The following is a 55,538-nucleotide window of genomic DNA, read 5'->3' on the forward strand; positions in this document are numbered from 1 at the left end:
GATGGCATCGGTGACCTGGTCGATGTTGATCTCGTCGTTGCCGAAGGTGAGGCGGAATTCATGCACGTAGCCGGGAATCGACTTCAGCAGATCCACCGCCAGTGTATGAGTGAACGCCATCTCGCCGGGGTTGGCGATCGGCCCGCCAGCCTGTTCTTTCAGATCCGCCGCGCGGCCATCCCAGAACTGCGCCAGGTTCAGGCTTGAGTTGAGTACCGTCGGTGAGTTGATCGGCCCCTGCTGCCAGTTATGGCCGATGGAGGTTTTCAGGTTATCGGTACCGCCCATGCTGAGGTTGTGGCAGGAGTTGCAGGAGATAAAACCGGATTTGGACAGGCGGGGATCGAAGTAGAGCTTTTTGCCCAGTTCGGCCAGGGCGACATTGACCTCTTTGACCGGCTCTATGGGTTGAATCGGTTCATTCGCCTGGCTGAGGCTGGAGATCGCCCCGACAGAGATTGCTGTCGCGGCATAAAGCAAACGGCGTTTGATCGACATGACAGGCATCCTTGTTTGTTATGTATTCAGCGGCCATGCTGGGCTGACTGACCGGTCAAGTCGTTGACATGTGTCAGGCGACGAGGCTGGGCGATGAATTAGTCGAGTTTATCTGTCCGGGAGCAGGAAAAAGGTCCTCAAATTTGCGCCTTGATACGGCGAATTTTTATATGCAGCTCCCCTGAACCTTGTTTTTGGTCAAAACTGCAGCTGTAAATATACAAATCACATCTATTAATTATTGAATTGCCGCCCGCCTGGTTCTAAGTTGGGTAGGCGCAACCTCTGCGCGGGGCAGTGTTTCCGGTGTGTTTTTCTGAAGGGATCGGGCAGGCGAGCGTTGTCTGTCAGCGTTAGAGTTGCCGGCTCTCAACAATCAGTATTTTCTCAGGTGGGCTTGCAGATGGAACCGGGCGCCCACTGCAGCCTGTTGTCTTTGGAGATGTTGTTTGTGGCTACGTCCAATCAGGAAGTGACCTTTGATAATGACGAACTGATCGTCAGCAAAACCGACCTCAAGGGTAAAATCACCTACGCCAACCGCGTTTTCATGCGCGTCTCCAACTTTTCCGAACCTGCGTTGCTGGGCCAGCCTCATAACATTATCCGCCACGAGGATATGCCGCGCGGTGTCTTCTACGGCCTGTGGAAATCGGTGAATGCGGGCCGGGAGTTTTTCGGTTTTGTGAAGAACCGAACCGCTGACGATAACTACTACTGGGTCTTCGCTAATATCACGCCCGATTACCACGACAACAAGCTGATCGGCTTCTACTCGGTGCGACGTTGCGCTCCGGCGGCCGCGAAAGAGGCTGCCATGGGCCTTTACCGGCAGATGCTGGCGATTGAAAAGTCCAAGGGTAAAGCAGAAGGCCCCAGGGCAAGCTGGGATTGGCTGATGGAGCAGTGCCGGGCAGCGGGCTACCCCAGCTATGAAGAATTTATTATTTCTCTTTATCAGAAGTATCTATAAGGATTGCTGATGAAAACCAAAACCAGCGGTATCAGTCAGTCCATCCCGTTTATCGAACAGAAATACGCGATCACCTGTGTCGTATTCGTGCTGTTCACGGTGATCGTCAGCGCGGTCAATGCCTACAACTACGGCATCAGCTTTATCAACCTGGCGTTTCCGCTGCTGACGATCGGTTTTGCCTGGTATTCCTGGCGTGACCACTGCAAACCGATCGCTGCGCTGATTCGCATCAAAGACACCCTGGATGAGGCGCGCAAGGGCAATACCCATGTGCGCATCACCCATACCAAGGGCCTGGGCGAGATCGGCAAGGTCGCCTGGTCGCTGAACGATTTTCTCGACATTGTTGAAACCAATTTCAAGGAGCTCTCCAACAGCTTTCAGGCATCCAGCCGCCGGGAGTTTTACCGCAAGGGCCTGGTCAATGGCCTGCCCGGCGAATTTGGCAAGATGATGAGCAACGTGAACGTGGCGATCAAAGGGATGGAGGATGCGGACAACTTCGCCCGCCAGAACCGCCTGATGAGTGAGCTGCATCACCTGAACACTTCCAACCTGCTGACCAATCTGAAAAACAGCCAGACCGAGCTGGGTGTGCTATCCAGCCGTATGGATGATGTGCTCAATATCGCAGCCGAGAGCCGGGACGGCGCGCAGACCAGCCAGGCGACCGTGGCGGATCTGAAGAAAGCGGTGGAGGACGTCAACAACCGCATGGAAAGGGTGGAACAGGCGGCCAAGCGTCTGGAGAGCCAGAGCTCAACCATCGCCGAAACAGTGAAGCTGATCACCGGGATCGCCGAGCAGACCAACCTGCTGGCGCTGAATGCTGCGATCGAAGCAGCACGGGCCGGTGAGGTGGGTCGCGGCTTTGCGGTGGTGGCCGATGAGGTGCGCAATCTGGCCACTCGCACCCGTTCCTCCACTGGTGAGATCAGCACCATTATCACCGATCTGCAGGAGCAAATTGTCGATGTGGTGTCCCAGACCTTTGCAGTGGGTGAGCAGACCAAGGCGATCGGTACCGAGGTCGATAACTTCTACGCCAACTTTGACAGCGTGGCTTCGGCAGCGCAGAAGACCATCACTCTGATGTCGCGAACCAAGGAACGCGCGTTCGCTTCGTTGGTGCAGCTCGATCATGTGATCTACATGCAGAACGGCTACATCGCGCTGGAGAATAATGGCGAAGGCAGCGAGGCCGATGCCGTTGCGGTCGACCACTTCTCCTGCCGCCTGGGCAATTGGTACTACCAGGGCGGTGGTAAGGATGCCTACGGTACATCCTCGGCCTATCGCAAACTGGAGGGTTACCATGCCGATGTACATAACAACGTGCAGGAAGCGCTGACGCTGGTTAAGAAAGACTGGGTGAGGGACGACAGCGTGCTCAATGATCTGGTGGGCTGCGTCAGCGATGCGGAACTGGCCAGCAAGGGCGTTATCAGCTGCATCAGCGATATGGTGGAAGAGAAAGAGCGCCGCAGCTGAACCCTGGTTTACACTAAAGCTTCTTTTAAAGCCGGGTAGACTGCCAGTCGATCCGGCTTTTTTACGCCTGCCTGAAGTGTCGGAAAGCGTCTGAATACTCGGTTTACCGCTTGATGCGATGCGTCTCTTTTCTCCAGTGCCTCAAGTAGTTCAGGGTTTAAGGATTAAGGTTTAAGGTCGATTTTGACCTGCCTGCGCTCGTCACCTTTCAGGGCGCAAAACTCCTGTGTTCTGCCGCCCGCGTATTTCACGCGTACATTAAATCCCATGCCAGGTTCCTGGTTCAGTAGCAGAGCGCGTTGATCGCCAGGCGCAATGCGCAGCGCGAGCAGTGAGGACTGGCCATCGGCGTTGCCAAAGTCCAGCCTGATCGACTCGATCGGCGTGTCGCTGACGTTGCTAAAGTCGACTCTCATCCCTTCAGGCTCGGCAAATGTGCGCTCAAGCACCAGGGTACTCAGGCCTCCCAGCAGAAAGCATCCTGCCAATAGCGCCTTGTTGATAGGCTTGCCGGATGGCTGGCGATCGTTCGCTGCGTCGCTCATGCCCAGCTCCTTCAGAGTGCGGCCTTGAGTTCACGTAGCAGGGATCTAAGCCCCTCTTCCAGCACCGGGTGGTAGTAGGGCATGGCGAGCATCTCATCCAGAGTCTGGCCCCGTTCCATGGCCCAGGCCAGCAGGTGGGCAAGATGTTCCACATCCGGGCCGAGCAGCTCGGCGCCAAGCAGCCTGCCGGTTTTGCGGTCAGCCCAGACCTTCATCATCCCTTCGGTTCTGTTCAGCACTTTCGCCCGCGCCACATCGGCGAAAGCGAGCGAGGCACTGGCAATAATATCGGTGTTGTACTGGGCGATCTTGGCGGCGCTCATGCCGACCGTAGCGATCTGCGGATCGCTGAACACCACCGCCAGAGGCTGAGTGCGGTGGCTTGCGCGAACGTCCGGGTAGCGGCCGGCGTTGTCCCCGGCGATATGCCCCTCATCCGAGGCTTCGTGCAGCAGTGGTAGGTAGTTGTTGGCATCGCCGGCGATAAACACGGAGCTGCTGCCGCATTGCAGGGTTTCGGTATCGAACAGAGGGATGCCGTGCTCGTCCAGTTCCAGCGAAGTGTTTTCCAGCCCCAGCTTGTCCACGTTGGGGCGGCGGCCGGTGGCGGCGAGCAGATAATCGAAGGTCTCGCTCTGTTCCTGGCCCTGCGCGTCGGTAAAGCTCACACGCACGCCGGCATCGGTACGTTCAACCTGAGATACCTCGGCATCGGCATCCAGTGGATATTCGGCACCGAAGGTCTTCGCGGCGCAGGCGAGCAACTCTGCATCGCCCAGCGGACCGATGGCGCCGCCGACGCCAAACATGCGAATCCGTACACCGAGACGGTGCAATGCCTGACCGAGCTCCAGGCCGATCACGCCAGGGCCAAACACCACGACTGATTCAGGCAGATCGGTGAGTTCGAACAGGTCGTCGTTGACCAGCAGCCGGTCATCGGCGTTGTAAAGAAACTTAGGGATTGCAGGGCTGGAGCCGGTGGCAATCACGATCCGTTCCGCTTCGATCTGCTCGCCATCGGCGGTTTCCAGCAGGTGATCCGCCACAAAGCGGACTGATTGGTGCAGCTGATGCTCTTCGGGGATTCCGGACATCCCGGCAAGCACCTTGGCGACAAAACGGTCGCGCATCTCCTGCACCCGTTGCATCACCGCTTTGCCATCGATATGGATCTCGCCAGTATGGATGCCCAGAGAAGCGGCCTGGCGTGCACTCCAGGCTGCATCGGCGGCTGCGATCAGTAGTTTGCTGGGCATGCAGCCGACCCGGGCACAGGTGGTGCCGAGTGGACCGGGATCGACCAGCAATATCGAATCGGTATGTTTTCGGGCTTGACGATAAGCGTTGAGCCCGGCGCTTCCGGCGCCGATAACCGCTACATGAGTGCTGCGCATCCTTTTCTCTCCCGTTGAGCGACCTTAGCTTTAAATAAGAATAATCTAATTTATAGGTGTCTGAGAGAATAGTCCCAGATCAGGTTTTGCTCTTAAGGAGGATAGAAGCTCAAGTGGGGAAGTGTACTGGTGAAGGTAAGAGGCGCGCTTCGCGCCGATGGAAGCGGCACTTTCTGATGCTAAGAATACTTGCGTAAAGCCAAAACAAAAATGGCCGGAACCTGGGTTCCAGCCATCCATGAAGCAGTGCGGATATTAGCGCTGTTTCGGGCTACGCGGGGCGTTGTTATTGCCCTTGCTGCGCGGCTGATGACCGCGGTGGGTATCACCGGAGCGCTGGCCGTCGCGATGCTGCGGTTTCGGTTTCTTCGGACGACGACGGCGGGCCGGACGGGTATCAAGGGTGGTTTCCGGCAGCGGGTGCGTCGGGTCGAAGCCTTCGATCATCTCACGCTGCAGCAGTTTGCTGGTCAGCCGTTCGATGGCACGCAGCTGGTCAAGCTCATCGGCACAGACCAGAGACACCGCCTGGCCGGTAGCGCCGGCGCGGCCGGTACGACCGATACGGTGGACGTAATCCTCGGCCACGTTCGGCAGGTCATAGTTGACGACCTGGGGCAGGTGATCGATATCCAGGCCACGGGCAGCGATATCGGTAGCCACCAGCACCTGCAGGCTGTTGTCCTTGAACTCTTTCAGCGCTTTGGTGCGGGCGTTCTGGCTCTTGTTGCCGTGAATCGCTGCGGCTTTGATGCCGGCTTTCTCGAGCTGGGTGCTCAGCTTGTTGGCGCCATGCTTGGTGCGGGTGAACACCAGCACCTGGTGCCAGCTGTTGTCTTTGATCAGTTTGATCAGCAGCGGTGATTTCTGCTTTTTGTCCACCGGCGCGATCCACTGTTTGACGGTATCAGCGGTGGAGTTGCGCGGCGTGACGGAGACTTCAACCGGATCGTGTACCAGACCTTTCGCCAGGGCGCGGATCTCGCTGGAGAAGGTGGCGGAGAACAGCAGGTTCTGACGTTTGGCCGGCAGCAGCGCGAGGATACGTTTGATATCGTGAATGAAGCCCATATCGAGCATGCGGTCGGCTTCATCCAGCACTAGCACTTCGAGATTATCGAAACGCACGGCGTTCTGCTTGTACAGGTCGAGCAGACGACCCGGGGTGGCAATCAGAACGTCAGCGCCCTTGCGCAGGGCCATCATCTGCGGGTTGATCTTCACACCGCCAAATACGATAGCGGAACGCAGCGGCAGGTTCTTGCCGTAAGTGGCTACGCTCTCGCCTACCTGGGCCGCCAGTTCGCGGGTGGGCGTCAGGATCAGTACGCGGGCCTGGTTGGGCTTGGCGCGCTCACCGGGAATCAGTCTTTCCAGAATCGGCAGGGTAAAGCCTGCAGTCTTGCCGGTACCGGTCTGTGCTGCTGCCATAACGTCCTTGCCTTCCAATACGGCAGGAATCGCCTGCTGCTGGATAGGTGAGGGGGTGTCGTACCCCTGTTCGGCAACGGCTTTAAGAATAGGATCGGACAGGCCGAGACTGGCAAAACTCATTAATTACTCTCTGTATCTATGGTGTGACGAGAACCGGGAAGGTGCAAAAGGCCGGGCTAGGAAGCCGGTGCTGGGGCGCTCTCGGAAAGAGGGCGAAGCTTACCTGAAAGCGCCCACGCTAGCTATGCAATTCGGTTCTATTTAATTTCACCGCCGATGTCACGCTCATCAAGACGGTCACGCTGGGTCAGGCGGGGGAACCAGAGCATCCACAACGCGGTAACCGCCAGGGTTCCAATGCCGCCGATAACGATGGTCGGCACGGCACCGATCAGCGCTGCCACGGCTCCGGCACGGAACTCACCCAGCTGGTTTGAGGTGCTGATGAAGATAGAGTTCACTGCGCTGACGCGGCCACGCATCTCGTCGGGCGTTTCCAGCTGCACCAGGGTGGAGCGGATCACCACACTGATCATATCGGCGGCGCCCAGCGCCACTAGCGCCGCTACTGACAGCCAGAGTGATTCAGACAGGCCAAAGAGTACGGTCATGGCACCAAACACCGCCACCGCCGCGAACATTTTCACACCCACTTTTCTTTCTATCGGCTTCCAGGCAAGCCAGACCGACATAACCACAGCACCCACGGCAGGAGCGCTACGCAGCAGGCCCAGGGCTTCGGGGCCGGCGTTGAGAATATCCTTGGCAACGATGGGGAGCAGGGCGGTCACGCTGCCGATCAGCACGGCAAACATATCCAGCGAGATGGAGCCAAACACCACCTTGTTGCTCCAGGTGAACCTGAGTCCCCCAAACAGGGATTCCATGGTCACCGGGCGCTTTTCACGCTGATCGTGTTTGTATTCGAGGCCGAACAGGATGATCGCTGAGAGCACGGCGCAGGCGGTGCTACTGCCATAGAGCGCACCGGCGCCGAAAATATAGATCAACCCGCCCAGGGCCGGGCCGATGATGGTGGTGGCTTCGCGGCCGGAGGCGGTCCAGGTCATCGCCTTGGCTAGTAGCTCTGGCCCTACGAGCTTTGGCACCATCGCCTGGGTGGCCGGCATCTCAAAGGCTCGGGCGGCGCCCATGGCGATGCAGCAGGCGTAGATGATGCCAGGGGTGATGATTGCCATCACACTGGTTACGGCGAGCACCGCGATCGTCACGGCGATTACACTGCGGCTGACCAGCATGATGGTGCGGCGGTTCAAGTTATCGGCCACATGGCCGCCGTAGAGAGTTAGGGCCAGTTGCGGCAGGTAGCGGGCGAGGCCAACAAGACCGAGGCTCAGCGCGCTGTCGGTCAGGTTGTAGATCTGCCAGCCCATCCCCACCAGCAGCATCTGAAAGGCAAAGGACGCGGCCATCTGGCCGATCCAGAAACGCATAAAGGATTTGTGTTGTAACAGGGACGGGGATGCCATAGGACTCCTTGGCCGCACGAAATCAGATGGGATGGGGAAAACGCGAAAGTGTAACAGGTATTACATCAATATTCTCGTTGGTATTTTGGCGATGCAGGTGCTCGGCCGAGAGTGTTTCCGGCAGGCTTGTATCGAAAACATATTCGCGGGTGATCTCCAAAAAGGCGCGAGACGTATAAATTTGCCTTATTAAAATATGTTGCTTAACTGCAGCTTTTATTTATATGTTGCGCGAAAGAGGCAACAACAAGTGTTTCATATACTTCGAGTCTGAGCCGGAAGGCGTCAGTTCGCTGGTAAGTACTATGGGTGGTACTGCTAATGTTTTTCGCTGGCAAGAAAGTTCGTGAGCAACTCAAGACTCAGTCTGATGAGCTCAAAGCATTTCGCGACATTCAGGAAGACCTGAAAGCCGAGATGATCTATTTCAGGCTCGATCTGGAGGGGCGGTTTACCGAGGTAAGTCCCCAGTTTATGGAAGTGTCCGGCTATCCAGAGGGGGATCTGAATAATCTTGGTCTCAAGTCCCTGGTTGTGCCGGGTTCGCTGGATAAAGAGCATACCCGCCGCATGCTGGAGGCGATCAAGTCAGGTACGCACTGGCACGGCGCACTGCATATGCAGACCCGGCGGAATGGCGAGGCCTGGCTGCGTCTGATCATTCAGCCCGCGACCGATACCAAAACAGGCCAGGTGCAGTTGCTGTGTTATGGCACAGAGGTAACCCGCACGATCACTCGGTCTCGCGAGAAAGAGGATATGCTCGCGGCGCTGCACCGTTCTTCGGCCATTATCGAGTTTTCTCTTGATGGCATCGTCCTGGATGCGAATGAAAACTTTCTTAGGGCGATGAGTTACGACAAGCAGCAGATCCTGGGTAAGCACCATCGGATTTTCTGCTCCGAAGAGGAGGTCGCGTCCGATGAGTACGAGGCTTTCTGGCGTCGGTTAAGGTCCGGCGAGTTTTTCTCTGGCCGGTTCCAGCGTTTTGACCGAATGGGCCGCCCGGTATGGCTGGAGGCAACCTACAACCCGATTCACGATGAAAACGGTCGGTTGTACAAGGTTGCCAAGCTGGCCTCGGTGATTACCGAGCAGGTTGAACGGGAAGCGGCAATAACCGAAACCTCTGATATCGCTTACGAGATCTCCACGCAGACAGATGCCGGTGCCTCACGAGGCATGGATGTGATCAGCTCCACCCTGGCGTCCATGGAGCGGCTATCGAAGAAGATGGAAGAGGCCAACACAGGCATCCTTAATCTGAATGAGCAGTCATCGCGGGTATCTGAACTGGTAGAAAGTATTCGCGGCATTGCCGATCAGACCAACCTTCTCGCACTCAACGCCGCCATCGAGGCGGCCCGTGCCGGCGATCATGGTCGTGGCTTTGCGGTGGTTGCCGACGAGGTACGTCAGCTGGCATCCCGGACCAGCGGGGCGACCGAGCAGATCATTGAGGTGGTCAGCAAAAACCGCGAACTGACAAAGCAGGCCGTGGCCCTTATCGAAGAGAGCCAGGCAGAAGCTCAGGTCGCACTCGAACACTCTCATGGTGCGGGGGCCGTTGTGGAAGAGATTCAGACGGGTGCCCGGCAAGTGGTGGATGCGGTTCGTCAGTTCAAATCCAGGCTTTGATGCTATTCGGTCTTTGATACTCACTACACTTTGATACTACCCATAGTTTGATGCGATCTCGGCTGGCAGACTTTTAATCAGTGGTAAGCCAGCCGAGGATCCAGATCCTTCTTTCCCTTCTTCCTGCCAAGTCTTTGTGCAGTCTTTGAAAAGACCACCACTCGCCAGTCTGCTGGCAAGCGTCTTTCCATTTTGGGCGTGCGGTGGTTTGTTTCTTCGGATTGCTGATCGCGTAAACATTTTAAGTTGTTGAAAAATATATAAATTTTAAGTTGGGCCGTTTTTTGCTCTAGGCATGCCGAATCAGAACGATAAATAGCCGGTAACCAACCAGTAGCCCGTCAAAGCTGTAAGAGTGTTGGTACGCCGAAGGGAGTACGGCATGTCCCAAGTAGAAACCTTCTATGATGTGATGCGACGTCAGGGCATAACACGTCGCAGCTTGTTGAAATACAGCAGCCTTACTGCTGCAGCCCTGGGCCTTGGCCCCAGCTTCGCCCCACAGATTGCTCACGCCATGGAGACCAAGCCGCGTACACCGGTGGTCTGGCTGCATGGTCTGGAATGCACCTGCTGTTCCGAATCCTTTATCCGCTCCGCGCATCCGCTGGTGAAGGATGTGGTGTTGTCGATGATCTCCCTCGATTACGACGACACGCTAATGGCCGCTGCCGGTCACCAGGCGGAAGCCGCCCTCGAACATACGCTGGAAAAGTACAAGGGTGAGTACATTCTGGCGGTGGAAGGTAACCCGCCACTGAATGAAGACGGCATGTTCTGCATCGTTGGTGGTAAGCCGTTCCTGGATCAGCTCAAGCGCGCCGCCAAGGATGCCAAGGCGATCATCGCCTGGGGCAGCTGCGCCAGCTGGGGCTGTGTTCAGGCTGCGCGCCCGAACCCGACCCAGGCGGTACCTATTCACAAGGTGATTACCGACAAACCGATTATCAAGGTGCCGGGCTGCCCGCCCATCGCCGAGGTGATGACCGGTGTTATTACCTACATGCTGACCTTCGGCAAGGTGCCCGAGCTGGACCGTCAGGGCCGGCCGAAGATGTTCTACGGCCAGCGTATCCACGACAAATGCTACCGCCGTCCGCACTTCGATGCCGGCCAGTTTGTCGAAGAGTGGGATGACGAAGGCGCCCGCAAGGGGTACTGCCTCTACAAGGTGGGCTGCAAGGGGCCAACCACTTACAACGCCTGTTCCACCGTACGCTGGAACGAGGGCACCTCCTTCCCGATCCAGGCCGGTCACGGCTGTATCGGCTGTTCCGAAGATGGCTTCTGGGACAAGGGTTCTTTCTACAACCGCCTCACCGACATTCATCAGTTCGGGATTGAGAAAAATGCCGACGAGATCGGCACCGCTGTGGCCGGTGGTGTAGGTGCAGCTATTGCCGCCCATGCCGCCGTCAGCGCTATCAAGCGAGCGACCAGCCGCAAAGACGACCAGGGAGATAACTGATGACCGACCTTAACTCCAGCAGTCTGGATAACTCCGGCCGTCGTATCGTTGTCGACCCGGTGACCCGTATCGAGGGTCACATGCGCTGCGAGGTCAACGTCGACGAGAACAACATCATCCGCAACGCGGTGTCCACCGGTACCATGTGGCGCGGCCTGGAAGTGATCCTGAAAGGGCGCGACCCGCGCGATGCCTGGGCCTTCGTAGAGCGTATCTGCGGTGTCTGCACCGGTACCCACGCGCTGACCTCGGTGCGTGCGGTGGAAGATGCCCTGGGCATCGATATTCCGCTCAACGCGCACCTGATCCGTCACCTGATGGACAAAACGCTGCAGATTCACGACCACATCGTGCACTTCTATCACCTGCACGCGCTGGACTGGGTTAACCCGGTGAACGCCCTCAAGGCGGACCCGAAAGAGACCTCCGAGTTGCAGCAGATGGTGTCGCCGAACCATCCCAAATCCAGCCCCGGTTATTTCCGCGATGTGCAGACCCGTATCCGCAAGTTTGTTGAAAGCGGCCAGCTGGGCCTGTTCTCCAACGGTTACTGGGACAACCCCGCCTACAAACTGCCGCCAGCGGCGGATCTGATGGCGGTGGCGCACTACCTGGAAGCGCTGGATCTGCAGAAAGAAGTGGTGAAGATCCACACCATCTTCGGCGGCAAGAACCCGCACCCGAACTACATGGTGGGCGGCGTGGCCTGCGCCATCAACCTGGATGACGTGGGCGCTGCCGGCGCACCGGTCAACATGGTTAGCCTCAACTTCGTGCTGGAGCGCATCCGCGAAGCCCAGGCGTTTACCAAGAACGTCTACCTGCCCGATGTGATGGCGATCGCCGGCATCTACAAGGACTGGCTCTACGGTGGCGGTCTGGCGGGGCAGAACGTGCTGTCCTACGGTACCTACACTCAGGTGCCGGGCGACAAGTCCACCGACCTGCTGCCGGCCGGCGCGATTATCGGCGGCAACTGGGACGAGGTGCATCCGGTGGATGTGCGCGATCCTGAACAGATCAAGGAGTTCGTCAGCCACAGCTGGTACACCTACGGTGGCGATGAAACCCTCGGCCTGCACCCCTGGGAAGGAGTCACCGAGCCGAACTTCGAGCTGGGTCCGAACACCAAGGGTACCAAGACCGATATCAAGGAGCTGGACGAGTCCGCCAAGTACTCCTGGATCAAGTCACCGCGCTGGCGCGGGCACGCGATGGAGGTGGGGCCGCTGGCGCGCTACATCGTCGCTTACGCCTCCGGCAAGGAGTACATCCAGGAGCAGGTAGATCGCTCTCTATCCGCGTTCAACCAGAACACCGGCCTGGATCTGGGCCTGAAGCAGTTCCTGCCCTCCACCCTGGGCCGCACCCTGGCGCGGGCGCTGGAGTGTGAGCTCTGCACCGATACCATGCTGGAAGACTGGCATGCGCTGGTGAACAACATCAAAAACGGTGACAGCTCCACCGCCAATGTGGAGAAGTGGGACCCGAGCACCTGGCCGAAAGAGGCGCAGGGCGTGGGTATCAACGAGGCACCGCGCGGCGCCCTGGGTCACTGGATCAAGATCAAGGATGGCAAGATCGATAACTACCAGGCGATTGTCCCGACTACCTGGAACGGATCTCCCCGCGACCATAACGGCAATATCGGCGCCTTTGAGGCATCGCTGTTGGATACGCCGATGGAGCGGCCGGACGAGCCGGTGGAGATTCTGCGCACCCTGCACAGTTTCGATCCCTGTCTGGCCTGTTCTACGCACGTCATGTCACCGGATGGTCAGGAACTGACCAAGGTGAAAATCCGCTGATAAGGAGGGCGGGCCGCCGACACTGGTGGCCTGCCCGTGGAGGATTCCGCGATGGCACTGGAAAAACACCTATCGGCCGGTGACAGTGGTGAGAAGGTTCGCAAGCAGACGGCGGTTTATGTGTATGAGGCGCCTGTGCGTCTCTGGCACTGGGTCACCGTGCTCTGCATCCTGACGCTCTGCATCTCCGGTTACTTTATCGGCTCACCGCTACCGGCACAGCCGGGCGAGGCCAGCGACAACTACCTGATGGGGTATATCCGCTTTGCGCATTTTGCGGCGGGTTACATCCTGGCGATCGCCTTTGTGGGCCGCATCTACTGGGCTTTTGTCGGCAACAGCCACGCCCGCGAACTGTTTATCGTGCCTGTCTGGCGCAAACAGTGGTGGTCAGAGCTGCTACACGAGCTGCGCTGGTATCTGTTCCTGGAGAAAACACCGAAGAAATACATCGGACACAATCCGATGGGGCAGCTGGCGATGTTCGGCTTCTTCGTCATCGGCAACTTCTTCATGATCATCACCGGCTTTGCCCTCTATGGTGAAGGCCTGGGCGTGGGTAGTTGGGCGGACCGCTGGTTCGGCTGGGTGATCCCGCTGTTCGGTCAGAGCCAGGATGTGCATACCTGGCACCACCTGGGCATGTGGTACATCATCATCTTCGTGATGACCCACGTTTACGTGGCGGTGCGTGAAGATATCATGTCCCGACAGTCGCTGATCTCCACCATGGTGGGGGGCTGGCGCATGTTCAAGGATGACAAGCCCGACTGAGCGGAGGCGCACGCCTCCGCGTTTCCAGCCGCTGCTCAGCAGCCGCCGACCGGAACATCCGGGGCGGCTGCTGGAGCGCTGCTATCTGATCCCCCTGCATATCTCTCAGGCCGAGCTGGCCCGACAGCTGGGTATCTCGCGCCGCCGCATCAACGAAATCGTCAACTGCCAGCGCGCCATCAGCGCCGATACGGCCCTGAAACTCGCCGCATTCTTCCAGACCACCCCGATGTTCTGGCTGGAAAAACAGCAGTTGTGGGAGCTTCACGAAGCCGGTCGTAAAGATCGCGCCTGCGCCCAGCCGCCGGAGCTCTAGTATTACCGACTCAGAGAAACATACCGCCCGAGGCTTCGATTCGCTGTGCGTTGATCCAGCCGCTTTGGGGTGAGAGCAGCGCCGCGACCACACCGCCAATATCTTCAGGCTGACCGACACGGCCCAGCGCGGTCTGCGCAGCAACAAACTCTGACATCTCTTTCGAATCCCGGATCGCGCCGTCACGAAAGTCGGTGGCGACGGCGCCCGGTGCCAGCGTATTGACGCTGATGCGACGCGGGCCGAGCTCCTTTGCCAGGTAGTGACTGAATACCTCGATGCCGCCTTTCATCATCGCGTAGGCGGCATAGCCGGGTGTGGCAAAGCGGGTCAGGCCACTGGAAAGGTTCAGGATACGGCCACCATCCGCAATCAATGGAAGCAGTTGCTGGGTCAGAAAGAAGGGGCCCTTGAGGTGGATCGCCATTAATTGGTCGAACTGCGCCTCGCTGGTTTCCGAGATCGGGCTGTTGAGGCCGATTCCCGCGTTATTGACCAGGAAGTCGAATTGCTGGCGCTGCCAGGTTTCCGCGAGCAGCGTTTGCACCTCTGCTGCGAACGCCGGGAAACTTTCCTTCTGTGCCATATCGAGCGGCAGGGCCACCGCTTTTGCGCCCAGCGCTTCGACCTCCTTGATCACCGCCTCAGCCTCTTCGCGGTGGCTGCGATAGGTGAAGAGGGCATCGCAGCCCTGGGCGGCGAGATGCAGGATCATGCTTTTGCCAAGGCCGCGGTTGCCGCCGGTGATCAGTGCGATTTTCGAGTTCATAACCTGTCTCCGTTCTCTGTTTGTTTGGATGAGAATCAGGTTATTGTTAGATGGTGGTTAGATAAATTGGCTGTTTATGATTTGATTGTTCAAATCTGAATAACAAAAGGGTTCGAGAGTGGACAGGCTGGATGCGATGCAGGTGTTTGTGCGGGTGGCGGAAGTGGGCAGTTTTACCCGCACCGCCGATGAATTTGGGTTGCCCAAGGCCAGTATCTCCAATGCGGTGCAGCAACTGGAGAAGCAACTGGATGTGCGCCTGCTTAACCGCACCACCCGCAAGGTGGCCATGACCGAAGAGGGCCGGGTGTTCTACGAACGCTGTGTCGATCTGTTGGCCGATATGGACGAGCTCGGCTCCCTGTTTCAGGGGGACGCGGCAGTCTCCGGCAGGCTCAGGGTGGATATGCCCACCGGCATGGCAAAAAACTTCGTCCTGCCGAACCTGGCCGACTTCCTTGGCCGCTATCCGCAGCTTCAGCTGGAGATCAGCAGCAGCGATCGCCGCGTCGATGTCATCAGAGAAGGGTTCGACTGCGTCATCCGGGTAGGCGAGCTCGAGGACTCCGGTTTGATCGCCCGGAAACTCGGTGACATGAAAATCATCAACTGTGTCAGTCCCGGCTATATTGAAACCTGGGGCGAGCCTCGCTATCTGGAGCAATTGAGTGAGCATCGGCTGGTGCACTACTCACCAACGCTGGGCGCGCACGCCGGGGGCTGGGAATACTGGGATGGCGAGACCTATCGCAGCGTGGATATGCCGGGTCTGGTGACGGTCAATAATACCGATGCATACAGCCACGCCTGTCTTTCCGGCCTGGGCATTATCCAGGTGCCCGAAGTGGGAGTGCGACGCTATCTTGAGTCGGGCGAGATGGTTGAGGTGTTAAAGGCGTTTCATGCGCAGCCCATGCCGGTGAGCCTCGTTTACCCGCATCGCCGTCATCTGGCCAGGCGGGTCAGGGTCTTTATGGACTGGGTGGCGGAGTTGCTAAGCGGCTATATCCATACGGACAACTAAAGCGGCGTTTTTTCGGCTGAAGCGCCGACCCGATATCGTGGCGGGGATCTCTATGAATCGATTCAACAGAGCGTTGAAAATACCTCTGGTTTCTTTTTGGCTGAGGCTTCTGCCAACCTTGCTTTTGGCAACCTTACTTTCGCCGGCATTGCTGCTGGCCGAAGATAGCCAGCCGAGGGCCGCTGAAGACGCAGACTGTGCCGTGGAGATCCAGGTGGTTGGCCAGGATAGCCCCAGGCAACGCATGGAGATCTGCCAGGGCGCGCGCGAGGCGCTGGTGTTTCTGGCCAATTACGGCGTCACACCCACCGGCAGTATTCAGATCGAGGTCGTTGACAGCCCTCAGGAGCATAACGGCGGTGCGGCGTTTGGCAGCTATGACCGGCGCACCGGGCGCATCAGCCTGATGTCGATGGCCGCTATCTCAGGGTTGGAGGAAACGCCGAAAATGCTGGGGCAAGCGATGGATTATGAGCATTTTCGAGCGGGCGTCGCCCACGAAATCGCCCATGCGCTGTTCCATCAGAATGGGCCGGATGCGCAGCTCTCCAATGCGGCCCAGGAGTATCTGGCCTATGCCACCCAACTGGCGGTGCTGCCGGAACCGCAGCGGCGGCAATTGATCGAGAGTGCCGATGTTAGTGCCTGGCAATCGGGCGATACCATCAGCGAAGTCTATATGGCGTTTGCGCCGGAGAAGTTTGCTGTTAAGTCTTACCTGCACTTTATCCAGATGAGCGATCCACAGGCTTTTGTAAAAACGCTGCTCAACGTGAAATGGTTTTATGTGGATGTGCCCTGACAGGAGCCAATTATTGAATAAGCCAAGGGAGAAAAATCATGCCTTCACTTTCACCGCTGACAGTACGCTGCCTATGTGGCGCCGTAACCCTGACCGTAATGCCTAAAAGCCATGATGTGGGCGCCTGCCACTGCAATACCTGCCGCAAGTGGGGAGGTGGCCCGTTAATGGCGGTGGAGTGTGCCGGTGAGGTGACCTTCTCGGGTGAAGAGGCGCTCGGTGTTTTTGATTCTTCAGACTGGGCGGAACGCGGCTTCTGTAAGGAGTGCGGCACCCACCTGTTCTATCGTTTGAAAGCGGGGGGATACTACGCGGTGCCGGTTGGACTCTTTGATAATGCAGATCAATGGACGCTGGCCGAGCAGGTGTTTATTGATGAGAAACCGCCGTTTTATTCTTTCAGTCAGAAAACCAGGGCCATGACCGGCGCTGAGTTGTTTGCGAAATACGATCAGCCCTGATGCGCTATTTTTCCGTGTCCGTGGGCATCAAAGCGGATGAAGCTATTGAAAAATGACCTGCACAGTTCTCTCACGCACAAGCGTCGTTGATCGAACTGGGTGGTAAATCACGTAACCCGGTTTTTGAGGAGAGAGAGGCAAACAGGGAAGATGAAAAAATTGGCAATAGCGCTTGGCTCAATCCTGCTGGCGGGCTGCACCGAGGCCGGGTTAAAGCTCGCCAATCTGCCGGCAAAATTCAGCGCTACGGAAACCCATAAGAATCTTGCCTATGGGCCTGACGAGGCACACAAGCTGGATGTTTACGTGCCAGAGGAGGCCAGCGAAGATGCGTTACCCGTGGTGCTGTTTTTCTACGGTGGCCGCTGGACCAATGGCTCTCGCGAGATGTACCCCTTTGTCGCGGAGTCGTTCGTAGACGAGGGATATGTCGCTGTTATTGCCGATTACAGCAAGTATCCGCGGGTGCGGTTTCCTGCCTTTGTTGAGGATGGTGCGGCGGCTCTCGCCTGGGTTTACAACAATATCGAACGGTACGGCGGTAATCCCGAGCAGATCTACCTGTCAGGACACTCGTCCGGTGCGCATATCGGCGCGCTTTTGGTGGCTGATGATCAGTACATGCAGGCGCAGGGCTTAGAGCCGGACATCATCAGTGCCTTTGCCGGGCTTGCCGGCCCCTATGACTTCGAGCCTGATGCCGAAGACCTTAAGGATATGTTCGGCCCGCCCGACAATTATCCGCAGATGCAGGTCACCACCTTTATCGACGGTGATGAACCGCCCATGCTGTTGATGTGGGGCGACGCGGATTCCACGGTCTGGCGACGTAACCTGGATCTGCTGGAGCAGAAAATACGCGCTCAGAATGGTCAGGTGGAGACGCGTATCTACCCGGGTATCGATCATGTGGGTATTGTCGCCAGCCTGACCTGGTTTTATCAGAACCGGCGCCCCGTACTAGGTGATATGGTCTCCTTCTTCCGGCAGCACTGAATGCTTTATCGACGCCACTGTTGAGCCTGAGCAGTCATACGGCTGCCGCCGCTTTCCTCAGCAGCTAAGCTGACAATGAATGGGGTAAAGAGCGGAGGAGCCGAGATGAGCGTTAAAGCGGCCGGCAGCCAATCGACCAACACCATGAAAGCCATGGTGCTGGATGCACCGGGCATGGCGTTGCAGCAAAAGCGCCTGCCGATCCCTGTGCCCGGGCCGAACCAGGTGCGCGTGCGGGTCAGCGCCTGCGGCGTCTGCCGTACCGATCTGCACGTTGTCGATGGTGACCTTCCGGATATTCCCTCAGGTATCGTGCCGGGCCACGAGGTAGTCGGGTATATAGACCAACTTGGTGATGGAGTATCCGGTTTCAGTAAGGGCGAACGTGTAGGCATTCCCTGGCTTGGGCATACCTGCGGCGTCTGTCCTTATTGCACCAGCAATCAGGAAAACCTCTGCGATGCTCCCAGTTTTACTGGCTACACCCTCAATGGTGGTTACGCCGAATACTGCGTGGCTGACGCTCATTATGTTTTTTCACTGCCTGAACAGTACGACGATCTGCATGCCGCGCCGCTGCTCTGCGCTGGCCTGATCGGCTACCGTTCCTGGGCGATGGTCCAGGACGCCAGACATTTGGGGCTATATGGCTTTGGCGCTGCGGCGCATGTTATCGCCCAGGTGGCGATCGCCAGAGGCGCGAAGGTCTATGCCTTCTCACGCCCGGGAGATAGCCAGGCTCAGGCGTTTGCTCAGGAGTTGGGGGCTTGCTGGGTAGGCGATTCCGATTGCCTGCCGCCGCAGGCGCTGGATGCGGCCATCATCTTTGCCCCGGTGGGTGCGCTGGTGCCTCAGGCGTTGAGAGCGGTGCGCAAGGGCGCAACGGTGGTCTGTGCGGGGATTCATATGTCGGAGATTCCCGCCTTCCCCTACAGTATTCTCTGGGAGGAACGGCAGGTGCGTTCGGTGGCCAACCTGACCCGCGCTGATGGCGAGGCGTTTATGGCACTGGCTCAGGATATAGCGATAGAGACCAGCGTGACCCGGTACGATCTGGTCGATGCGAACCGGGCCCTGTCTGATCTGCGGGAAGGGCGCCTGAGCGGCGCCGCGGTGCTGGTCCCCTGAACCTGCACGCTTCCCGCTGCAGCGGCTTATAGTGCGGTGATAACGTCCATCACCAGTTTGCCGTCGACCTTCACCGGGCCATCTTCCTTGGCGCCCAGGGTGTATTCAAAGATGCCGGTTTTCATGCCGCCGGTTTCGCCGTGGAGCATCAGCATCAGTTTGTCGCCGGATTTAACCTCTTCTGTAAGAATGGCGGCCACATCCATATTCTCACCCTTTTTCAGCGGTGCATGGCCAACCACCGGACCCGGCTTATTGGCTTCGCCGGTGCGATGAACCACCAGCCAGCCGTTGCTTTCAGCGGTGATTTTTTCGGCCGAAACGGTGCCGCCCGACACATCCTGATCCTCTGCCCAGACGCCAAGCTTCATATGATCCTGAGCAAAAGCACTGCCGGCGATAAGGCTGGTGGCGAGCGCTGCGGTTTTTATCATCTGCTTATTCATGCTGTAGCTCCCTTGCGGTTAGGTCCGGCCCTGTCTGACAGGGCTCAGCTTGAGTTAATCCGTGAACAGCCGTCTTGGTCTGGTTCAGGATGTCTATAGCTACGCGGGAGTTCGGCAAAGGTTTCAGAAAAAGATAAAAATTTTTTGTGTGGGGCTGATGGCGCTGGTTTCAGTCATAGAGAGAAGAGGCCAGACGGATTCAATCGCCTGGCCTTTGCAGCTGTCAGAGCGATTGCTGCCCAGGGTTGGCCGGGTAGAGGAAGCCGTGAATGGCGGGCCCCGTTGGTTGCCCGGTGGGTGAGCCGCCTTCAGGTTCCAGGCTGATCCCGAAGGTCGCCTGTTTCAGCAGAGCCGGGTCGTATTGTTCCAGGCTGGTGCCATCGATCTCCATGCGGGCGTTAAGTACACCCACCGACCTGGGTTTTGGACCCAGCGGGTCGGCCTTGATCCACAACTGGTAGGATCTGCCGGGGATCGCCTCGGCGGTCACCGGGGTGATACTCAGGCTGCGGCTCTGCAGATCGACGCTGAGCATAAACGCGGGTTGCTGGTCGTCATGCTGAAACACGGCGACAAAGGATTGCGGCGCGAGCTCAGGGGTGGGTTTGTTCAGCAGCAGGATGCACAGTAGTACCGATGCGGCAGAGGCGAGGGCAGTGCTCCATTGCCAGCGCCTCAGGCGTAATTTAAGTGCAGCAAACTGCGCTTCGGCGGCCGCAGTCTCGCCCGGCCAATGCTGGGTGGACTCCAGTTCATCCAGGCGCTGTTCGATACGGGAGAACAGGTTGGGCCCCGGTTTGATCTCATCGATCTCATTGCCGAGCGGCGCAAGGCGGTTTTCCCAGGCCTGGATCAGCTGGTCGAGCTCCGGCTCTCGCTCGCGCCGGCGTTTCACATCAGCGCGTGCTTCTGGCTCCAGCGTACCGAGCACGAACTCTGCGGCCAGCATGTCGAGATCGTCGTGATCGCTCATCAGCTCATACACCCTTTTAACTGTTTCAACGCCCGGTGCAGCCAGGTTTTAATGGTATTCACCGGCTGCTCGAACCGTTCCGCCAACTCGATACGGGAGAGGCCATCAAGATAAGCCAGGCGAACCAGGTCGGCGCGGCCATCTTCAAGCTGCTTGAGGCAGTGCAGCAGTTGCTCCTGCTCTCGACTCTGCGCCAGTTTCTGCTCGCCGTCTGGAAAGTGGCCGGGCAGTTGATCGATCATCTCGTCAGCGTCGTTGGCAGCGGCTGGTTCTCGCCGGAGCTGGTCGATGGCGGTGTTGCGTGCCAGTGTCACCAGCCAAGTGATCGGCGAGGCTTTGCCCGCATCAAAGCTGCCCGCTTTCTGCCAGACCTTGATGTAAGCCTCCTGCAGCACCTCTTCGCTCCAGCGCTCATTTTTCAAGATACGCAAAACCGTACCATAAAGTTTCGCCGAGGTTGCGGCGTAAAGCTGGGCGAAGGCCTGGCGGTCTTTGCCGGCGCAACGTTCGAGCATTTCGGTCAGAGAGGGCGTTCGATCGGATTCGCGCATCGGCAGGTCCGGTTCCAGTTTGGGCGGGAAGGATGTTTGGCCAGTTGTACGCAAAGAATAGCCGATAGACCACCTTCAGATGCGATTCGTGCTTCTTTGACCCCCCCAAGGAGCAACTGGTGCTTGGGGAGACTTTGCTCCAGAATTTGGCGTCAGCCAGATCAGTGACCAACAGCCAGGACCGAATTTGCAATGAGCAACTCAATAGAACAGCTAGCCGACTTAACCGATTTTTTTATGGAGATTGATGCACTGAAAAGCGTCGAGAGGCGCTCCTATATCGGCGGCGGTGCGCGGCTGGAAAACTCAGCGGAGCACTCCTGGCATCTGGCGATGGCGTGCTGGACGCTGGCGCGTCGCTTTGATCTGCCGGTATCGGAAGAGAAACTGATCAAGCTGGCATTGGTGCATGATCTGGGAGAGATCGATGCCGGCGATACCTTCCTTTATGCCAAGGAGCGCAGCGATGCGCATCAGCAGGAACGTCGGTGTGTCGCGCGGCTGGCTGCACACGATGGCAACAATATCGATGAGCTGAACGAGCTCTGGGAGGAGCAGGAGACAGGCTCCAGCCTGGAAACCCGTTTGTTGAAGGTGGCTGATCGTCTGCTACCGTTTCTGCTAAACGTGAAAAACGAGGGTAGAACCTGGCGGGATCTGGGAGTCAGTCGATCTCAGGTGTTGGCGGCTCATGCATTTATTGCCGATGAGTTTGAGCCGATTCATGCCTGGATGCTCGCCCAGATCGACAACGCCGTGGCCAGGGGCTGGCTGAAACCGGACTAACAGTCGATCTGCCGACCGCGTTTAAAATTCCTTGGCTTTCCCTCGGGCTAAGGCAAAACCGACCAGGGTCAGGCTGCGTATACAGGGACAAGGTAATTCGGTCTTTCTGTCAAAGGAGTGCGCTCATGGCCCCTGTTCTCTATGTGCTTTTTATTCTCGCGGTAGCGCCTGTTTTTCTGGCTGGGATCGCCGTGCGTTGCCGACTCAAACAGTTCGGCAGCATCGATAATAATCACCCACGTTTGCAGCAAGGCCAGCTGGAAGGGGTGGGCGCGCGGGCGATGGCGGCGCAACAGAACGCATGGGAAGCTGCCATCGTGTTCGTTACCACGGTGTTTATTGCCTTCGCCGCGGGTGTATCCCTACAGGCCCTGACCTTGCCGGCACTGCTCTATCTGCTGTTTCGCGTGTTGCACGCTGCCTTTTATCTGATGAATCTGGCAACGCTGCGCAGTCTGGTGTTCTGCGGCGGGCTCTTCACCTGTGTCTATATTGTTGGTCTTGCAGCGGTTACCGCCTAAAGGCCAGAGCGGGGTGATAAGCCGACTATAAAAAACTGGGCCAACATGGCAGAATGAGCGCCGCATTTTTTACGTTAGTTCGGTTGCTACTCCCTTTTATTCATTTGCCCGCTAGTTTCGCCGTCGAGGTTGTGCCCTGTATGTGTCTGTTTATCCGACGTTTTTTTCGGGTTGTCCCGGTTGTTATGATGCCCCTTCTGCTGTCCGCCTGTGTTACCGATGGCTTTATCAAGCAGGAAGACGCCGCGACTGAAGCAGCCTACGATATGGGCTTTCACGATGGTCGCCACAGTGGCCTGCAGGGCGCCGATGAGCTCTCACCCGCGTTGATCAAGGATCTTGGCCGTTACGCCGATGATGAGGCATACCGCCAGGGTTGGAATGCTGGTGAAGCGGAGGGCCTGCGTATCCGTAAGCAGCTGGCTTCTTTGCGCCAGGAAAAACGTGTTGATGCGGGCAAGCCCAAGCGCCAAAACCGTCCGATTCCCGATATCTCCAAGCCGGAAGAGGAGGTGCTGGAAACCAATCCTCTGCAGCCGCGAGACTCATCCAGCATCAAATTCTGATCGTTTAGATCCCGATACAAGCGCCGTTCAGGAGGCAGGAGCCGATTTTCGAGTCTAGAGTTAGGGTGTCGAATATAAGAGAGAGACGCCATGCTACTCAAAGGTTCCTGCCACTGCGGCGCAGTGCACTTCAGTGTTGAATCCCCTCACCCTTATCCGTACAACCTCTGTTACTGCTCTATCTGCCGCAAGACGGCGGGCGGTGGCGGCTTTGCTATCAATCTGGGGGCGCTAGCCGAATCCCTGGAGGTAGAGGGCTCGGAAAACCTGAGCATCTATCACGCCCGCATCAACGATGAGAAAAGTAACGCCGAGCGTCACTTCTGTGCCACCTGTGGCAGCGCACTCTGGGTCTATGACAGCCGCTGGCCGGAGCTGATCCATCCCTTTGCTTCCGCCATCGATACCGAGCTGCCGGTGCCGCCGCAGCGCACTCATTTGATGCTGGCCAGCAAAGCCAGCTGGGTGCCGGTCGATGCCGACGAAGACGACCAGTGTTTTGAGGAGTATCCGGAGGAGAGCCTGGCCCAGTGGCATGAGCGTAACGGACTGGTAAGCTGAGTCTTGACCGCTCTGCCAATCGAAATATCGACGGTCGGGGCTGGCTGGTGCTTGGTGTAAAAGAAGACCGCGCCCCACTCATTTGCGGGGCGCGGTCTTTTTTTCGATCTGAATCGTGCCTGTTGCGCAGGCACTATCTCTACAGTTACAGACGGAACTGTTTGACCTGACGATCCAGCTGGTGTGAGAGCTCCTGCAACTGACGGCTGGACTCGGACAGCTGGTCGGCAATCTGGGTGGTCTCGGCGGTGAGCATGCTGATCTCCTCGACACTCTGGTTCATGTCGTTCACCACCATCGACTGCTCTTCCGTGGCGGTGGCCACCTGAATGTTCATTTCGCTGATACTGCTGATATGGCGGACGATTCGGTCCAGCGCCGCGGTGGTTTCAGTCGACTGTTCCGCCACCGTATTGCTCTGGTCGCGGCTTTCATTGGTCGCCCGCACTGACAGACTGGTTTGCTGGTGCAGTTTGGCGATCATGGTCTGGATCTCATCGGCCGATGCGGCGGAGCGGCTGGCCAGGTTGCGAACCTCGTCGGCAACCACCGCAAAGCCGCGGCCCTGGTCGCCGGCACGTGCCGCCTCGATGGCAGCGTTCAGTGCCAGCAGGTTGGTCTGTTCGGAGATGGCGCGGATGGTTTCCAGAATGCTGCCAATCGCTTCCGCCTCAGTGGCGAGAGAACCGATCTGGGTGCTGACGCCGGCAAGTTCGGTTGAGAGTGCCCTGACGTTATCACGGGCGCGGTTGATGATCTCACTGCTGCTGTTAGCCTCGGTATTGGCATCCTGAGCCGCATTCGCTGCGTCAGATGCATTGCCGGCGATGCTTTCCACGGCGCTACCAAGCTCGGTGATCGCCGCAGCAATCTGGGTCGAGCGGTCGTTTTCACGCATGCAGTTATTGAGGGTCTGCTGCGCCCGCATCGCCACGTCGGCGGCGGTGCTGGCCAGGAGCTGGGAATTATCAGCCACGGAGCTAAGGGTGTCGTTCATGCGCTGGGTGAAGGTATCGAAGTCGCTGCCGATATCCGCCAGCTCGTCGCGGCCGGTCAGTCCAACCCGTTGTGACAGATCCAGGTTGGTCACAGCCTGGTTGATGTGAGACTTCAACGTCTTAACCCGGTTGTTAAGACGAATAAGAATGATAGCGGCAAGGACGACAGAGATCAGCAACGCAGCACCGATCAGCATAATCAGGGTATTGCGGCTGCTGACATAGTTATGTTCGCTGTGGTTGTAGATGTCGTGGGCGTTAGCGAGCTGCTTGTCGAGCAGATCGTTCACCTGTTTGCGCATGTCGCCATAGCTTCTCGCATAATCCTGCTGATAAAGACGGTGTGCTTCCGACATGCGACCCTGCTCTAGCGCGTCGAGCATCGGACTCAGCGTATTGGTCCGCACACGGTTAAACAGCTCGAGCAGCTTCTGAAGCTCCGCTCGGTCGCCCGGGTTTACCTGAGCATCGCGGGCGTCAGTCAGTGACTGAACCATCGCCGGGATATCTTCCTCCCGAGTTTCTCTGATCCGCGTGACCAACCCCTTTTCATCTTTAAGATCGTCGATGCTTTGCAGCAGCATCATATCGATGCCTACGCGCATACGCGGGATTCGCGATGCCACTTCTGCCAGGGCGCGCATTGGATTGCTGGTGTTTTGTGACAGCAGCAGGGTGTCTTGCTGCAGTGCCTGCAGGCTGCGAAGGCCTCCCCAGCCGATAAGAATCAGCGTCAGGCAGGGTACGAGAACAGCGGTGGTGAACTGGGCTTTAAGGCTAAGCTTCCCTAGCATCGGGTTTTCCTTGGCTATGGTGTCTGTGGGACTGCGTGTCGCAACGTGAGAATATTTACTGCCTTATCAAAAGGTTGCCCTGGAAACAGGAAAAATCTCACACAGTTGGGGTTATCGGCCAGTGCTCCCGGTTGGTTGAGCGGTAATTACAGCCGTAGCAAAAAATGTATGTTGCGTATCTGTGAAGAGTAGCAGCGATCTTTGGCGGCGAGATGGCAACATGGCGGTGGTAGCGATTTTCGGTCTACGCTGAGGGTAATGTCTGCAAGTCTTGGCAAATAAGGATGAAGGCGATGTCGATGATGGATAGGTCTGGCGCGAAAATGCTGGGGGCTATGGCGCTCTTTACCAGCATTACGCTTAGCGGCGCTGCCAATGTGAGAGCAGAAGCGATCCTTGAAGGTGATCGCAGCGTCCCGGTGGAGGCGCGCAACGGCATGGTGGTGACCAGTCACTACCTCGCCACCGATGAGGCGCTTCGCGTGCTGGAAGAGGGCGGTAACGCAATAGATGCCGCCGTCACGGCGGCGTTTGCGCTGGCGGTAACCCAGCCTCGCTCCGGCAATATCGGGGGCGGCGGCTTTATGCTGGTCTCCTCGGAGGAAAGCGGTGAGGTCAACGCCATCGATTATCGTGAGACCGCGCCGGCCGCGGCCAGTCGCGATATGTACCTGGATGAAAACGGCGAGGTGGTTACCGATCGCAGCCGCTTTACTCATAAAGCAGCGGGTGTGCCGGGAACCGTGGCCGGTCTGGCGCTGGCGCTGGATAAGTACGGCACCATCAGCCTGAAAGAAGCGCTGGCGCCTGCCATCAAACTGGCGGACGAGGGATTTGTGATTCCACCCCGTTTTGCCCAGGGGATAGAGTCTCAGGCGGAACGTCTGAAGCAGTTTGAATCCAGTCGCACGGTGTTCTTCAAGCAGGATGGCAGCCTCTATCAAGCGGGCGAGCTTTTTGTGCAGAAGGATCTGGCGGCGACACTCAAGCGTATTGCCGAGCAGGGTGTGAAAGGCTTTTACGAAGGCGAAACTGCCGACCTGATCGTGGCCGAGATGCAGCGCGGCGGCGGCCTGACCACCCATGAAGATCTGAAAAACTACCAGCCGGTGATCCGCAAGCCGGTGCACGGCAACTACCGCGGCTACGATATCTACTCCATGAGCCCGCCCAGCTCCGGCGGTACCCATATCGTGCAGATCCTGAATATCCTTGAAGGATTCCCGATCAGCGACAGCGGATTGAACTCGGCGAAAACCATCCATCTGATGGCCGAAGCGATGAAGCGCGCCTATGCGGATCGTTCCGAGTACCTGGGGGATACCGACTTTGTCGATGTGCCGTTGAAGGGGCTGACCTCCACGGATTATGCCGCCAGCCTGCGGCAGCAGATCGACCCGGAGCAAGCCACGCCCAGCGTAGAGATCAAACCCGGCAATCCGGCACCCTATGAAAGCAACGAGACCACTCATTTCTCCATCGTCGACAAGTACGGCAACGCAGTATCGAACACCTACACCATCAACTTCAGCTACGGTTCCCACATTGTGGTGGATGGTGCCGGTTTCCTGCTCAACAATGAGATGGACGACTTCAGCGCCAAGCCCGGTGTGCCCAACGCCTATGGGCTGATTGGCGGTGAGGCCAACAAGATCGAGCCAAACAAGCGGATGCTCAGCTCCATGTCGCCCACCATCGTGAAGAAGGAGGGGAAAAACTTTATCGTCACCGGCAGCCCTGGCGGTTCGCGCATTATCACCACGACCCTGCAGGTGCTGATGAACGTGATCGACCATAACCTGAATATTCAGGCAGCGGTGAATGCACCGCGTATCCATCACCAGTGGGTGCCGGACGAGATCCGTATTGAGCAGGGGATCAGCCCCGATACCATCAAGCTGCTCGAGGGCATGGGCCATACGGTCGTGCAGAAAACGGCAATGGGGGCGATTCAGTCGATCATGGTCGGTGAGGATGGCACCTTTTATGGCGGCGCCGACCCGCGTCGCAGCACCTCTTCCGCCAAGGGATACTGAGCTGCGACCTCTTTCAGCGTCAGCCCTGTCTTAAAGACGGTTGGTAGCCGCCGGGGACACCGGCGGTAACCACCGCGACCGCATCGTGGGCATGCAGGCTCTCCTGATGCTCCACCCTGATCCAGAAATCCTTCACCTCGTCTCGCTGGGAAAGCGCTTGGCTGATGCGGCGTGCGGCATCCTCACAGAACATCAGGTTGCTGCCGTTCAAACGGGCGAACGCCTGTTCGTCCTCCCGTTTGACCGCCGTCTGCACCGGTGTGCCCAGCGCGCCTTCCACTGCGGCTATCAGTGACTCGATCTCAAAGGCTGGGGCGTCTTCTTTAAGAGCCAGCTTAAGCTTCGCCCAGGAGCGCTGGCTGTGTGGCGTCGCCAGGGAGCCATTTGTTAGTAGCCATTCCCTGACTTCCTCCAGCGTCATCCTGGCCCGGTCGGCAAAGTCCGAGTCCAGTGCCTCGACAAGCAGTTGGCGGGATAAAGAGGCGGAGCAGGGGCAGGTGCTGGAGTAGGGGATTGCCAGTTCCAGCTCGATCAGCAGATCGTCTTGTAGCCTGGCATGAATGGCGGCTGGATACTCCTTCCAGCCACTGTTTTCGCTTTTCAGTGCAGGGCGCCGCGACAGGTAGGGAAACTGTACGGAAAGGCCTGCGGCATGGCTGATATCCCTGTGGGTCTCCAGTTGCTGCCAGAGAAAGCTGCTCAATACCGCGGGGGACAGCGGTGTGGATTCCGCCAGCTGCTCCAGCAGCAGATAGAGCCGCGACATATGGATCCCTTTCACCTCCGGGCGGGCGATATCGACATGAATATCCGCCTTGCCCTGCAGCGGCAGAGAACCGCGTTCGGCTTCCATAATCTGCAGAGGCAGAGCCATACCGGACATGCCGACCCAGTCCAGCCGGCTACTGATACCGGCTTTGGCGGAGGATGCGATATCGGGAAGATGATTTGGTGTGATGCTGAGGCTGTTCATCCTGAATCTCTTGGACGGTTGAATTAATAGTTATGTTATAAAATAACATTTAATTCTTTTGTCCGCAGTAGATCGATCATTCGCTTGTCCACCAGAGCGGAGGGCTCTGCGTGCACTTTAAGTTGCTATTCGCGCATACGCTGGCGATTCAGGCTTTGCGTCCAGGGATCAGTCGCAGCGCGGCGATACCGCAGAAAATGAAAGCGATCAGGGCGACCAGCCGCCAGAAAAGGTAGTCGACGAGATTGGTGGAGAAACGCTCCGCTGTATCCAGGTCCTGCTGTAGCCTGGGTAGCAATAGTTGTAACTGGCTGGCCAGTTGGCTCGATGCGCTCACCAGTTCCAGCGCATCGGCAGAAAAGTCTTTATCGGCATCCGGTGTAGAGGAAAATTGCGTATCGATCCGTGCCATCAATCCGTCCAGGTTAATCAGTGCCTCGTTGGTCATCGAGGCCAGGTTGGCCGACGCGTTGATCAGCTCCAGGGAGGAGGGCAGTATCTCTTTTACCTGGCCGCTGCTGTCCGAAACAGAGCTGAATATCTGGGCCCTTTCCTGGGCGATCCGCTCAAATAGATAGTCGATAGCGCGTTTGCGCTCGGCACTCAGGTTTTCGAACAGATTGCGTTCCACCTGGGCGAGATGATCAGGGTAGGAGGCCAGTGTGACCTGAAAGGCGTTGAGTGTCTGTTGCAGCTCGTCAAACTGCGCAAGGGTTTCCTGAACTTCCGGCGTTGCCAGTATACGGTAAGCCGAGAGTTCGGCCTGCTCCCCGGCAATGTAAGTTAGCCGGCCGGTGTACCACAGGGCTCGCTCTGCAAAGAGCAGCGCTTCGTCAATGGCTGATACGGCATTGTTGATCTCTTTCAGCAGGCCTACGGCGGCATCCCGTTGTTGTTTCTGAGGCATGCCACGGGCATCCGCAAACTCATCGAAGCGAATCAATTCAACGACAAGGCGGTCAGGGTTTTCTTCAAGCCAGGCATCGATAAGGCGGCGCAGGGTAGCCTGCTGATCCGGGGACAGTAGTCTTGATGAGCGTTGCCAGAGACCACGTTCCGTGTTTTTCAGCTGGGCCAGGGCATCGCGACCGCGCTCTTCTCCCCAGATGTTGGGAATCCAGTAGTTTTCGAAGGTTTCGCGCTGCAGAGTCACCAGCACTAGCATGTCGAGTAGTCCAATATCGGGGTTGCGGCCAGCGGCTATCTCGGTGGCGGCGCCGAAACTGTTGCGCATGAATGACTGGATCAGTACGCGCTCATTGCTGGTTTGGGCCTTGGGCCGCAGGTGCAGGAAGGCAACTTCGGAGACGGATGAAACGTATTCGTCAGCCATGGACATCACCAGTGACTGCAGACCCAGCATATCCATATCGGTCGTGGCGGAGATCTCATCGCTGGCACTTAGCTGCGCCCCAGGGTTGGGGCGCGGAGATGTCAGATTAAGGCTTGTACAGCCGGTCAGAAGGACAACGGCAAGCAGCAGGCTAGCCGCCTGTTTCCGAGTGATGCAGGATAACGCCAGTCTCATCTCAGGGCTCCGCGGTGACGCTAACGACGGTTTTCATTCCCTGAATAATAGCGGGCAGCAGACAGTTTTGAGTTTTCTGGCGAGGTTTCTAACTAGCTGCGTTAATCGCCGATCAAAATCAGTTTGCCGGTTTCCGGATCACGGTAAACCTGGCCCACCGATTCATAGCCTGCACCTGTTTCGCCATTGATTCCCTTGGGCATCTGCGGCAGTTCACGGCCTTCGCTGACCTGGCGCTTGCTGTTGAAGTGCTCCGCCAGCGATGGGCTTTGCGCCACCAGCGCGGCGATCAGGCCGCAGGCGAACACCAGCATCAGGTCGATCAGGTTGGCCAGTGGGCCCAGGGGTTCGTCCATCTCCTGGTCGAAGCGGTTACTGCGCCAGCGTGAACTCATCAGGCAGCCTCCCTTAGATCGGCTGAACCGGCTTGCTGTTCGATAGCCTCCAGCTGTTCCATCAGCCGGTCGTACCAGCGGCGGCGCAGGCGGCCGAGCACAAAGCCGATAATGCCGCCGAGCAGGCCCATCACCGTGGTATCGAAGGCCACGGTCATCGCCGTGGTCAGCACCGACAGTTCGCCATCACCGAGGGCCGCAAGGCCGGGGCCGAGCGGGATGAGGGTGCCCATCAGGCCCAGCATCGGCGACAGGCGGGTGATGAAGTCCGCCCGTTCGATCCGTCGGCGCCCCTGCGCCAGCGCTGTGCTCATATCGCCACCGTGCAGCAGGCGTTGCAAACCGCCCCAGCGCTCGCCAAAGGCGAGGCCGATCTCCCAGATGCTCAGCAACAGAAGGAAAACCAGGCCCCAGACTACGGGCTCCAGCAGCAGGCTGGTGATCTGGTGCATCAGGTTGAGTGAGAAAGATGAAAGCATCAGCGTTTTCCTCCCATGCGGCCACGAAGCAGGCCGGCAAACATGATCAACAGCGCCAGCGCGATCAGCACTGATAGCTCAAGGGTGTTGCTGGACTGGGCCTGGGTGTTGTCGCTGTTATCCGCAGCCTCGGCGTCAGTGCTGTCCGGCTCGGAAGCCTGCTGATCCTGAAGGCTGATCTCCCGAATATGACTTGGCTCGCTGTCCGTCTTCCATTCCGTTTCAGGCATGCGGCTGTTGGCCTGCAACTGCTGAAGTGCTTGAGCGCTGTCGGCATCCAGCTTTGGCATGACGAACTGGTAGACCGGGTGGTCGGGGTGGGTGTGACCGCTGCCGGGAATGCCATGCTCGATAATCGAGCGGGCGAAGTCGCGGGAGAGCTGGTTCAGGGTTTCATCATCGGTCTGCCAGAACCCTTTTTCTGCCGCCACCAACATTACCGCCTGGATATTGGTCAGCACCTGCTGGTTGTGTCCCTCGCGCAGAAACTCGTCTAGGCCCAGTTCAAACCGGTCATCAAGGTAGACAGCCTTCACCTCATCCCAGACACGGGACTGGATGATCTCCGGGCTGGTTACCTGCCAGCCCCAGAGGTACTCGATAAACTCGCTGCCCATAGTGCGGGCGCCGGAGTAGCCCTCGTCCATCAGCGGTTTGATCCACTGGGGGTTAAGGAATCGGCCGCGCAGCTCGCTACCCAGCGCCTGGGCTAGCGGGTCGAGACGGGCGTTATCCGCGTCGGCATGTTGAATCACGTAGCTGGTGGGCGGGGCGCCGGTGACGGTTTCCACCGCCAGGTTGAGGCCGCCGAGGTAGTCGAAGGCATCGTTGTTATCGATCAGACCGTACAGGTGGCTGGCGCGACCGAGATAGCTGCGACCCACCTGGCTGAGCTGGTTGCTGAAGTGATCCTGGGCGCTGAGCCCGTCCAGGCTCATGCCATAGGCGTGGCCAAGGCGGGCGATATAGGCCTGGCCCAGTTCCTGACGCTGCTGCCAGCTGCCGGAGCGCTCCACCAGACGGTTCACACCCGCGCCGTATGCGCCCGGTGCCGATCCGAATACCCGCAGCGATGCCTGGCGGCCCAGTTCGGAGGCGCTGGCCGTTGGGTTTCTCAGCATGAGTCGTGCTTCTTCAACCCAGTTGGCGGCGATCAGGTTTTGTTCCAGGGTTTCATTGCCGGCTGTGTATTCGGTCAGAGGCTCCAGAGCACCTGTCAGAGCGCTGTCCAGTGCCGGGTAGTCGCGACGAATGGTCTCTTCGCTGGCCGCGAGACTCAGCAGGACTGCTTCGTCGAGCCACTTGAGCTGGCGCCCGTACAGGTCGCGGAAAAGCCCCGAGGTGGTAAAAAGCACATCGTGACGGCGCGGTCGGCTCTGATCCAGCGGGATCAGTTTCAGCCCCTTGATGATGCCGCGACTGTTCCAGACCGGGGTGACGCCGAGCATATCGAAGCCGAAGCCGATCATCGCGCCTTCATCACGCACTGCGTCGGAGGCCCATAGGATCACCGCTTCCTTCTTGCGCCGTTCCGCCTCGGTCATCGGCTTGCTGCGCGCATCGGCCGCGAGCTCGGCACCGAGCTTGAAGCCAAGTGGCGTCGGCAGCAGGCTGCCGTCCAGAGCGTGAAAGTTGCGCCCGGTAGGCAGTGCCTCCGGTGTCTTGATAGGATCGTTACCCTTGCCTGGCGCCACAAAACCACCGTTGAGCGCGTTGATCAGCGCATCCATCTCCAGCTGCGGCGAGCGGGTCAGGTTATCGCGCCACTGGGGTTTGATGTTGTCGCTGTCCGCCATGGAGGAGAGCATGGTGTCGATGGCGTCCGGCTCCCACTGGCGACCGAAGGTGTGCAGCCCCAGCGGCATGAACGCCTCCTGCAGCTTGGTCAGATAGTGGCCGACCTCATGCAGCAGGAACTCGTCATCGACCTGGTCGAAGCCGATGCCGCGTACCTTCAGCTCTTCATCCATGCTGGCGATCAGTTCTTCACGCAGCCCCAGGCTATCGATCCGTTCACGCAGATCTTCCACCGCACGGCGGCGGGTAACCGGATCGCTGGCTGCTTCGGCGCTTTCGATCAGCTGACGTACGCTGAGCAGGTCGTCGTACAGCTCGGTCACCGCCAGTGGTGGCGTCAGGTGGTCGATGATCACCGCCTTGCCGCGCCGCTTGGCCTGAATTCCCTCGCCAACGCCGTCGACGATATAGGGGTAGATGCTGGGCAGGTCGCCGAGCACCAGGGATGGGTAATCATCTTCGCCGAGGCCGACACTGCGCCTGGGCAGAAATTCGTAGGTGGAGTGGCGGCCCAGGTGGATCAGCGCATCGGCCTTAAAGTCGTCGCGTAGGTAGTGGTAAAAGCCCAGGTACTGGTGCGGCGGCGGGAAAGTCATATTGGCGTGCAGCAGCTCTTCGTTGAGCTCCCAGCCGCGCGGCGGCTGCGGGCCGACAAAGATGTTGCCGAACTGCAGACCCGGTAGCAGCATACGGTCCTGCCAGATCATGCTGCGCCCCGGTGCCTCGCCCCAACCGCGCATCCCCTCGATGCCCATATGCACCAGCGCCGTGACCAGTTCACCGGCGTTTTGCCATTGGTTAATGCGCTGCTCGTCGGCAAGATCGTCGCCAAGCAGAACCGTGTAGCTGTCTTTGAGCTGATCGAGCAGATCCAGGGCGCGGCTGCGACGCTGGTCACGCACGCCGTCGAGGGCGTGGCGCAGATCGCCCAGGCTGCGCTGGATCAGTGTGGCCATCTCCTGGTGTACACCGGGGTCGATAGGCTGGGCGCGGTTGCTCGACAGCAGCGGCTTCAGCCGGGTATGCAAGTAGCCCAGGGGGCCGCGCACCATCTCCTGTTGCACTGTCTCCGGCAGGGTGGCAAACCACTGGCGGTAATCCTCGCTGCTTACGCCTTTGACCAGCGGTGCCATCTGCTCCAGCGCATGACGATCCTCGGGCAGGTTGACACCGCGCTCCTGCAGCAGGTCCAGCAGCGCTTCGGGCGACTGCGGCAGGGTGCCCGTAGCGTAGCCCTGGTCTTTCAGGGCGTTGAGAATCTGCCACAGAGATTCGGGCACATTGAGGTTGTCGGCGCCGATATTGTGGCGTCCCGGCGGATGGTTGTAATAGACGATGGCAACGCGCTTGTCGGCGTTGTCCTTGCGCTGCAGCGCCAGCCAGTGCTGGATACGGCCAAGAATACGTTCCACCGCCTTGTCGATTGGCTGTGAAAGAATCAGGCGCGCGCCGGTCACCTCGTCAACTTTGGCAGGGGTGGAGAGTGCCAATACTTCTGGCTGGCCGATTCCCTGCAGCTCGGGCATCGCCACACGATAATACACGGAGTCGGCAGGCAGGCCGTTGGCAGAAAGCGCGTAGCTGTCGGCGTTGTACTCGTCGACACGGATACCCTTGAACACCGGCACGTTGAGTTCACTGAGCCTGGCGCTGACCGCTTCGCGACCTTCGCCGCCGCCGATAACGAAGTCCTGCACCGACAGGATCGCCCAGGCGGATTGTTTGGGTGCAAGCGCCTGGATCTGCTCGATGGCCTCTTCGCTGCCGGCGCCCCAGGCTGCCAGCAGCGTCACGCACTGCAGCTCGCTCTGGCTGCAAAGTTTGCGGTGCAGGCTCCAGTTGCCGGGCAGATCGCCGCTCTGGTGGTCGAGCACGAACAGGGTATCGCGATCTTCCATGGCAGCTGCCAGCTCCTCCAGTTCGACCGGCCTGGTATTGAGATAGGCGCGTACCGGTGCATTCACTCTGGCGGCGGCAGGTTCCGCGCTCGGGTCCAGCAGCAGCTGCCAGAGCGCGTGGATATTGCCGGCGTTGCGGTTCTGCCAGTAGCTGCGCGCGTCGAGCCAGTGGTTAAAGTGCGGCAGCGCCTGTTTCTGCTGCGCCAGCCATTCAGGGAAGGGCTGATCCGTCGGCGGGCGGCTGAACAGTTTCTCTTTGGTCTCTGCATCTAGCCCGGTGAAGCGGCCACCTTCGGCATCCTTGTGCAGGTCATAGAGACGTCGGTCGCTGTGAAAGACCAGCCGCTGCTGGTCGCTTTGGACAGGCAGAGCCAGCAGGCGCTCAACCGGCGCGCCGAAAACGCCGGCATAGATCAGCGTTGCCGCCGGTGAGATCAGTGCTTCCAGCGCGGCATCGTCCATCTCGTTTACCTGGGCGACGCTGCGGATCTGGATACTCGCATCCGGATGATCCTCCAGAAAGCGGTAGGCGCCGGCCGCCATCACCGGGGCTGAGCGGTCTGAGACGATCGCCACGGCGCTGTGCGTGGCGGCCTGAACCTGGCTGAACATCGCACTGGCGAACAGGCAGAACAGCGCTGTCAGCCAGATAGTGAGGGCTGGAGCAGGTGATAGAGATGAACGGTTGCGCATGCAGACTCCTGAATAAGATCTACACGCACCGGCAAGTACTGGGATTAACCGTCGGAACTTGGAACAGATACAGGCTCTCCGCTGCGGTAGACGCAAGGGTCTTCCGGGTCGCGGATACTGATGCTGTTTCAGGGACACCCCGCCTGATGCGCATGGAGATAACCGCTATGGGCGGTCATCTGGCAGGCCGGTCTCCGGGCTTGGAAAGTGTCTTTGGATAGACGGCGCGCTCGGCCTTCCCACAGCGTAAAGGCTGCAGTGGCGGTGATGAGGCGCTTGGCTTTCGTTACCGTTGCGGGGGCAGCGCAGGATTTTCACCTGACTTCCCGATTATCCCCGCCGCGCTGGAATGGCAGCGGGGCACCTGCAATTGCGGGGCAGATTACCGGCAGGCGGTCGGGATCGCAAGCAGGGTAGCTCTCAGGCTGCAGACTCCAATGACTCCAGCAGTTGCGGCTTGATCTGCTCAACCCATTGTTCGAGCCGCGCGTCGGTCAGCATCCCCTGGGTACGTTGGTCGATCACAAGGCCTACGAACCTGTCGACGATGGCGGCTGCCGAATATTCAAAGGTATAACCCTCGGTGCTCCAATCTCCAACCATCGTCGCGCCCTTCATGGCGAAGGTCTGATAAAGCGCCATCAGCGAGCTGGCGAAACGCTCGGAGTAGCGCTCCTGGGCACCCAAGCCAAACATGGCGATGCGTTTGCCGCTAAGATCGGGCGAGCCGAACTGCGCCAGAAACTCACCCCAGTTAGGCTCGAAGCAGCCGGAGACGCCCTTGCCGGGAATGTCGCCCTCGCCATAGCTAGGCGTACCGAGAATCAGTGCATCGTACTTGAGCATATCTTCCGGCGTGATGCGGTTGACGTTGATCGGCTTGTCGGCGATGTCGCTGCCGAGCAGTTTGTAGATTTTCTTGGCGATCAGGCGGGTGGTGCCGGTTTCGGTGCCGAAAAAAATGCCGATTTTGTTCATAGTAAGCCCTCTATTCGTAGGAAAGCCGACACGTAACACGTGTTTTCGCCCGCAGTTAGGTGCTTTGGGAACCAAACCCAAGCGTCAGATCAGGATTTTGCAAAGTAGATGCCATATGAATGATTTAGTACTTGCTGATATCTATTTCTGTGAGTAGGTTTTAGACAGATCTCTTTCATGCCACCTTGCGTATATCTATACGCCATCTGCATCTGGAAGCTGTGTTGATGAAAACAAGAAGAGAAGCAGCGGGCTTTACGCTGATTGAAGTGATGATCTCCCTGGCCATAGTCGGAATTCTGGCGGCTATCGCGCTCCCTGCTTACCGGCATTACATCTACGCCGCACAGGCATCTCAACTACTGACCAATATCGATGCCCTGCGTTTGATGAGTGCGGAGCATAACGCCACCGCAGGTTGGCCCGATCAGCTGCAGACTCCGCCGCCATCCAATAAGTGGCCGGATCCGTTAAATATGAACTCCGGCAACCTGCTGGTGCCGCATTTTCAGTCATTGGTGAAGTCGGATGCCAATGGCTATCCGGTGGCCGTTTTTTATCCCATCGATGAGCGTGGCACTCATATTGTCGATGAAGCGCGCTACAAGTTACCTGATAACCTGGTTTACACCTTTCGGCCGGGCGCGTATCTGGCGGTTTATCTGATTGATCCAACGGCACTTCTGCGCGTGCATCAGACAAGTACCGGATCTCAGCAGGTAGCGGCCTATCCGCAACCGAACCCCCAACCTACGCTCAAGCCCCAGGCGCAACCTCAGTTGGCGCCGCAGCAACAACCTCCGCTTAAGCCGCAGGCAACTCCTCAGGCTCAACCTCAGCCGTTACCCGCTTCAACTCAAACTGCGTCCACAGGTAATGCCGGCTCTCAAACGCAGACATCCACTGTTACTCAACAGCAGCAACAGCAAGGTACTAATCCTGCAGGGCAGTCTTCGTCCGTCGTAACGCGGCCGCGGCCGCCTGCGCAGATTCCTGGGGTCTGCTACACCAATAAAGGGAATCTGCACTATTACAACTCGGGGCACTACTCCATGTGTCCGCATCCAGACGAAATTATTAACGGGGTTTGGTATCCGCGCTGATAGCCCATCAACCCTAGTTTTCAAGTATCGCCAGAGGTCAGTTGGATGGCAGATATAAATGAGTACATCTCCAAGGCAGCGCTTTCTGAGGCGGCTCGCCCCGGTGCCAAGCCGATCAAGCCAGCAGGTGCCAGCACCGGCAAGAAACTGAGCACCCTGCTGCTCTGGGGTGTGGTAGTCGCCTTGGTTTTCTATGAAGCGGGATATTGGATGAAAACTCTGGGGATTCATGGTGGTCCTGTGACGGCCATGGAGATCGACTCGCTTTATGACGAGGCCCAGCAGGAACTGGAGCGCAGGTTTATTGAGGGGCTTCCGATGACCGCGCCCTTTAGCTCCCCGGTGCTGGTTGCGACGATCGGCGTGGTGGAAGAGTCCTATGGTCGGTATCTCCTTTATTACCTCGATCGCAGCAGGTCGATGGTCGCCCGTGAAGTATTCCTGACGAGAGAGTAAAGATGTCTGCACTGGACTGGATGTTGGTCACCCTGGGTAAGGCGGTTCCGGAAAAAGCCGAGGCTCTCAAATCACTGGAACTGCCGGATGATCAGGTACAGGCGTGGAGCGTCATCTGCCGAACGCTGGCGCGTCCGGGCAGCGAACTGGTCGAGCTTCTGGAAAGCAGCGGTGTGCCGGTGGTGGATCTGAACGAACAGGTGATCTCCACCAAGGATATACCGTTACCGGAATCGACGGCGCGGCGGCTGCATGCGGTGCTGGCGGAGATCGGTGAGCACCAGGTGGTTGCGGCGGTCAGCAACCCTTTTGATCAGACCATAAAACAGGAGATCGCTTTCAGCATCGGCCGTAAGACGGAGCTTGCGTTTGCGCCGCCGGAGCAGATAGCCAATGTACTCAACCTGCACTATTCGGCTTTTGATAGTCTGGGAACCCGCCATCTGTGGATCGACAATGAGGATCTGGAGGTCAGCGCAGACACGGATCAACTGATCAGCCAGATTGCCAAGATGATACTGAACGAGGCCGTCAAGATGCGCGCCAGTGATGTTCATATCCAGAATTTTCTTGGCGGCGGACTCATTCGCTATCGCGTCGATGGTCTGATGGTGCGCGGCTCAAGCCTGCCTAAAAAGGTAAAGGACGCAGTACTGCGTTATGTGATGACGCAGTCTGGCCTGGATACATCTAACCATACTACACCTCAGGATGGACGCCTCAGCGCCAGTGTCGACGACCAGCTTTACGACCTCAGGGTTTCTGTACTGCCCAGCCGTGAAGATAGCCGGCTGGTGTTGCGCCTGTTGGATAAAAACCGCAAGTTTTCATCCGACAGTCTCGGCTTTCCATTGCGTGAGCAGCGTCAGCTGGAGCTGTTAAGCCGTCAGAACCAGGGCCTGATTCTGTTTACCGGCCCAACCGGGGCGGGTAAAACCACCAGCCTCTACAGCCTGCTCGCCGGTATCAACACGCCGGAACGTAACATAATGACGGCGGAGGATCCGGTCGAGTACAGCCTGCCAGGTATCAGCCAGATAGAGGTCGATACGACTCATGGCCGCAGCTTCGATACCGTGCTGCGGTCCATGCTGCGGCAGGACCCTGACGTCATTCTGGTGGGGGAGGTGCGTGATGAACCCACCGCCAGCATGGTGATGCGTGCTGTGATGACCGGCCACCTGGTGTTTTCTACTTTGCACACTATTGATGCCCTGGGCACCGTGCAGCGACTCGTAGACCTGGGCGTGACTCAGGGACAGATAGCAGACAGCCTCACCGCTGTGGTGGCGCAGAGAATGGTGCGACGGGTCTGTCCGGTTTGTGCGGTAAGGGTTGAGGATGATCTGACGCCGATCGAAACTCTGTTCGCCAACGCGGTTCAGGAGAAGCCAACGTTCAGAGCAGTGGGTTGCAACGCCTGCAATAACACCGGCTATAAGGGCCGCATACCGCTGGTTGAAGTCTACACGCCCAGTGATGAGGATCGACGTCTGCTTCGTACCGATAACTATCTGCGCTCGGCTGATGTGAAGCTTGAACGTAATCTGGCTACGGTGGCCTGGCATCAGATCACCTCAGGGTTGACCACGGTTGAGGAGGTGACTCGTGTGTTGGGCGCTGGCTTCTGGAAAGTAATCGATCCTGCTGTTACCAGTGATGCCCTGGGCTCTGTCAGTGACAATGTGTTCCAGCGCAAACAGCCAGGGCTGATGCTGTTCGGCGCCGATGACGAGGTCTCCAGCCGCATCGGCTCGCTGATAGACCGGCCTTTGATTCGCGTTTATTCGGGTGAAGAGGGCGCGGAGATTCTGCGTCGGGACGCATTGGTGTTCGGCTTGATCGTCTATGTGGATGTGGCCCGGGACCCGGTGAACTACCTCAAACAGCTGCGCACCCATATGTCCTGGTGCGGGTTGCCTGTGATTATGGTGCTCTCTGCATCGAATAAAGAGGTAGAGGATTATCTGCGTTGGCGGGGGTACGCTGAGTGGTGTGTCTGGCCGATCGATGAAGAGCAGTTCCGCCGCCTATGTGTGGCAGCCGTGGATCTCTAGAGCATTGGGAAAATCGGGGGGAGTTTATGCAGTGTAAGCTCGCTAAGTCATTTCTCCTGGTCTTTCTTCTTGCAGTTCTCGCTGGTTGTGTCAGTTTCAAACCGAACCCTGAGCTCTCCTCCTTTCATGATAGAGCACAAAGCCGGACTCAGGGCAATGTGAATGTTACAGCGTCCGTCCTCAGCGAGGAGGAGGGACGTGAGCTGTTCGATATCGATCTCTCCGCAAAGCAGGTTCAGCCGGTTTGGGTCAGGGTACGCAACAACGATAACCACCCTTACTGGCTGCTCTCGTCCGCACTGGACCCCGAATATTTTTCGCCCCATGAAGTGGCCTACAGCGCCCACCGCTGGTTGCAGCCTGCGTACAATGAACAGGTCGATAACTATTTTACGCGGATGAGTTTTTTCAACCCGATACCTCCCCAGTCCACGCGTAGCGGAATCTTTTTCGTCAACCTGGATGAGGATGAAAAGGAGATCGATATCGACTTGCTCAGTAGGGAGGAGACGAAGTTTTTCGATTTCTATTTCGAACTGGATGGACTGAGAACACAAACGCTGAGGGAAACCGAGGTAAAGATGGCGAAAAGGTCGGTGAAGGTCATCGATGAAGCGGGCCTGCGCAAGGCGTTGCGCGCGTTACCCTGCTGTACCAGCGGTGAAGATCCAAACACCCAGGGCGATCCGCTGAATCTGGTTGTGATCGGTAACTCGGAGCATCTCTTTCCACCCTTCGTGCGCCGCGGCTGGCACTATGCCGAAGAGAGTTATTTGCGTTCTATCTGGCGCACAGTGAACTCCTTTCTTTTCGGCAAGCACTACCGCTATTCGCCGGTCAGCAACCTTTACTACGATGGCCGCAAACAGGACATAGCACTGCAGAAGGCGAGGGGAACTATTCATCAGCGTAATCATCTTCGGTTATGGCTCACAGATCTGCGTTTTGAGGGCAAGGAGGTCTGGGTTGGCCAGATCAGTCGAGATATCGGTGTGCGCTTTACGCTGCATACGCCTACATTTACCACGCACAAGATCGATCCCGATCTGGATGAAACCCGAACTGCATTTATCGAGGACATGCTGTTTTCTATGGGACTCAAGCGCCTGGGGTTTGTGCGCGGGGTGGGTAAGAAAACCTTGGGTCAGCCGGGTTATAACCTGACCGGCGATCCCTATATTACCGATGGTCTGAGAGCGGTGCTGGAGTTCGATCGTCGCCCCAGCAATATGGAAGATGTGCGCTTCTTTAACTGGGTTGACCCGCCGGTACGACGACTCTATCGCGAATAATCAGCAGGGCTTAGGCCTGGAGGGAGATACTATGAAACCGGGATTTATGGTTGCCGCTGTGCTACTGGCAACCGGCTGCAGCGTTACGCCCGAGCAGGGTAGCGGCACTTTGCCCGCCTTGGAGGATAAGCTGACTGGTAAAACCTGGGCGCTGGTCGAGATCCAGTTCATGGATGACAGCGTGTACAGGCCCAGGGAAGGGCACAGCTACACGCTGGAATTCACTGCAGACGGGCAGGTGCTGGTGCAGGCGGATTGCAATCGCGGTTTCGGTACCTGGGAGCATACACCGCCTTCGGGGATTACGTTGGGGCCGGCGGCCGTAACCCGGCGCTACTGCGGGGATGACAGTCTTGATGGCCGTTTTTTAAAGGATCTGACTTACATCCGATCCTACGTGATACGCGATGGCGATCTGTATCTGGCCACCCTGGCTGACGGTGCGATTCTGAAGTTTAAGAGCGCCGTGAGTCCGAGCTTCGATTGCTCCAAGGCTGAGGGCAGTGTACAGACGCTGATCTGTACCGATGCGGAACTGGCCGGCCTGGATCTTAGGCTTGATGAGCTTTATCGCAAGGCGCTGGAATCCTTTCCCGCGGAGGAGATCCCAACCCTGAAAGCGACCCAGCGCGGCTGGATCAAAGGTCGGGATGAGTGCTGGAAAGCGGAAAACGCCAGCGATTGTACCCGTGAGGAGTACCAGCGTCGTATCACGGAACTGGAAGTCCGTACCGGCAGCACCGAGGTTCCCGCGCCGGTGTTGTACAGCTGTCACACCGGCACCCTGCTCACGGCGTACTTCTATAACGAAACCCTGACACCGGCACTGGTGCTGGGCGATGGTCAGAGCCAGCATCTACTGTTACAGGCCGTTGTCGCCAGTGGTGCCCGCTACTTCGGACAGGGCGTTGAGTTCTGGACCAAAGGGGAGGAGGCCAGCTATACCCTGGTTGGTGAAGAACCGGTACAGTGCAGCAAACGTTAAGGGTCTTTATTCAGGGAAAAGGAGTTTCCATTGGCTGGAACCAGTCTGCTCGCACTGATCGATGATATCGCCACGCTGCTGGATGATGTTGCACTGATGTCCAAGGTGGCGGCCAAAAAGACCGTCGGTCTGTTGGGGGATGATCTGGCACTGAATGCCGAGCAGGTCTCCGGCGTTAAGGCCGACCGGGAGCTGCCGGTGGTCTGGGCCGTATTCAAAGGCTCGATCATCAACAAGCTGATCCTTGTGCCGGTGGCGCTGCTGATCTCGGTAATCGCGCCCTGGCTGATTACACCGCTACTGATGGTAGGCGGCGCCTACCTCTGCTTTGAAGGCTTCGAAAAGGTACTGCACAGCATCAAGCCCGACAAGTCGGCCCACGCCAAAGAGCTGAAAGCGATCGCCGATACCCATGTGGATCTGCGCGAATTCGAAAAGAAAAAGATCAGGGGCGCGATCCGTACCGATTTTATTCTTTCCGCAGAAATCGTTGTTATCGCGCTGGGTTCGGTGCAAACGGCGGCTTTTGGTACTCAGGTGGCGGTGGTTTCAACCATCGCTCTGGTGTTGACGGCGGGCGTCTATATTCTGGTGGCAGGTATCGTAAAACTGGATGACGCCGGGCTTTATCTGGCCGAGAGCGCCAAAACCGGCATCGGTGCGGCGCTGGGACGGGGGCTGCTTTCATTGGCGCCCCGGCTGATGAAATCCCTGTCGGTGATCGGAACCATCGCCATGTTTCTAGTGGGTGGTGGCATCCTGGTACACGGGACGCCCGGGTCGCATGAGTTCCTGCATCATATCGAGCAAAGTGCGGATGGCCTGCCAGCCATCGGCAACATAGTAAACGGTGTGCTGCCCTCACTGATTAACGCGGGGCTTGGTGTGCTTGCCGGTGGCATCGTCTTTCTTGTAGTTGAATACCTGGTGCATCCGCTGTTCGGGCGTAAAGCGCACTGAGGCACAAACCATGACTGAGAATGAACTGCAGATCCGACCGATGCAGCCCGAGGAACTCAACCTGATGCTGGATTGGGCGGCCGACGAGGGGTGGAACCCGGGCCTTAACGATGCCCGCTGCTACTACCAGGCGGATCCTAAGGGCTTCCTGCTGGGGCTGGTTGGTGGCGAGCCGGTGGCGACCATCTCAGTGGTGCGCTACAGCGATAGCCTGGGCTTTCTCGGTTTTTATATTGTAAGGCCCGAGTATCGCGGCCGTGGTTACGGCATGCAGGTCTGGAACGCCGGCATGGCTTACCTGGCTGGCTGCAATGTGGCGTTGGATGGAGTGGTTGCGCAGCAGGATAACTACGCCAGGTCCGGATTCCGTCTGGCCTGGAATAACGTGCGTTATGCCGGAAATGCCCGGCACTCAGAGGAGCTGACGCCGTCCTCTGTCACGAAGCTTGGGCCAGCGGACCTGCCTGAACTGTTTGAATACGATAAAGCATTCTTTCCAGATACTCGCCCAGCCTTTCTGGCCGCCTGGATCGATCAGCTCGGAGGCACCGCACTGGCAATACGAGAGGGCGGTGCTCTGGCCGGCTATGGCGTGATCAGGCCCTGCCGTGAAGGGTTTAAGATCGGGCCGCTTTACGCGGATAGCCCGGATCTTGCGGCGACGCTGTTTGATGGTCTGCAACGGGCGGTGCCGGAAGGGGCGCCGATCTATCTGGACCTGCCTGACAATAACGCTGCAGCGGTAGCGCTGGCCCGTTCAGCTCAGATGACGCCGGTGTTTGAAACGGCTCGCATGTACACCGGTACTCAACCGGACCTCCCGCTGAGCAGAATCTACGGTGTGACCTCGTTCGAGATCGGCTAAAAGGCTTGGGAAGCTATGATTAAGTCTATAGCGTCTCAGCGTGGCATGAAGTGCCCAGATACTAGGCGAGCTTTGCCGTCAATGGCCGTAGCCCTTGGCAAAAAGCTCAACGCCGTAGATGGGTGCTTCATGCCGCGCCCTCCGGGGCTTGCAGGCTGGCCCACTCTCTGCGTTGGACTTTTTTGCCGTAGCGCCACTACGCCTGCAAAAGCCCGCCTTGATAGTGAGCCAGCCTGTAAGCCTGAGATGCCATGAACTTGTTCATAGCTTCCCTTGGTTCGATAATCGAATGGCATCTTTTACACGGGATGAACTACCTGTTGCTCGTGTTCCTGTTCTCGGGGGATGAACTTCTGTTGATATGAGCTTTTGTGGATGTGAACTTTGAAGACCTGATGTGCCAGGTGCGAGCCTGTCGACTCTGTGAAGCGCAGCTGCCACTGGAGCCCCGGCCGATAATCCAGGCGTCGCCCGAAGCGCGGATCCTGATCGTCGGTCAGGCGCCGGGGCGCAAGGCGCATGAATCCGGTCTGCCTTTTGATGATGCCAGTGGCGACCGCCTGCGGCAGTGGCTGGAGCTTAGTCGCGAGCAGTTTTACGACCCGGCCCTGGTGGCGATACTGCCGATGGGGTTCTGCTACCCGGGTACCGGAAAATCGGGCGATCTGCCGCCCCGGCCCGAGTGTGCGTCCGCCTGGCGGGATAAGCTGATGGCTGAGCTGCCCAATATTCACCTGACGCTTTTGCTGGGCCAGTATGCCCAGCAGTATCACTTTGGTGCTGATAAACGAACGCTGACGGAACGGGTGAGTGACTGGCAAACCACCTGGCCAGACCTGGTGTCACTGCCGCACCCCAGCCCCCGTAACAATCTCTGGTTAAGACGTAATCCCTGGTTTGAAACCGAACTGCTGCCGGCGCTGGCAGTCAGAATCAAGCAACTTATTCCATAACTCAGTTATCTACTTGGTCCATCACTTGGTGAATAGTTGACGCATAATCAAGCCAGATTTTGGCATTGGCCTTTAACTATGGATCTGTGCCCTTAGATATTACGTATCAAACATTTACGCCATTCGGGCTTAGCCGCAAAAAGGAGAGAAGGATGTCATCACTGGTTTACTGTATTGCCCAGTTCAAGCCGCGCCCGGGCAAAGAGAAAGAGCTGTTTGCCGTACTCCAGTCGCTGGAGCCCAACACCCTGCGCGAAGAGGGCTGTATCCAGTATCGCGTGACGCGCCACATTCCCAACCCCTATGCCGATGGCAGCAGTTTCCCCATCGCTTTTAACGAGATCTGGCGCGATGCCGAGAGCTTTGCCAAGCATAACGAGGGACCGAGAATTAAGGAGTTCTTCAGCCGTTACTGCCTCGCGGAAGATGGGCTCGCGGAAGAGTGGAATGTTTGCGTTTACACCGACGAGCCGGAAGACTTTTCCTGAGTCGGCGCTGAGCCTTTTCTAAAGTGTAAAGATCAGGGAGTTTTATCATGACAAGCCACGCAGCTTACCGACAACCGGCCCGCCTGACCGGTAGTGATGGTGAGATCAGGAAGGTCGGCTTCGAGCTGGAGTTTTCCGGCGTATCCCTGGATGACACCGCCAATGCGCTCAGGCAAAAGCTCGAAGGCAATGTTGTCTACCAGACCGAGGCGGAGCTGGTACTGGAGCTGCCGTCCATCGGTAAGCTGACCGTGGAGCTGGACTGGGCCTTCCTCAAGCGCAAGGCGGCAGAAAGTGCCGAAAAGGGTGAGCCGGAAGAGTGGCTTAAACCACTAAGCCAGGCGGCGGGGCTGCTGGTGCCGGTGGAAGTGGTCTGCCCACCGGTGGCGATCGATAAGCTGGATCGCCTGGATAATCTTGTCGATATTCTGCGCGATCTGGGTGCCCAGGGCACCGAAGAGTCTTTGATCGCCGCCTACGGTGTGCATATCAATACTGAGATTCCGCAGTTGAATGCACCCTGTATGCACGCGTACCTGAAAGCGTTTAGCCTGCTGCAGTGGTGGCTCGTAGAGGCGCACGAGGTCAATACCGCACGCAAGATCAGCCCCTATATCGGGCTCTATCCAGAAGCTTACGTGGTTGAGCTACTGGAGATGTCCGAGCCGGATATGGACCAGCTTTTTGCCACCTACCTGGAACATAACCCCACCCGCAACCGTGCCCTGGATATGCTGCCACTGCTGGCAGAGATCGATGAATCCCGGGTACAGGACGCGGTGGGCGACGCCAAGGTTAATGCTCGTCCGACCTTCCACTACCGTCTGCCCAACTGCCAGATAGAGCGGACGGGCTGGTCGCTGGCGGATTCCTGGAATGTCTGGTGTGTGGTCGAAGCGCTGGCCAACGATACCCAGGCGCTGGAAGAGCTGGGTCAGGCATTTCTGGATGCGCGGCTGCCGGTCATCGGCGTCAATCGTAGGAGCTGGGTGGAGTTTATAACCAGATGGCTGCAAGACCGAGAGTTGGCGTAACCGGTAACGGGCGCCGCTGGGCGCCGAGCTGGTGGTGTTCCGCGTTGGCGTTGAGGCTTGCCGGCGCGACGCCTGAGCGCATCAGTGTGCGCCACCCGCCCAGTGGTAAAGCGCTGGATGGCCTGGTGATCGGCGGCGGCAACGATATCGCCCCGGAGCATTACCAGGGTGATATCGACGCCAAGGTGAAGTTGGATCCGGAGCGCGATGAGTTGGAGATTCAGTGGATAAACCGTGCCATCGACACCGGTATCCCGCTGCTGGGTATCTGTCGCGGTGCGCAGCTGATCAACGTGGTGCTGGGCGGCAATCTGCATCAGGACATTCGCCCCCTGCGCAAGCGTACCTACAACCGCCCTGGGCTGTTACCCACCAAGCAGGTGAAAGTGGAAGAGAGTTCGGTGCTGGCCGAACTCTGCGGTAAGCTGCAGCTGCGGGTGAACAGCTTGCATCATCAGGCGATTCGCGACACCGGCGAGGGGTTAGAGGTGGTCGGCAGGGATCTGGACCAGATCACCCAGGCGGTGGAGCATATCAACGGTCAGCCGATTATCGGTGTGCAGTGGCACCCGGAATATCTGTTTTACCTGCCATCCCAGTTTGCGCTGTTTCGCTGGCTGGTTTCCCGTATGCGTTAAATCAACGCGAATCAATCTTACCAAGGAATAAGGAGTTTCCGTGATATCGATGCTGCGAAGTCTGGTGTTGGGTCTGGCGGTTTTCGTGCTGGCTGGATGCAGTGATGAAAAGCTCAGTCCCCTGGGCGATTACGCCCGTATCCTTGCTTTTGGTGACAGCCTCACGGCAGGTTATGGCGTTTCCAGTGAGCAGAGTTACCCCAGCGTATTGGCCGAGTTAAGCGGTCGTGAGGTGATCAATGCCGGAATCTCGGGGGAGGAAACTTCCGAGGGTGTCAGCCGTTTGGCGACGCTGCTTGAGCGTGAGAGCCCTGAGCTGCTGATCCTGTTCGAGGGCGGTAACGACATTCTTCGCAATCGTAACCTCGCGCAGACCAAGTCCAACCTGGCGCAGATGATTGAGCAGGCCAGGGCGGCTGATATACAGGTGATGTTGGTCGGAGTACCGCAGAAAAGCCTGTTTTCCAGCGCGGCGCCGTTCTATGCCGAACTGGCCGAAGAGTACGATCTTGCCTACCTGGAGGGCACGGTTGCAGAGCTGCTGAGGGAGCCCGCCTACAAGTCGGATCAGGTGCACTTCAACGCCGAGGGCTACAGGCGTCTGGCGCAGGCGATTCATGATCATCTGCAGCAGGAAGGTGCTCTCTGATCGGTTAGAGGATGTAAAAAACGGGCAATATCGAAGGACTCTGGTCGTTTCGATATTGCCCGTGAAGGTGCTCAGTTCAAACTGTGCTCATCAAACCGCCGAAAATGGCGGGGCTGGACTAGCAGCAGCCCTGTTTTTTGATCGCGGCCCAATCCACATTTGGGTTCTGGCGACCGTGGCGGCCTTTGTACGGAGCGTATTCCGGCGACTTCCAGTTGCTCAGAAGCTCAGGGTTCACCTTGTAGATCTCGACGCCCAGCGGGTTGCAGGTCTGCAGCGGGTCCTGGGCGTTTTCACCCCAAAGGTCCACGGACAGATCGCCGCCCGGGCAGCAGGACATGGCGCAAAGCAGGTCGATCTCGGCGAAGAACTCCAGATAATCCCCTTTGTCCGCCGGGCAGGCTTTCATGAAGTACTGGTCGTCGTCGTTCAGGCCTGTGCACTGGAAGATGTTCAGTACGTCGTGCACATCAAACTCGGTCAGACCGTAGGGCTCCACGGCACGCACCAGGTTGGAGTGGCAGTGGAAGTCGAAGTCTTCGCCGGTGAGCAGGCGGTTGACGTAAGGATCGCAGCGGGTGCCGAGCAGGTCATGTACGCGGCCACCTTCGGCATCGACACCGTAATCCGCCAGGGTGTCGTCAATGATGGTTGCCATCGGACGCAGATAGGGCAGGTTTGACCAGAGACGGTCGTAGGTGCTGACGTGGGCACGTTGCAGCTGACGGGTACGGGACGCCCACATCCGCTCGCGCGGGTTATGCAGGCTCCACATATTGAAGTCGCCGACCTGGGGGCCATCGTTGATTTTTACTCGGAAAACGTGGCCGGCCGGCACTACCCACGCCAGGCCGTCACGCATCGGCACGGTGTGGGTTTCCACCAGTTCTCGCTCGGTGTTAGCGGCGGTCAGGCTGTCGTAGAAGCCCTTATCCACGTCCAGGACTGACCCTTTGGTTGCCTGGTAAGCTGCAGAAACATTAGACATATTAATAATCTCCAGTGAAAAGGATCAGCTTTTTACGGCGCCCGGTTGGTTGTAATCGGTCATCAGACCATCGAACTTGCGGGCTGCACGTGAGCTATCGGTAAGCTTGCTGACGATAACGACAGCAATGAAAGAGAGAACGAAGCCGGGTACCACTTCGAAAATATCGAAGATGCCAGCGGGGCCGCCGCTCAGAGGTTTCCAGATCGCCACGGTGGCTGCACCGACGATCAGGCCGGCAAAGGCGCCGTTACGGCTCATCCCACGCCAGAACAGGGAGAGCAGAATCACCGGGCCGAACGCTGCACCGAATCCACCCCAGGCGTAGGAGACCAGGTCCAGAATGCTGCTCTCCCGGTCCATGCCCATCACGGCGGCCAGCAGGGCAACGGCTGCCACGCTGATGCGGCTCAGCCAGACCAGCTCTTTCTGGCTGGCGTCGGGGCGGATCAGGCCGCGGTAGATATCTTCAGAGATGGCGGAGGAGCAGACCAGCAGCTGGGAGTCGATGGTGCTCATGATGGCAGCCAGCACGCCGGCCAGAACAAAGCCTGCGACCCAGGGGTTGAGCATGGTGTTGGCCAGCAGGATAAAGACGCGCTCGCCATCTTCCATGGAACCGCCGTACCAGTAGTAGCCCACGGCGCCGACGGCGACCGCAGATGCCATGGTGATGGTGGACCAGATCATGGCGATGCGGCGGGAGATCTTCACATCTTCGCGGCGGCGTACCGCCATAAAGCGCACGACCACGTGGGGCTGGCCGCAGTAGCCGATCGCCCAGCCTGCCAGAGAGACCATACCCAGGAAGGTCATACCCTCGGTCCAGCCCGGCAGATCGGGGACAGTTACGTCAGCAGCGGCGCCGGTCTCGCCATTCATCAGGGCGTACAGAGTCATGGCGGCGACGATCAGCAGTGACGCTGCCATCATCAGGCCCTGGATCAGATCGGTCCAGGATGCCGCAGAAAATCCGCCGAGAAAGGTATAGGCCACGATAATGGCGCCGCCGACCCAAAGGGCTACCGAGTAGTCCAGCTCAAACAGGCTTTCGAACAGGGTAGCGCCACCGACCAGGCCTGCGGATACGTAGAAGGTGAAGAACACCAGCATCACGATAGAGGAGACCGTGCGCAGCACCCGCTGTTTATCGTCGAAGCGCGCTTCCAGGTAATCCGGTACGGTCAGGGCGTTACCGGCCTTTTCGGTAAAGACGCGCAGACGCTCGGCGATCAGGGTCCAGTTGAGGTAGACACCGACCAGGGTCCAGACGGCGATCCATGCCTGGGCGTAGCCTTCGGCGAAAATGGCGCCCGGCAGGCCCATCAGAGCCCAGCCGCTCAGGTCCGATGCGCCTGCACTCAGCGCAGCAACCGCAGGGGGCAGGCTGCGACCACCCAAAACATAGTCGGAGAGGTCGTTGGTCTTGCGGTAAAAGTAGAAGCCGATCCCCAGCATCATTAGCAGGTAGATCGCGAAAGAGATGATGACAGATGTACTCATGGCTGAGCTTCCAGATTGGTTTTTGTACTTAACACCAGGGGCAGCTGGAGTGAGGCGCTTATCAACTTATTGATAGCGTCTTCATACGTTTTATTTTTTAGGGGCTGGTAAACTATCCTTAACAAAAAGTAATGAATACTGATTAATGTTGATACGACACTTTACTTTGAGTCATATATGGCGCGTCCTAGCTTTTCATCACTGAAGACATTCGAGGTAGTCGCCCGGCTGGGCAGCCTGCGTGCGGCCGGCGAGGTGCTGCATATTACCCAATCGGCGGTCAGCCACCAGATCCGGCGGCTTGAAAGCAGCCTGCAGGTAAAGCTGATGGAGAAGAATGGCCGGGGTATCCGGCTGACCTCCAGTGGCGAGCAGCTGGCGTACCGCCTTTCTGAGGGCTTCGCGTTGATCGATGAGGCGGTGGACAGCATTACCCTGCGCAAGGATATGGAACAGCTGAGGATCGTCTGCCTGCCTTCGATCGCGGTGCGCTGGCTGATTCCGCGGCTGAACCGTTTCCGCAGCCGCTATCCCGACTATGCGATCAGCATCGAATATATCGACGTTTCCCGCGATGAGGTGCCTCCGGATATCGATATCCAGATCACCTGGTTTGATGGCCCACCCCGATCGCGCTTCGACCGGAAGTTGATCTGTGAAGGTGTCACCCTGCCGGTGGCCAGCCCGCTTTATCTGCAGACGGTGGCGGCGATCGAGCAGCCTCGCGATCTGCTGCGGCTGGATCTGTTGCACGATGAAACTTCCGATTCCTGGCGCAGCTGGTTTCAGAGTGTGGGATTGAATCCTGGGCATCTGGAGCGGGGAATGTTTTATCAGGACTTTAACCTGTTAAGCTCTGCTGCTATCGCAGGGCAGGGGATAGCACTTTGCCCGCCGCGTCTGATCGAGACCGAGCTGGCGAATGGCACCCTGGAGGTGCTGTTTGATACGCCCTCTAACACCTCGCGGGCGTACTGGCTGTTTACGCATCCGAACCCACGCGCTGCCGTGCAGCGGTTTATGGATTGGGTACTGGAGGAGGCGGAACAGCCACCGCAGATTTAGAGAAACAAGTTAATCGCAACAATTAAGCACTGGCCCGGCTGGCTTGGAGCACTCGGCCTTGCCTGCTCGGACTATGCAATAACGAATCATCCAATAATAAGGAGTTAATCATGAGCTGGACCGTGTACCTGTCAGGCGAGATTCATACCGACTGGCGTGAACAGATTATCGAAGGCTGTAAAGCGAAGAACCTGCCGATCAGTTTCACATCGGCGGTCACCAATCACGATGCCAGCGATGCCGCGGGCGATGGGCTGGGTGAGGAGAGCAGCAATTTTTGGCGTGATCACAAGTCGGCCAAGGTTAATGCGATCCGCACCAAGACGCAGATCGAAAAGTGCGATCTGGCGATTGTACGCTTTGGTGACAAGTACAAGCAGTGGAATGCGGCGTTTGACGCCGGTTTCTGCGCTGCGCTGGGCAAGCCCTATATCACGCTGCACAGTGCAGACATTATTCATCCGCTGAAAGAGGTGGATGCGGCCGCATTGGCCTGGGCACAGACGCCGCAGCAGGTGATCGAAGTGCTTGAATACGTCGTCAGCGCCCAGTAAGGGATGCCTCACCCGGCGGGAGAGAGTGTGCCGGGCAAGACAAAAGCGGCGTTACTGCGTAATGCAGTCGGGGCAGTAGCTGACCTGGGGATAGAACATCTTCACGTCATAGTGCGCTGCCTTGGGGTTGGAGTAGGAACCGATGTAACGCAGCTCCGCTTTCTCCGGCATATGTGAACACTGGGATTCATGGATCTGGTTGCCGGCTTCTTTCTGGGCTTCAAGGTGCAGATAGTACTTGGCCATAACCTTTACTCCTGACTGTTCGCTAATCACTGATTGTTTTGTGCTGAATTCCTGTCCCGACTTCGATCAAAAGCATGAAACCAGTCGAGGGCATGACAGGGGTACGGAGCCCGCCACTCCGTACCCGTCCCGTCTGAGTCCGCAAGGGGGACCAGGCGTCTCAGGCGGCGCTGTCATGTTGATTCTCTTATCGCAAGTCCTGTACCAGCCTGGCTGTCAATAGAGCGCGTTTGACTCACATCAGTGTTTATTGATCAAAATCAATAAATTGCAGCAGGCGCTCCGGGGTATCCAAGCTTTGAGGCGCAGAGAGGCTCGAGCCTGATGTCGTGAAAGCTTCAGGCTGGAAGCAACAAATGTTGTTTTATTGACATGGATCAATATCTGGGGCGGCTGTGGCGGGCAAAGCGCCTGCCACAGTCGTAAGGGGAGGGGCTGTTTAGTCTTTGCTTGGGCGCTCGGAATCTTTTTTCGGCTCGCTGGATTCGCTGCTTTCCTGAGCGACTTCCTGTACCGCTTCGGCCTGCGGTTTAGCCTTGTCCTGCGCTTTCTCGTTGGCTTGCGGCTCGTCGTCTACCTGCGACTCGAGCGCTGCCGGCTCGGCTGTTGTTCCGGTATCGGATTCGGTCGGCTGGCCGCACTCTTCAGCGATGTAACGGTTGATATATTCCTGGCCACGGCGACTGGTGTTGGTGAGCCAGAGAATAGCGAGCACGCCGAAAGCGAGTGCAAAGACAGCGTATTCGCGGAACACCAGCGCCAGAATCACGATGATAGGAATGACCACCATGAGACCGGTTTTACTGCGCTTGGCCAGATTGTCGCGCAGTTCGCCGGCTTTTTGCGCATCGGTCATGCCCGCCTTGAGGAGAGCCTGTTTCAGTGACTCATATTCTCGTTCGCGGCGTCGGGCCATGCGGCCGAAGGGATCATTCAGTTTCATAAATAGCAACTCTGTTATGCGGCAGTGTAATTATGGGGTCGGATATTACCGGCGAATCCAGTGTTTGTCCGCTATTTGGCCCAAAATCTGGTGCGAGTCCAGCCGTTCGTATGGCAGGGCGTGACTTTAATAGCGGTTAATTCTTTACCATAATGGTCGGCTTTTTTCCGCCATCAGGGAGACAACGATGACCCCCAGCGATAACCAGACCGCTTACTCTAGCCGCGCGGTGCTGCTGATTCAAATTGCACTGGCTATGGGAGGTTTCGGTATCGGCACCGGGGAGTTTGCGATCATGGGACTGATGCCCAATGTGGCGGAAGGGCTCTCGATCACCGAACAGCAGGTAGGCCATGTGATCAGCGCCTATGCGCTGGGCGTTGTCGTGGGTGCACCGCTGCTGGCGATTGTCGGCGCGCTACTGTTCCGGCGCCATCTGCTGATCCTGCTGATGTTTGTCTTCGCGCTGGGTAACTTTGCCAGCGCCATGGCACCGGACTATCACAGCCTGCTGCTGTACCGCTTTCTGGCGGGGCTGCCGCACGGGGCTTACTTTGGCGTTGCCTGCCTGGTAGCGGCTTCGCTGGTACCGCCAAATCAGCGCGCCAAGGCGGTGAGCCGGGTGCTGATGGGCCTGACCATCGCCATGCTGCTGGGTAACCCACTGGCCACCTGGCTGGGACAGTCGATGGACTGGCGCTACGCCTTTGGCTTCGTTGGCGTGATTGCATTGTTGACCGTCGTACTGGTGACCCTATTCCTGCCGCTGAATCGTAACGAGCCACGCAGCAACCCGGTGCGGGAACTGCGCGCCTTCAACCAACCGAAGGTCTGGCTGTCGCTGGCGATCAGCTCGGTGGGCTTTGCCGGTATGTTCTGCGTGTTCAGCTACCTGGCGCCGACACTGCTGGAAGTGACCGAAGTCTCCAAGGTCTGGATCCCGGTGGCGCTGGCGGCCTTTGGTGCCGGCGGCATCGTAGGCAATATCGCTGGCGGTTGGCTGTTTGACCGGCTGCAGTTCAAGGCGGTGGGCTGGCTGCTGCTCTGGAGTACCGGCATCCTGCTGCTGTTTCCGCTGGCGACCCAGAATATCTACACCATGCTGCTGGCGGCCTTCGCGGTTGGCACCATGATATCGCTGTCTCCCGCGCTGCAGACGCACCTGATGGATGTGGCCGCTGAAGCGCAGACCTTGGCCGCAGCCACCAACCACTCCGCTTTCAACCTGGCCAATGCCCTCGGCCCCTGGCTCGGCGGTATGGCGATCTCGGCGGGTCTTGGCTGGAGCAGCACCGGCCTGGTCGGCGCCGCCACAGCGCTTACAGGGTTCGCTGTCTTTGTGATCGCCTACCGTCACCACAAGCTGGTTCCCGCGATGGCGGAAGTAGAGGCGCAACGCTGAAGAAGCTGTTAGCGTCTATCCTGACCTTAAGAGTGTAGGTAACAGTCTTTATGAGTCTTGGAGTGACGCGATGAAGAAGCTTAAGAACGAGAAGGAACTGGTCCGCAAGGCAATTGAAGAGGGCGTGAAATACGGAGAGGAGCGGGGTGCCGTGGAGTTCGAGCCTGGCGACTCTGCCGATCTGAAGATTGAGTATATCTACCGGCTGCTGGTTCACGACAAGGTGATTCAGCCGATGCCGGAGGAGCAGGTATCACAGCAAACCATGCGCCACCGATTGGCGCTTTGGGCATCTCACTTGTAGCCTTGTCGCGAGCATAGAGCCTCTGTTATCACAGGGGCTTTTTTGTGGTTAATTAACAGCTAGCATGCAGCTTCCAATAATCAACTCATCTGCTCGCACAGAGCTAAGTAAGGTGGCATGAGAGGGAACGTAATTTCATATTTTGAGATGTGCCAAAAAGAAGGCACGAGTTTGCAGCGGGGGATGAATTTTCGACTGCGCGGCCGCCACTCTGTGATTTTAATGTCCCTGCATCCGAATGCTCCCTACCAGGATAGAGTCGAAGAAGAGGGTAGTGTCCTGATATACGAAGGGCATGATGAGCCTCGAACGGCGAGCCTTAAAAATCCCAAGATTGTTGATCAGCCTGAGTGTCTTCCTTCGGGAAACCTTGCTGAAAATGGGAAGTTTCATAAAGCCGCCCAGGATTATAAATCAGGCTCGAAAAATCCCGATATCGTCAGGGTTTACGAAAAAATCAAAAAAGGGATCTGGTCTGACAACGGATATTTTCACCTGGTAGATTCTTGGCGCGAGACGGATGGAAGTCGCCAGGTTTTTAAGTTCAAACTTGTCGCGGTAGATAGTGTTGTTAGTGATGATTTAGCTGAGGACTCACAATCTACAGAGGCAAAGAGAAGCAGGATCATCCCAACGCATATCAAATTGGAAGTCTGGAAGAGAGATGGGGGCAAGTGTGTTGAGTGTGGTGCAACGGATGAGCTTCATTTCGACCATGTACTGCCGTACTCGAAGGGTGGTACGTCGTTAAAAGCCGAAAATATTCAGTTGCTATGCGCGAGGCACAATTTGGAAAAGAGCGCGAAAATACAGTGATTGAAACGTGCTGTTTTGTATATTGAAACAAGGGGCTGCAGAGTTTCTGCAGCCCCTTGTTAGTATCAGCCTTCCAGCTTCCAGCGCAGGGTTTCACCGGCGCGTAGCGGCACGATGATATCGTTGCCGAACGGCATTTCTGCCGGCACTTCCCAGGGCGATTTCACCAGGGTGACCTGGTCGCTGTTACGTTCACGGCCGTAGAAGTCAGCACCGAAGTGGCTGGCGAAGCCTTCCAGTTTATCCAGT

55 protein-coding genes and 1 riboswitch (2 of these 56 cut by a window edge) are annotated in these 55,538 nt (G+C 57.8%); of the genes, 34 read left to right on the forward strand and 21 right to left on the reverse strand.

Going from position 1 to position 55,538, the window contains the following annotated elements:
- A protein-coding gene (locus CLV83_RS01415; RefSeq protein WP_132286470.1) for a cytochrome-c peroxidase crosses the window boundary here: on the reverse strand, positions 1 to 498 show its 5' end (the start). It extends 501 nt beyond the left edge of the window; the window shows 498 of its 999 coding nt (coding positions 1–498); its start codon is at positions 496 to 498; its stop codon lies off the left edge, out of view.
- 403 nt (positions 499 to 901) lie between these two features.
- Between CLV83_RS01415 and CLV83_RS01420 the strand changes: the two genes are divergently transcribed.
- Positions 902 to 1,471, forward strand: coding sequence for a PAS domain-containing protein (locus CLV83_RS01420; protein WP_243642254.1), 570 nt, complete (start codon positions 902 to 904; stop codon positions 1,469 to 1,471).
- A gap of 9 nt (positions 1,472 to 1,480) precedes the next feature.
- Positions 1,481 to 2,965, forward strand: coding sequence for a methyl-accepting chemotaxis protein (locus CLV83_RS22835; RefSeq protein WP_132286473.1), 1,485 nt, complete (start codon positions 1,481 to 1,483; stop codon positions 2,963 to 2,965).
- A gap of 164 nt (positions 2,966 to 3,129) precedes the next feature.
- On the opposite strand, the gene CLV83_RS01430 is transcribed toward CLV83_RS22835, so the two are convergent.
- The 4 genes from CLV83_RS01430 to CLV83_RS01445 form a co-directional block, all read right to left on the reverse strand.
- Entirely contained in the window at positions 3,130 to 3,510 is a 381-nt protein-coding gene (locus tag CLV83_RS01430) for a hypothetical protein (protein WP_132286475.1), read from the reverse strand.
- An 11-nt stretch (positions 3,511 to 3,521) separates the two neighbouring features.
- Positions 3,522 to 4,907 (reverse strand): dihydrolipoyl dehydrogenase, encoded by a 1,386-nt coding sequence (locus CLV83_RS01435; protein WP_132286478.1) that lies wholly within the window; start codon positions 4,905 to 4,907, stop codon positions 3,522 to 3,524.
- Between the two features lie 255 nt (positions 4,908 to 5,162).
- Positions 5,163 to 6,461: a DEAD/DEAH box helicase gene (locus CLV83_RS01440; protein WP_132286481.1), complete on the reverse strand. Its 1,299-nt coding sequence runs from the start codon at positions 6,459 to 6,461 to the stop codon at positions 5,163 to 5,165.
- A gap of 137 nt (positions 6,462 to 6,598) precedes the next feature.
- Entirely contained in the window at positions 6,599 to 7,831 is a 1,233-nt protein-coding gene (locus CLV83_RS01445) for an MFS transporter (RefSeq protein WP_132286484.1), read from the reverse strand.
- 321 nt (positions 7,832 to 8,152) lie between these two features.
- On the opposite strand from CLV83_RS01445, the gene CLV83_RS01450 reads away from it, so the two are divergent.
- The 5 genes from CLV83_RS01450 (at position 8,153) to CLV83_RS01470 (ending at position 13,835) form a co-directional block, all read left to right on the forward strand.
- Entirely contained in the window at positions 8,153 to 9,469 is a 1,317-nt protein-coding gene (locus CLV83_RS01450; protein ID WP_132286487.1) for a methyl-accepting chemotaxis protein, read from the forward strand.
- 382 nt (positions 9,470 to 9,851) lie between these two features.
- Positions 9,852 to 10,937 (forward strand): hydrogenase small subunit, encoded by a 1,086-nt coding sequence (locus CLV83_RS01455; protein ID WP_132286490.1) that lies wholly within the window; start codon positions 9,852 to 9,854, stop codon positions 10,935 to 10,937.
- Positions 10,937 to 12,745, forward strand: coding sequence for a nickel-dependent hydrogenase large subunit (locus tag CLV83_RS01460; protein ID WP_132286493.1), 1,809 nt, complete (start codon positions 10,937 to 10,939; stop codon positions 12,743 to 12,745). The genes CLV83_RS01455 and CLV83_RS01460 overlap by 1 nt, the downstream gene beginning before the upstream one ends.
- 51 nt (positions 12,746 to 12,796) lie before the next feature.
- Positions 12,797 to 13,519, forward strand: a complete 723-nt coding sequence (cybH, locus tag CLV83_RS01465) for a Ni/Fe-hydrogenase, b-type cytochrome subunit (protein WP_132286496.1) — start codon at positions 12,797 to 12,799, stop codon at positions 13,517 to 13,519.
- Entirely contained in the window at positions 13,503 to 13,835 is a 333-nt protein-coding gene (locus CLV83_RS01470) for a HigA family addiction module antitoxin (protein ID WP_132286498.1), read from the forward strand. Before cybH ends, CLV83_RS01470 begins: the two co-directional genes overlap by 17 nt.
- Before the next feature lie 10 nt (positions 13,836 to 13,845).
- On the opposite strand, the gene CLV83_RS01475 is transcribed toward CLV83_RS01470, so the two are convergent.
- Complete coding sequence (locus CLV83_RS01475) at positions 13,846 to 14,604, reverse strand: SDR family NAD(P)-dependent oxidoreductase (RefSeq protein WP_132286501.1); 759 nt, start codon at positions 14,602 to 14,604, stop codon at positions 13,846 to 13,848.
- 118 nt (positions 14,605 to 14,722) lie between these two features.
- On the opposite strand from CLV83_RS01475, the gene CLV83_RS01480 reads away from it, so the two are divergent.
- From CLV83_RS01480 to CLV83_RS01500, 5 genes are all read left to right on the forward strand, one after another.
- A complete protein-coding gene (locus CLV83_RS01480) occupies positions 14,723 to 15,628 on the forward strand; it encodes a LysR family transcriptional regulator (RefSeq protein ID WP_132286504.1) in 906 nt (301 codons plus the stop codon).
- A 52-nt stretch (positions 15,629 to 15,680) separates the two neighbouring features.
- Complete coding sequence (locus tag CLV83_RS01485) at positions 15,681 to 16,430, forward strand: DUF6639 family protein (RefSeq protein WP_341540370.1); 750 nt, start codon at positions 15,681 to 15,683, stop codon at positions 16,428 to 16,430.
- Between the two features lie 38 nt (positions 16,431 to 16,468).
- Positions 16,469 to 16,891, forward strand: coding sequence for a GFA family protein (locus tag CLV83_RS01490; RefSeq protein WP_132286510.1), 423 nt, complete (start codon positions 16,469 to 16,471; stop codon positions 16,889 to 16,891).
- 150 nt (positions 16,892 to 17,041) lie between these two features.
- Positions 17,042 to 17,887 (forward strand): alpha/beta hydrolase, encoded by an 846-nt coding sequence (locus CLV83_RS01495; protein ID WP_132286513.1) that lies wholly within the window; start codon positions 17,042 to 17,044, stop codon positions 17,885 to 17,887.
- Positions 17,888 to 17,992: 105 nt separating this feature from the next.
- Positions 17,993 to 19,015, forward strand: a complete 1,023-nt coding sequence (locus tag CLV83_RS01500; protein WP_243642255.1) for a zinc-dependent alcohol dehydrogenase family protein — start codon at positions 17,993 to 17,995, stop codon at positions 19,013 to 19,015.
- Between the two features lie 26 nt (positions 19,016 to 19,041).
- On the opposite strand, the gene CLV83_RS01505 is transcribed toward CLV83_RS01500, so the two are convergent.
- The 3 genes from CLV83_RS01505 to CLV83_RS01515 all read right to left on the reverse strand — a co-directional run bounded on the left by CLV83_RS01505 (position 19,042) and on the right by CLV83_RS01515 (position 20,985).
- The gene (locus CLV83_RS01505; protein WP_207894668.1) at positions 19,042 to 19,461 is read right to left on the reverse strand and encodes a DUF7282 domain-containing protein; all 420 of its coding nucleotides are present in this window, start codon (positions 19,459 to 19,461) and stop codon (positions 19,042 to 19,044) included.
- A 223-nt stretch (positions 19,462 to 19,684) separates the two neighbouring features.
- Positions 19,685 to 20,434: an anti-sigma factor gene (locus CLV83_RS01510; RefSeq protein WP_132286516.1), complete on the reverse strand. Its 750-nt coding sequence runs from the start codon at positions 20,432 to 20,434 to the stop codon at positions 19,685 to 19,687.
- The gene (locus CLV83_RS01515) at positions 20,434 to 20,985 is read right to left on the reverse strand and encodes a sigma-70 family RNA polymerase sigma factor (protein WP_132286519.1); all 552 of its coding nucleotides are present in this window, start codon (positions 20,983 to 20,985) and stop codon (positions 20,434 to 20,436) included. Before CLV83_RS01515 ends, CLV83_RS01510 begins: the two co-directional genes overlap by 1 nt.
- A gap of 192 nt (positions 20,986 to 21,177) precedes the next feature.
- Here CLV83_RS01515 and CLV83_RS01520 point away from each other — a divergent pair, with 192 nt between their 5' ends.
- The 4 genes from CLV83_RS01520 to CLV83_RS01535 all read left to right on the forward strand — a co-directional run bounded on the left by CLV83_RS01520 (position 21,178) and on the right by CLV83_RS01535 (position 23,419).
- Positions 21,178 to 21,771, forward strand: coding sequence for an HD domain-containing protein (locus CLV83_RS01520; protein ID WP_132286522.1), 594 nt, complete (start codon positions 21,178 to 21,180; stop codon positions 21,769 to 21,771).
- A gap of 125 nt (positions 21,772 to 21,896) precedes the next feature.
- The gene (locus CLV83_RS01525) at positions 21,897 to 22,292 is read left to right on the forward strand and encodes an MAPEG family protein (RefSeq protein WP_132286525.1); all 396 of its coding nucleotides are present in this window, start codon (positions 21,897 to 21,899) and stop codon (positions 22,290 to 22,292) included.
- 188 nt (positions 22,293 to 22,480) lie between these two features.
- Complete coding sequence (locus tag CLV83_RS01530) at positions 22,481 to 22,858, forward strand: hypothetical protein (RefSeq protein ID WP_132286528.1); 378 nt, start codon at positions 22,481 to 22,483, stop codon at positions 22,856 to 22,858.
- A gap of 90 nt (positions 22,859 to 22,948) precedes the next feature.
- Positions 22,949 to 23,419 carry a GFA family protein gene (locus CLV83_RS01535; protein ID WP_132286531.1) on the forward strand — a complete coding sequence of 157 codons (471 nt, stop codon included), beginning with the start codon at positions 22,949 to 22,951 and terminating at the stop codon, positions 23,417 to 23,419.
- Between the two features lie 145 nt (positions 23,420 to 23,564).
- Here the strand turns inward: CLV83_RS01535 and CLV83_RS01540 are convergent, their stop codons facing one another.
- Complete coding sequence (locus tag CLV83_RS01540; RefSeq protein WP_132286534.1) at positions 23,565 to 25,211, reverse strand: methyl-accepting chemotaxis protein; 1,647 nt, start codon at positions 25,209 to 25,211, stop codon at positions 23,565 to 23,567.
- Between the two features lie 293 nt (positions 25,212 to 25,504).
- Here CLV83_RS01540 and ggt point away from each other — a divergent pair, with 293 nt between their 5' ends.
- A complete protein-coding gene (ggt, locus tag CLV83_RS01545) occupies positions 25,505 to 27,247 on the forward strand; it encodes a gamma-glutamyltransferase (protein WP_424399116.1) in 1,743 nt (580 codons plus the stop codon).
- Between the two features lie 19 nt (positions 27,248 to 27,266).
- On the opposite strand, the gene folE2 is transcribed toward ggt, so the two are convergent.
- From folE2 to CLV83_RS01575, 6 genes are all read right to left on the reverse strand, one after another.
- The gene (gene folE2, locus CLV83_RS01550) at positions 27,267 to 28,220 is read right to left on the reverse strand and encodes a GTP cyclohydrolase FolE2 (protein ID WP_132286540.1); all 954 of its coding nucleotides are present in this window, start codon (positions 28,218 to 28,220) and stop codon (positions 27,267 to 27,269) included.
- 148 nt (positions 28,221 to 28,368) lie between these two features.
- Positions 28,369 to 29,748 (reverse strand): hypothetical protein, encoded by a 1,380-nt coding sequence (locus CLV83_RS01555; RefSeq protein WP_132286543.1) that lies wholly within the window; start codon positions 29,746 to 29,748, stop codon positions 28,369 to 28,371.
- 101 nt (positions 29,749 to 29,849) lie between these two features.
- On the reverse strand, positions 29,850 to 30,143 hold the full coding sequence (locus CLV83_RS01560) for a DUF2149 domain-containing protein (protein WP_132286546.1): 294 nt from the start codon (positions 30,141 to 30,143) through the stop codon (positions 29,850 to 29,852).
- Positions 30,143 to 30,622 (reverse strand): MotA/TolQ/ExbB proton channel family protein, encoded by a 480-nt coding sequence (locus CLV83_RS01565; protein WP_104002829.1) that lies wholly within the window; start codon positions 30,620 to 30,622, stop codon positions 30,143 to 30,145. Before CLV83_RS01565 ends, CLV83_RS01560 begins: the two co-directional genes overlap by 1 nt.
- On the reverse strand, positions 30,622 to 35,010 hold the full coding sequence (locus tag CLV83_RS01570; protein ID WP_207894670.1) for a cobaltochelatase subunit CobN: 4,389 nt from the start codon (positions 35,008 to 35,010) through the stop codon (positions 30,622 to 30,624). Before CLV83_RS01570 ends, CLV83_RS01565 begins: the two co-directional genes overlap by 1 nt.
- Positions 35,011 to 35,178: 168 nt before the next feature.
- Positions 35,179 to 35,393: riboswitch (cobalamin riboswitch) on the reverse strand.
- Between the two features lie 37 nt (positions 35,394 to 35,430).
- A complete protein-coding gene (locus CLV83_RS01575) occupies positions 35,431 to 35,988 on the reverse strand; it encodes a flavodoxin (protein ID WP_132286549.1) in 558 nt (185 codons plus the stop codon).
- 227 nt (positions 35,989 to 36,215) lie between these two features.
- On the opposite strand from CLV83_RS01575, the gene CLV83_RS22840 reads away from it, so the two are divergent.
- The 12 genes from CLV83_RS22840 to CLV83_RS01635 all read left to right on the forward strand — a co-directional run bounded on the left by CLV83_RS22840 (position 36,216) and on the right by CLV83_RS01635 (position 47,468).
- Positions 36,216 to 37,091, forward strand: a complete 876-nt coding sequence (locus tag CLV83_RS22840; protein ID WP_132286552.1) for a pilin — start codon at positions 36,216 to 36,218, stop codon at positions 37,089 to 37,091.
- A gap of 45 nt (positions 37,092 to 37,136) precedes the next feature.
- The gene (locus CLV83_RS01585) at positions 37,137 to 37,547 is read left to right on the forward strand and encodes a hypothetical protein (protein WP_132286555.1); all 411 of its coding nucleotides are present in this window, start codon (positions 37,137 to 37,139) and stop codon (positions 37,545 to 37,547) included.
- A 2-nt stretch (positions 37,548 to 37,549) separates the two neighbouring features.
- Entirely contained in the window at positions 37,550 to 39,604 is a 2,055-nt protein-coding gene (locus CLV83_RS01590) for a GspE/PulE family protein (protein WP_132286558.1), read from the forward strand.
- A 158-nt stretch (positions 39,605 to 39,762) separates the two neighbouring features.
- Positions 39,763 to 40,896 (forward strand): LssY C-terminal domain-containing protein, encoded by a 1,134-nt coding sequence (locus CLV83_RS01595; RefSeq protein WP_165900208.1) that lies wholly within the window; start codon positions 39,763 to 39,765, stop codon positions 40,894 to 40,896.
- 31 nt (positions 40,897 to 40,927) lie between these two features.
- Complete coding sequence (locus CLV83_RS22660) at positions 40,928 to 41,881, forward strand: META domain-containing protein (RefSeq protein WP_207894672.1); 954 nt, start codon at positions 40,928 to 40,930, stop codon at positions 41,879 to 41,881.
- Between the two features lie 30 nt (positions 41,882 to 41,911).
- The gene (locus CLV83_RS01605) at positions 41,912 to 42,841 is read left to right on the forward strand and encodes a DUF808 domain-containing protein (protein WP_132286568.1); all 930 of its coding nucleotides are present in this window, start codon (positions 41,912 to 41,914) and stop codon (positions 42,839 to 42,841) included.
- 10 nt (positions 42,842 to 42,851) lie between these two features.
- Positions 42,852 to 43,706, forward strand: coding sequence for a GNAT family N-acetyltransferase (locus CLV83_RS01610; RefSeq protein WP_132286571.1), 855 nt, complete (start codon positions 42,852 to 42,854; stop codon positions 43,704 to 43,706).
- Between the two features lie 371 nt (positions 43,707 to 44,077).
- The gene (locus CLV83_RS01615) at positions 44,078 to 44,659 is read left to right on the forward strand and encodes a uracil-DNA glycosylase family protein (RefSeq protein ID WP_341540371.1); all 582 of its coding nucleotides are present in this window, start codon (positions 44,078 to 44,080) and stop codon (positions 44,657 to 44,659) included.
- Positions 44,660 to 44,811: 152 nt separating this feature from the next.
- Positions 44,812 to 45,147 carry a putative quinol monooxygenase gene (locus CLV83_RS01620; protein WP_104002822.1) on the forward strand — a complete coding sequence of 112 codons (336 nt, stop codon included), beginning with the start codon at positions 44,812 to 44,814 and terminating at the stop codon, positions 45,145 to 45,147.
- Between the two features lie 47 nt (positions 45,148 to 45,194).
- Positions 45,195 to 46,181, forward strand: a complete 987-nt coding sequence (locus CLV83_RS01625; RefSeq protein WP_132286573.1) for an amidoligase family protein — start codon at positions 45,195 to 45,197, stop codon at positions 46,179 to 46,181.
- The gene (locus CLV83_RS01630) at positions 46,154 to 46,819 is read left to right on the forward strand and encodes a gamma-glutamyl-gamma-aminobutyrate hydrolase family protein (protein ID WP_132286575.1); all 666 of its coding nucleotides are present in this window, start codon (positions 46,154 to 46,156) and stop codon (positions 46,817 to 46,819) included. Before CLV83_RS01625 ends, CLV83_RS01630 begins: the two co-directional genes overlap by 28 nt.
- 49 nt (positions 46,820 to 46,868) lie before the next feature.
- Positions 46,869 to 47,468: an arylesterase gene (locus tag CLV83_RS01635; RefSeq protein ID WP_132286578.1), complete on the forward strand. Its 600-nt coding sequence runs from the start codon at positions 46,869 to 46,871 to the stop codon at positions 47,466 to 47,468.
- A gap of 118 nt (positions 47,469 to 47,586) precedes the next feature.
- Here CLV83_RS01635 and CLV83_RS01640 read toward each other — a convergent pair whose 3' ends face one another.
- Both CLV83_RS01640 and putP read right to left on the reverse strand, forming a co-directional pair.
- A complete protein-coding gene (locus tag CLV83_RS01640; RefSeq protein ID WP_132286581.1) occupies positions 47,587 to 48,456 on the reverse strand; it encodes an urea carboxylase-associated family protein in 870 nt (289 codons plus the stop codon).
- A gap of 24 nt (positions 48,457 to 48,480) precedes the next feature.
- The gene (gene putP, locus CLV83_RS01645) at positions 48,481 to 49,959 is read right to left on the reverse strand and encodes a sodium/proline symporter PutP (protein WP_132286584.1); all 1,479 of its coding nucleotides are present in this window, start codon (positions 49,957 to 49,959) and stop codon (positions 48,481 to 48,483) included.
- 177 nt (positions 49,960 to 50,136) lie between these two features.
- On the opposite strand from putP, the gene CLV83_RS01650 reads away from it, so the two are divergent.
- Together CLV83_RS01650 and CLV83_RS01655 are read left to right on the forward strand one after the other, a co-directional pair.
- Positions 50,137 to 51,024: a LysR substrate-binding domain-containing protein gene (locus CLV83_RS01650; RefSeq protein WP_132286587.1), complete on the forward strand. Its 888-nt coding sequence runs from the start codon at positions 50,137 to 50,139 to the stop codon at positions 51,022 to 51,024.
- A 110-nt stretch (positions 51,025 to 51,134) separates the two neighbouring features.
- The gene (locus tag CLV83_RS01655) at positions 51,135 to 51,578 is read left to right on the forward strand and encodes a YtoQ family protein (RefSeq protein WP_104002815.1); all 444 of its coding nucleotides are present in this window, start codon (positions 51,135 to 51,137) and stop codon (positions 51,576 to 51,578) included.
- A 51-nt stretch (positions 51,579 to 51,629) separates the two neighbouring features.
- Here the strand turns inward: CLV83_RS01655 and CLV83_RS01660 are convergent, their stop codons facing one another.
- Positions 51,630 to 51,824 (reverse strand): hypothetical protein, encoded by a 195-nt coding sequence (locus CLV83_RS01660; protein WP_132286590.1) that lies wholly within the window; start codon positions 51,822 to 51,824, stop codon positions 51,630 to 51,632.
- A 439-nt stretch (positions 51,825 to 52,263) separates the two neighbouring features.
- Positions 52,264 to 52,767: a hypothetical protein gene (locus CLV83_RS01665; RefSeq protein WP_132286593.1), complete on the reverse strand. Its 504-nt coding sequence runs from the start codon at positions 52,765 to 52,767 to the stop codon at positions 52,264 to 52,266.
- Between the two features lie 187 nt (positions 52,768 to 52,954).
- Between CLV83_RS01665 and CLV83_RS01670 the strand changes: the two genes are divergently transcribed.
- The 3 genes from CLV83_RS01670 to CLV83_RS01680 all read left to right on the forward strand — a co-directional run bounded on the left by CLV83_RS01670 (position 52,955) and on the right by CLV83_RS01680 (position 55,289).
- Complete coding sequence (locus CLV83_RS01670; protein WP_132286596.1) at positions 52,955 to 54,169, forward strand: MFS transporter; 1,215 nt, start codon at positions 52,955 to 52,957, stop codon at positions 54,167 to 54,169.
- 70 nt (positions 54,170 to 54,239) lie between these two features.
- Positions 54,240 to 54,473: a DUF5062 family protein gene (locus CLV83_RS01675; protein WP_132286599.1), complete on the forward strand. Its 234-nt coding sequence runs from the start codon at positions 54,240 to 54,242 to the stop codon at positions 54,471 to 54,473.
- A gap of 117 nt (positions 54,474 to 54,590) precedes the next feature.
- Entirely contained in the window at positions 54,591 to 55,289 is a 699-nt protein-coding gene (locus tag CLV83_RS01680) for an HNH endonuclease (RefSeq protein WP_132286602.1), read from the forward strand.
- A 65-nt stretch (positions 55,290 to 55,354) separates the two neighbouring features.
- On the opposite strand, the gene pyrC is transcribed toward CLV83_RS01680, so the two are convergent.
- A protein-coding gene (gene pyrC / locus CLV83_RS01685; RefSeq protein ID WP_132286605.1) for a dihydroorotase crosses the window boundary here: on the reverse strand, positions 55,355 to 55,538 show its final stretch. It continues 854 nt past the right edge of the window; only the last 184 of its 1,038 coding nucleotides appear in the window; its start codon lies off the right edge, out of view; it ends in the stop codon at positions 55,355 to 55,357.

The sequence above is a fragment of the Marinobacterium mangrovicola genome (assembly GCF_004339595.1).
Classification (GTDB): Bacteria; Pseudomonadota; Gammaproteobacteria; order Pseudomonadales; family Balneatricaceae; genus Marinobacterium_D; species Marinobacterium_D mangrovicola.

What these genes read in the sequence shown, in the direction of transcription:
- CLV83_RS01420 (WP_243642254.1), top strand. Translation starts at nt 902, where the DNA reads ATGGAACCGGGCGCCCACTGCAGCCTGTTGTCTTTGGAGATGTTGTTT.
- CLV83_RS22835 (WP_132286473.1), top strand. Translation starts at nt 1,481, where the DNA reads ATGAAAACCAAAACCAGCGGTATCAGTCAGTCCATCCCGTTTATCGAA.
- CLV83_RS01430 (WP_132286475.1), bottom strand. Translation starts at nt 3,510, where the DNA reads ATGAGCGACGCAGCGAACGATCGCCAGCCATCCGGCAAGCCTATCAAC.
- CLV83_RS01435 (WP_132286478.1), bottom strand. Translation starts at nt 4,907, where the DNA reads ATGCGCAGCACTCATGTAGCGGTTATCGGCGCCGGAAGCGCCGGGCTC.
- CLV83_RS01440 (WP_132286481.1), bottom strand. Translation starts at nt 6,461, where the DNA reads ATGAGTTTTGCCAGTCTCGGCCTGTCCGATCCTATTCTTAAAGCCGTT.
- CLV83_RS01445 (WP_132286484.1), bottom strand. Translation starts at nt 7,831, where the DNA reads ATGGCATCCCCGTCCCTGTTACAACACAAATCCTTTATGCGTTTCTGG.
- CLV83_RS01450 (WP_132286487.1), top strand. Translation starts at nt 8,153, where the DNA reads ATGTTTTTCGCTGGCAAGAAAGTTCGTGAGCAACTCAAGACTCAGTCT.
- CLV83_RS01455 (WP_132286490.1), top strand. Translation starts at nt 9,852, where the DNA reads ATGTCCCAAGTAGAAACCTTCTATGATGTGATGCGACGTCAGGGCATA.
- CLV83_RS01460 (WP_132286493.1), top strand. Translation starts at nt 10,937, where the DNA reads ATGACCGACCTTAACTCCAGCAGTCTGGATAACTCCGGCCGTCGTATC.
- cybH (WP_132286496.1), top strand. Translation starts at nt 12,797, where the DNA reads ATGGCACTGGAAAAACACCTATCGGCCGGTGACAGTGGTGAGAAGGTT.
- CLV83_RS01470 (WP_132286498.1), top strand. Translation starts at nt 13,503, where the DNA reads ATGACAAGCCCGACTGAGCGGAGGCGCACGCCTCCGCGTTTCCAGCCG.
- CLV83_RS01475 (WP_132286501.1), bottom strand. Translation starts at nt 14,604, where the DNA reads ATGAACTCGAAAATCGCACTGATCACCGGCGGCAACCGCGGCCTTGGC.
- CLV83_RS01485 (WP_341540370.1), top strand. Translation starts at nt 15,681, where the DNA reads ATGAATCGATTCAACAGAGCGTTGAAAATACCTCTGGTTTCTTTTTGG.
- CLV83_RS01490 (WP_132286510.1), top strand. Translation starts at nt 16,469, where the DNA reads ATGCCTTCACTTTCACCGCTGACAGTACGCTGCCTATGTGGCGCCGTA.
- CLV83_RS01495 (WP_132286513.1), top strand. Translation starts at nt 17,042, where the DNA reads ATGAAAAAATTGGCAATAGCGCTTGGCTCAATCCTGCTGGCGGGCTGC.
- CLV83_RS01500 (WP_243642255.1), top strand. Translation starts at nt 17,993, where the DNA reads ATGAGCGTTAAAGCGGCCGGCAGCCAATCGACCAACACCATGAAAGCC.
- CLV83_RS01505 (WP_207894668.1), bottom strand. Translation starts at nt 19,461, where the DNA reads ATGAATAAGCAGATGATAAAAACCGCAGCGCTCGCCACCAGCCTTATC.
- CLV83_RS01510 (WP_132286516.1), bottom strand. Translation starts at nt 20,434, where the DNA reads ATGAGCGATCACGACGATCTCGACATGCTGGCCGCAGAGTTCGTGCTC.
- CLV83_RS01515 (WP_132286519.1), bottom strand. Translation starts at nt 20,985, where the DNA reads ATGCGCGAATCCGATCGAACGCCCTCTCTGACCGAAATGCTCGAACGT.
- CLV83_RS01520 (WP_132286522.1), top strand. Translation starts at nt 21,178, where the DNA reads ATGAGCAACTCAATAGAACAGCTAGCCGACTTAACCGATTTTTTTATG.
- CLV83_RS01525 (WP_132286525.1), top strand. Translation starts at nt 21,897, where the DNA reads ATGGCCCCTGTTCTCTATGTGCTTTTTATTCTCGCGGTAGCGCCTGTT.
- CLV83_RS01530 (WP_132286528.1), top strand. Translation starts at nt 22,481, where the DNA reads ATGCCCCTTCTGCTGTCCGCCTGTGTTACCGATGGCTTTATCAAGCAG.
- CLV83_RS01535 (WP_132286531.1), top strand. Translation starts at nt 22,949, where the DNA reads ATGCTACTCAAAGGTTCCTGCCACTGCGGCGCAGTGCACTTCAGTGTT.
- CLV83_RS01540 (WP_132286534.1), bottom strand. Translation starts at nt 25,211, where the DNA reads ATGCTAGGGAAGCTTAGCCTTAAAGCCCAGTTCACCACCGCTGTTCTC.
- ggt (WP_424399116.1), top strand. Translation starts at nt 25,505, where the DNA reads ATGTCGATGATGGATAGGTCTGGCGCGAAAATGCTGGGGGCTATGGCG.
- folE2 (WP_132286540.1), bottom strand. Translation starts at nt 28,220, where the DNA reads ATGAACAGCCTCAGCATCACACCAAATCATCTTCCCGATATCGCATCC.
- CLV83_RS01555 (WP_132286543.1), bottom strand. Translation starts at nt 29,748, where the DNA reads ATGAGACTGGCGTTATCCTGCATCACTCGGAAACAGGCGGCTAGCCTG.
- CLV83_RS01560 (WP_132286546.1), bottom strand. Translation starts at nt 30,143, where the DNA reads ATGAGTTCACGCTGGCGCAGTAACCGCTTCGACCAGGAGATGGACGAA.
- CLV83_RS01565 (WP_104002829.1), bottom strand. Translation starts at nt 30,622, where the DNA reads ATGCTTTCATCTTTCTCACTCAACCTGATGCACCAGATCACCAGCCTG.
- CLV83_RS01570 (WP_207894670.1), bottom strand. Translation starts at nt 35,010, where the DNA reads ATGCGCAACCGTTCATCTCTATCACCTGCTCCAGCCCTCACTATCTGG.
- CLV83_RS01575 (WP_132286549.1), bottom strand. Translation starts at nt 35,988, where the DNA reads ATGAACAAAATCGGCATTTTTTTCGGCACCGAAACCGGCACCACCCGC.
- CLV83_RS22840 (WP_132286552.1), top strand. Translation starts at nt 36,216, where the DNA reads ATGAAAACAAGAAGAGAAGCAGCGGGCTTTACGCTGATTGAAGTGATG.
- CLV83_RS01585 (WP_132286555.1), top strand. Translation starts at nt 37,137, where the DNA reads ATGGCAGATATAAATGAGTACATCTCCAAGGCAGCGCTTTCTGAGGCG.
- CLV83_RS01590 (WP_132286558.1), top strand. Translation starts at nt 37,550, where the DNA reads ATGTCTGCACTGGACTGGATGTTGGTCACCCTGGGTAAGGCGGTTCCG.
- CLV83_RS22660 (WP_207894672.1), top strand. Translation starts at nt 40,928, where the DNA reads ATGAAACCGGGATTTATGGTTGCCGCTGTGCTACTGGCAACCGGCTGC.
- CLV83_RS01610 (WP_132286571.1), top strand. Translation starts at nt 42,852, where the DNA reads ATGACTGAGAATGAACTGCAGATCCGACCGATGCAGCCCGAGGAACTC.
- CLV83_RS01620 (WP_104002822.1), top strand. Translation starts at nt 44,812, where the DNA reads ATGTCATCACTGGTTTACTGTATTGCCCAGTTCAAGCCGCGCCCGGGC.
- CLV83_RS01625 (WP_132286573.1), top strand. Translation starts at nt 45,195, where the DNA reads ATGACAAGCCACGCAGCTTACCGACAACCGGCCCGCCTGACCGGTAGT.
- CLV83_RS01630 (WP_132286575.1), top strand. Translation starts at nt 46,154, where the DNA reads ATGGCTGCAAGACCGAGAGTTGGCGTAACCGGTAACGGGCGCCGCTGG.
- CLV83_RS01635 (WP_132286578.1), top strand. Translation starts at nt 46,869, where the DNA reads ATGCTGCGAAGTCTGGTGTTGGGTCTGGCGGTTTTCGTGCTGGCTGGA.
- CLV83_RS01640 (WP_132286581.1), bottom strand. Translation starts at nt 48,456, where the DNA reads ATGTCTAATGTTTCTGCAGCTTACCAGGCAACCAAAGGGTCAGTCCTG.
- putP (WP_132286584.1), bottom strand. Translation starts at nt 49,959, where the DNA reads ATGAGTACATCTGTCATCATCTCTTTCGCGATCTACCTGCTAATGATG.
- CLV83_RS01650 (WP_132286587.1), top strand. Translation starts at nt 50,137, where the DNA reads ATGGCGCGTCCTAGCTTTTCATCACTGAAGACATTCGAGGTAGTCGCC.
- CLV83_RS01655 (WP_104002815.1), top strand. Translation starts at nt 51,135, where the DNA reads ATGAGCTGGACCGTGTACCTGTCAGGCGAGATTCATACCGACTGGCGT.
- CLV83_RS01660 (WP_132286590.1), bottom strand. Translation starts at nt 51,824, where the DNA reads ATGGCCAAGTACTATCTGCACCTTGAAGCCCAGAAAGAAGCCGGCAAC.
- CLV83_RS01665 (WP_132286593.1), bottom strand. Translation starts at nt 52,767, where the DNA reads ATGAAACTGAATGATCCCTTCGGCCGCATGGCCCGACGCCGCGAACGA.
- CLV83_RS01670 (WP_132286596.1), top strand. Translation starts at nt 52,955, where the DNA reads ATGACCCCCAGCGATAACCAGACCGCTTACTCTAGCCGCGCGGTGCTG.
- CLV83_RS01675 (WP_132286599.1), top strand. Translation starts at nt 54,240, where the DNA reads ATGAAGAAGCTTAAGAACGAGAAGGAACTGGTCCGCAAGGCAATTGAA.
- CLV83_RS01680 (WP_132286602.1), top strand. Translation starts at nt 54,591, where the DNA reads ATGAGAGGGAACGTAATTTCATATTTTGAGATGTGCCAAAAAGAAGGC.